The 57,671-nt window shown below is 55.3% G+C and carries 44 protein-coding genes and 12 pseudogenes (2 of these 56 only partly in view); 25 read left to right on the forward strand and 31 right to left on the reverse strand.

The genetic code is table 11. The features are described 5' to 3' along the window. Positions 1–438 (reverse strand): annotated as a pseudogene (locus KGB23_RS22480) (porin); the annotation flags it as partial. Positions 439–606: 168 nt separating this feature from the next. Here KGB23_RS22480 and KGB23_RS22485 point away from each other — a divergent pair. Genes KGB23_RS22485 through KGB23_RS22505 form a run of 5 tightly spaced genes read left to right on the forward strand, consistent with a single transcriptional unit; the run spans position 607 to position 6,370 of the window. After that, positions 607–1,881: an ABC transporter substrate-binding protein gene (locus tag KGB23_RS22485; RefSeq protein WP_223432636.1), complete on the forward strand. Its 1,275-nt coding sequence runs from the start codon at positions 607–609 to the stop codon at positions 1,879–1,881. A gap of 20 nt (positions 1,882–1,901) precedes the next feature. Beyond that, positions 1,902–2,864: a carbohydrate ABC transporter permease gene (locus KGB23_RS22490; RefSeq protein WP_223432637.1), complete on the forward strand. Its 963-nt coding sequence runs from the start codon at positions 1,902–1,904 to the stop codon at positions 2,862–2,864. Next, positions 2,861–3,703 carry a carbohydrate ABC transporter permease gene (locus KGB23_RS22495; RefSeq protein WP_223432638.1) on the forward strand — a complete coding sequence of 281 codons (843 nt, stop codon included), beginning with the start codon at positions 2,861–2,863 and terminating at the stop codon, positions 3,701–3,703. Before KGB23_RS22490 ends, KGB23_RS22495 begins: the two co-directional genes overlap by 4 nt. A 27-nt stretch (positions 3,704–3,730) precedes the next feature. Next, the gene (locus KGB23_RS22500; RefSeq protein WP_223432639.1) at positions 3,731–4,870 is read left to right on the forward strand and encodes an ABC transporter ATP-binding protein; all 1,140 of its coding nucleotides are present in this window, start codon (positions 3,731–3,733) and stop codon (positions 4,868–4,870) included. A 30-nt stretch (positions 4,871–4,900) separates the two neighbouring features. Further along, positions 4,901–6,370, forward strand: a complete 1,470-nt coding sequence (locus KGB23_RS22505) for a glycoside hydrolase family 32 protein (RefSeq protein WP_223432640.1) — start codon at positions 4,901–4,903, stop codon at positions 6,368–6,370. A gap of 370 nt (positions 6,371–6,740) precedes the next feature. On the opposite strand, the gene KGB23_RS22510 is transcribed toward KGB23_RS22505, so the two are convergent. Further along, the gene (locus tag KGB23_RS22510) at positions 6,741–7,739 is read right to left on the reverse strand and encodes a LacI family DNA-binding transcriptional regulator (protein WP_223432641.1); all 999 of its coding nucleotides are present in this window, start codon (positions 7,737–7,739) and stop codon (positions 6,741–6,743) included. A 474-nt stretch (positions 7,740–8,213) separates the two neighbouring features. Between KGB23_RS22510 and KGB23_RS22515 the strand changes: the two genes are divergently transcribed. The 4 genes and pseudogenes from KGB23_RS22515 (at position 8,214) to KGB23_RS22530 (ending at position 11,363) form a co-directional block, all read left to right on the forward strand. Further along, positions 8,214–9,212: a LacI family DNA-binding transcriptional regulator gene (locus KGB23_RS22515; RefSeq protein ID WP_223432642.1), complete on the forward strand. Its 999-nt coding sequence runs from the start codon at positions 8,214–8,216 to the stop codon at positions 9,210–9,212. Positions 9,213–9,515: 303 nt separating this feature from the next. Further along, a pseudogene (locus KGB23_RS22520) lies at positions 9,516–9,665 on the forward strand (IS4 family transposase); the annotation flags it as partial. 574 nt (positions 9,666–10,239) lie between these two features. Beyond that, complete coding sequence (locus KGB23_RS22525; protein WP_223432643.1) at positions 10,240–10,605, forward strand: histone-like nucleoid-structuring protein, MvaT/MvaU family; 366 nt, start codon at positions 10,240–10,242, stop codon at positions 10,603–10,605. 254 nt (positions 10,606–10,859) lie between these two features. After that, positions 10,860–11,363, forward strand: coding sequence for a hypothetical protein (locus tag KGB23_RS22530; RefSeq protein ID WP_223432644.1), 504 nt, complete (start codon positions 10,860–10,862; stop codon positions 11,361–11,363). Between the two features lie 408 nt (positions 11,364–11,771). On the opposite strand, the gene KGB23_RS22535 is transcribed toward KGB23_RS22530, so the two are convergent. The 8 genes and pseudogenes from KGB23_RS22535 to KGB23_RS30490 form a co-directional block, all read right to left on the reverse strand. Next, positions 11,772–13,079, reverse strand: coding sequence for a dicarboxylate/amino acid:cation symporter (locus tag KGB23_RS22535; protein WP_223432645.1), 1,308 nt, complete (start codon positions 13,077–13,079; stop codon positions 11,772–11,774). Between the two features lie 166 nt (positions 13,080–13,245). Continuing rightward, complete coding sequence (locus KGB23_RS22540; RefSeq protein ID WP_223432646.1) at positions 13,246–13,992, reverse strand: peptidase; 747 nt, start codon at positions 13,990–13,992, stop codon at positions 13,246–13,248. Between the two features lie 79 nt (positions 13,993–14,071). Beyond that, a complete protein-coding gene (locus tag KGB23_RS22545; protein WP_223432647.1) occupies positions 14,072–14,851 on the reverse strand; it encodes a transglutaminase domain-containing protein in 780 nt (259 codons plus the stop codon). After that, positions 14,848–15,798: an alpha-E domain-containing protein gene (locus KGB23_RS22550; protein WP_223432648.1), complete on the reverse strand. Its 951-nt coding sequence runs from the start codon at positions 15,796–15,798 to the stop codon at positions 14,848–14,850. The genes KGB23_RS22545 and KGB23_RS22550 overlap by 4 nt, the downstream gene beginning before the upstream one ends. Before the next feature lie 3 nt (positions 15,799–15,801). Continuing rightward, positions 15,802–17,211, reverse strand: coding sequence for a circularly permuted type 2 ATP-grasp protein (locus KGB23_RS22555; protein WP_223432649.1), 1,410 nt, complete (start codon positions 17,209–17,211; stop codon positions 15,802–15,804). Positions 17,212–17,848: 637 nt separating this feature from the next. Next, positions 17,849–19,336: an L-asparagine permease gene (gene ansP, locus KGB23_RS22560; RefSeq protein WP_223432650.1), complete on the reverse strand. Its 1,488-nt coding sequence runs from the start codon at positions 19,334–19,336 to the stop codon at positions 17,849–17,851. Between the two features lie 103 nt (positions 19,337–19,439). After that, positions 19,440–20,717, reverse strand: coding sequence for an MFS transporter (locus KGB23_RS22565; RefSeq protein WP_223432651.1), 1,278 nt, complete (start codon positions 20,715–20,717; stop codon positions 19,440–19,442). 1,034 nt (positions 20,718–21,751) lie between these two features. Continuing rightward, positions 21,752–21,911 (reverse strand): annotated as a pseudogene (locus KGB23_RS30490) (IS66 family transposase); the annotation flags it as partial. Positions 21,912–21,999: 88 nt separating this feature from the next. Here KGB23_RS30490 and KGB23_RS22575 point away from each other — a divergent pair. Then, positions 22,000–22,167: pseudogene (locus tag KGB23_RS22575) on the forward strand (transposase domain-containing protein); the annotation flags it as partial. 13 nt (positions 22,168–22,180) lie between these two features. On the opposite strand, the gene KGB23_RS22580 reads toward KGB23_RS22575, so the two are convergent. Continuing rightward, a complete protein-coding gene (locus KGB23_RS22580) occupies positions 22,181–22,483 on the reverse strand; it encodes a putative quinol monooxygenase (RefSeq protein ID WP_223432652.1) in 303 nt (100 codons plus the stop codon). 535 nt (positions 22,484–23,018) lie between these two features. Here KGB23_RS22580 and KGB23_RS22585 point away from each other — a divergent pair. Next, on the forward strand, positions 23,019–24,578 hold the full coding sequence (locus tag KGB23_RS22585; RefSeq protein WP_223432653.1) for a BCCT family transporter: 1,560 nt from the start codon (positions 23,019–23,021) through the stop codon (positions 24,576–24,578). A gap of 983 nt (positions 24,579–25,561) precedes the next feature. Here KGB23_RS22585 and KGB23_RS22590 read toward each other — a convergent pair. Further along, positions 25,562–25,777: a hypothetical protein gene (locus KGB23_RS22590; protein ID WP_103393408.1), complete on the reverse strand. Its 216-nt coding sequence runs from the start codon at positions 25,775–25,777 to the stop codon at positions 25,562–25,564. Positions 25,778–26,133: 356 nt separating this feature from the next. On the opposite strand from KGB23_RS22590, the pseudogene ppk2 reads away from it, so the two are divergent. The 4 genes and pseudogenes from ppk2 to mqo all read left to right on the forward strand — a co-directional run bounded on the left by ppk2 (position 26,134) and on the right by mqo (position 31,205). Continuing rightward, positions 26,134–27,035 (forward strand): annotated as a pseudogene (ppk2, locus tag KGB23_RS22595) (polyphosphate kinase 2). 69 nt (positions 27,036–27,104) lie between these two features. Continuing rightward, the gene (locus tag KGB23_RS22600) at positions 27,105–28,724 is read left to right on the forward strand and encodes an inorganic phosphate transporter (protein WP_223432654.1); all 1,620 of its coding nucleotides are present in this window, start codon (positions 27,105–27,107) and stop codon (positions 28,722–28,724) included. A 54-nt stretch (positions 28,725–28,778) separates the two neighbouring features. After that, positions 28,779–29,270: pseudogene (locus KGB23_RS22605) on the forward strand (GNAT family N-acetyltransferase). A gap of 300 nt (positions 29,271–29,570) precedes the next feature. After that, a complete protein-coding gene (mqo, locus tag KGB23_RS22610; RefSeq protein WP_223432655.1) occupies positions 29,571–31,205 on the forward strand; it encodes a malate dehydrogenase (quinone) in 1,635 nt (544 codons plus the stop codon). Between the two features lie 483 nt (positions 31,206–31,688). Here mqo and tnpC read toward each other — a convergent pair. The 3 genes and pseudogenes from tnpC to KGB23_RS22625 all read right to left on the reverse strand — a co-directional run. After that, positions 31,689–32,757 (reverse strand): annotated as a pseudogene (gene tnpC, locus KGB23_RS22615) (IS66 family transposase); the annotation flags it as partial. Next, positions 32,735–33,142: an IS66 family insertion sequence element accessory protein TnpB gene (gene tnpB / locus KGB23_RS22620; RefSeq protein WP_223432656.1), complete on the reverse strand. Its 408-nt coding sequence runs from the start codon at positions 33,140–33,142 to the stop codon at positions 32,735–32,737. The gene tnpB and the pseudogene tnpC, both read right to left, overlap by 23 nt. A 104-nt stretch (positions 33,143–33,246) precedes the next feature. Beyond that, positions 33,247–33,408 (reverse strand): annotated as a pseudogene (locus tag KGB23_RS22625) (transposase); the annotation flags it as partial. A gap of 163 nt (positions 33,409–33,571) precedes the next feature. On the opposite strand from KGB23_RS22625, the gene KGB23_RS22630 reads away from it, so the two are divergent. Next, entirely contained in the window at positions 33,572–33,937 is a 366-nt protein-coding gene (locus tag KGB23_RS22630; protein ID WP_223432657.1) for a hypothetical protein, read from the forward strand. A gap of 16 nt (positions 33,938–33,953) precedes the next feature. On the opposite strand, the pseudogene KGB23_RS22635 reads toward KGB23_RS22630, so the two are convergent. From KGB23_RS22635 to KGB23_RS22650, 4 genes and pseudogenes are all read right to left on the reverse strand, one after another. Beyond that, a pseudogene (locus KGB23_RS22635) lies at positions 33,954–34,165 on the reverse strand (transposase domain-containing protein); the annotation flags it as partial. Beyond that, the gene (locus tag KGB23_RS22640; RefSeq protein WP_223432658.1) at positions 34,166–35,008 is read right to left on the reverse strand and encodes a glutamate racemase; all 843 of its coding nucleotides are present in this window, start codon (positions 35,006–35,008) and stop codon (positions 34,166–34,168) included. A 925-nt stretch (positions 35,009–35,933) separates the two neighbouring features. Further along, positions 35,934–36,190 (reverse strand): annotated as a pseudogene (locus tag KGB23_RS22645) (Na+/H+ antiporter NhaA); the annotation flags it as partial. A gap of 15 nt (positions 36,191–36,205) precedes the next feature. Next, complete coding sequence (locus KGB23_RS22650; protein WP_411741506.1) at positions 36,206–37,336, reverse strand: substrate-binding domain-containing protein; 1,131 nt, start codon at positions 37,334–37,336, stop codon at positions 36,206–36,208. 326 nt (positions 37,337–37,662) lie between these two features. On the opposite strand from KGB23_RS22650, the gene KGB23_RS22655 reads away from it, so the two are divergent. The 4 genes and pseudogenes from KGB23_RS22655 (at position 37,663) to KGB23_RS22665 (ending at position 41,138) form a co-directional block, all read left to right on the forward strand. After that, positions 37,663–38,172, forward strand: a complete 510-nt coding sequence (locus KGB23_RS22655) for a carbohydrate porin (protein ID WP_223432660.1) — start codon at positions 37,663–37,665, stop codon at positions 38,170–38,172. Positions 38,173–38,561: 389 nt separating this feature from the next. Then, positions 38,562–40,208 carry a glycoside hydrolase family 13 protein gene (locus tag KGB23_RS22660; protein ID WP_223432661.1) on the forward strand — a complete coding sequence of 549 codons (1,647 nt, stop codon included), beginning with the start codon at positions 38,562–38,564 and terminating at the stop codon, positions 40,206–40,208. A gap of 665 nt (positions 40,209–40,873) precedes the next feature. Continuing rightward, positions 40,874–40,957, forward strand: a pseudogene (locus tag KGB23_RS30495) (hypothetical protein); the annotation flags it as partial. A 37-nt stretch (positions 40,958–40,994) separates the two neighbouring features. Continuing rightward, complete coding sequence (locus tag KGB23_RS22665) at positions 40,995–41,138, forward strand: hypothetical protein (protein ID WP_223432662.1); 144 nt, start codon at positions 40,995–40,997, stop codon at positions 41,136–41,138. Between the two features lie 61 nt (positions 41,139–41,199). Here the strand turns inward: KGB23_RS22665 and KGB23_RS22670 are convergent, their stop codons facing one another. Beyond that, entirely contained in the window at positions 41,200–42,366 is a 1,167-nt protein-coding gene (locus tag KGB23_RS22670; RefSeq protein WP_223432663.1) for a PLP-dependent aminotransferase family protein, read from the reverse strand. An 82-nt stretch (positions 42,367–42,448) separates the two neighbouring features. Between KGB23_RS22670 and KGB23_RS22675 the strand changes: the two genes are divergently transcribed. Beyond that, entirely contained in the window at positions 42,449–42,895 is a 447-nt protein-coding gene (locus KGB23_RS22675) for a MarR family winged helix-turn-helix transcriptional regulator (protein WP_223432664.1), read from the forward strand. Positions 42,896–43,068: 173 nt separating this feature from the next. On the opposite strand, the gene KGB23_RS22680 is transcribed toward KGB23_RS22675, so the two are convergent. Then, on the reverse strand, positions 43,069–43,989 hold the full coding sequence (locus KGB23_RS22680; RefSeq protein ID WP_223432665.1) for a LysR family transcriptional regulator: 921 nt from the start codon (positions 43,987–43,989) through the stop codon (positions 43,069–43,071). A 137-nt stretch (positions 43,990–44,126) separates the two neighbouring features. On the opposite strand from KGB23_RS22680, the gene KGB23_RS22685 reads away from it, so the two are divergent. Beyond that, the gene (locus KGB23_RS22685) at positions 44,127–45,044 is read left to right on the forward strand and encodes a DMT family transporter (protein WP_223432666.1); all 918 of its coding nucleotides are present in this window, start codon (positions 44,127–44,129) and stop codon (positions 45,042–45,044) included. A 531-nt stretch (positions 45,045–45,575) separates the two neighbouring features. Here the strand turns inward: KGB23_RS22685 and KGB23_RS22690 are convergent. Further along, the gene (locus KGB23_RS22690; RefSeq protein WP_223432667.1) at positions 45,576–46,481 is read right to left on the reverse strand and encodes a LysR family transcriptional regulator; all 906 of its coding nucleotides are present in this window, start codon (positions 46,479–46,481) and stop codon (positions 45,576–45,578) included. A gap of 115 nt (positions 46,482–46,596) precedes the next feature. Between KGB23_RS22690 and KGB23_RS22695 the strand changes: the two genes are divergently transcribed. Further along, the gene (locus KGB23_RS22695; RefSeq protein WP_223432668.1) at positions 46,597–47,439 is read left to right on the forward strand and encodes a type 1 glutamine amidotransferase domain-containing protein; all 843 of its coding nucleotides are present in this window, start codon (positions 46,597–46,599) and stop codon (positions 47,437–47,439) included. 222 nt (positions 47,440–47,661) lie between these two features. Then, positions 47,662–48,366 carry a type 1 glutamine amidotransferase domain-containing protein gene (locus tag KGB23_RS22700; RefSeq protein ID WP_223432669.1) on the forward strand — a complete coding sequence of 235 codons (705 nt, stop codon included), beginning with the start codon at positions 47,662–47,664 and terminating at the stop codon, positions 48,364–48,366. Positions 48,367–48,793: 427 nt separating this feature from the next. On the opposite strand, the gene KGB23_RS22705 is transcribed toward KGB23_RS22700, so the two are convergent. Together KGB23_RS22705 and KGB23_RS22710 are read right to left on the reverse strand one after the other, a co-directional pair. Beyond that, positions 48,794–49,690, reverse strand: a complete 897-nt coding sequence (locus KGB23_RS22705; RefSeq protein WP_223432670.1) for an EamA family transporter — start codon at positions 49,688–49,690, stop codon at positions 48,794–48,796. Between the two features lie 53 nt (positions 49,691–49,743). Continuing rightward, positions 49,744–49,987, reverse strand: a pseudogene (locus KGB23_RS22710) (MFS transporter); the annotation flags it as partial. A 282-nt stretch (positions 49,988–50,269) separates the two neighbouring features. On the opposite strand from KGB23_RS22710, the gene KGB23_RS22715 reads away from it, so the two are divergent. Then, positions 50,270–51,694, forward strand: a complete 1,425-nt coding sequence (locus KGB23_RS22715) for an IS1182 family transposase (protein WP_223432671.1) — start codon at positions 50,270–50,272, stop codon at positions 51,692–51,694. Between the two features lie 180 nt (positions 51,695–51,874). Here KGB23_RS22715 and KGB23_RS22720 read toward each other — a convergent pair whose 3' ends face one another. Beyond that, entirely contained in the window at positions 51,875–52,816 is a 942-nt protein-coding gene (locus tag KGB23_RS22720) for a DHH family phosphoesterase (protein WP_223432672.1), read from the reverse strand. After that, entirely contained in the window at positions 52,813–54,009 is a 1,197-nt protein-coding gene (locus tag KGB23_RS22725) for a cysteine desulfurase family protein (protein ID WP_223432673.1), read from the reverse strand. Before KGB23_RS22725 ends, KGB23_RS22720 begins: the two co-directional genes overlap by 4 nt. Positions 54,010–54,082: 73 nt before the next feature. Beyond that, positions 54,083–54,853, reverse strand: a complete 771-nt coding sequence (locus KGB23_RS22730) for a sulfite exporter TauE/SafE family protein (RefSeq protein ID WP_223432674.1) — start codon at positions 54,851–54,853, stop codon at positions 54,083–54,085. 1 nt (position 54,854) lies between these two features. Continuing rightward, positions 54,855–55,766 (reverse strand): selenide, water dikinase SelD, encoded by a 912-nt coding sequence (gene selD / locus KGB23_RS22735; protein WP_223432675.1) that lies wholly within the window; start codon positions 55,764–55,766, stop codon positions 54,855–54,857. Between the two features lie 952 nt (positions 55,767–56,718). Next, positions 56,719–57,045 carry a hypothetical protein gene (locus KGB23_RS22740; protein WP_223432676.1) on the reverse strand — a complete coding sequence of 109 codons (327 nt, stop codon included), beginning with the start codon at positions 57,043–57,045 and terminating at the stop codon, positions 56,719–56,721. A gap of 352 nt (positions 57,046–57,397) precedes the next feature. Next, positions 57,398–57,671, reverse strand: partial view of a hypothetical protein gene (locus tag KGB23_RS22745; RefSeq protein WP_223432677.1) — the 3' portion only. 5 nt of this gene lie beyond the right edge of the window; 274 of the gene's 279 nt are visible here — the last part of the coding sequence; its start codon lies off the right edge, out of view; it ends in the stop codon at positions 57,398–57,400. Continuing rightward, a protein-coding gene (locus tag KGB23_RS22750) for a haloacid dehalogenase-like hydrolase (RefSeq protein WP_223432678.1) crosses the window boundary here: on the reverse strand, positions 57,666–57,671 show its 3' end. It continues 861 nt past the right edge of the window; the window shows 6 of its 867 coding nt (coding positions 862–867); the start codon falls outside the window, past its right edge; it ends in the stop codon at positions 57,666–57,668. The genes KGB23_RS22745 and KGB23_RS22750 overlap by 11 nt, the downstream gene beginning before the upstream one ends.

A 57,671-nucleotide genomic window follows, 5' to 3' on the forward strand; every position in this document is an offset into this window, starting at 1 on the left:
ACCACCGACTGAACCGGCAGGAGTTTCATAAGGGCCGCCACGACCACCACCCAGCCGATCGTTGATCAGCAATCCGGAGCGGGCGTAGCCGTTGAAGCTGAACCCATCAGTGAGGTGTCCGCTGCTGTCCTGCTTTTCCATGCTTTGCTGACGGGCTTCGAGTTTTGCCAGTCGAGTGTCCAACGTGGGTGCCGAGGTAGGTGCCGAAGTGGCTGTCGCAGTGGACGCCGCCGGCTGCAAGGCGGGAGTAGCCAGTTTGATTTGCTGCAATTCTCTCGCAAGTGTCTGGGTTTGCTGTTCAGCTGCCGCTGCACGTTTTTCGGCGGCGCTGGCACGGGCTTCAAACGCGGCCATGCGCTCTTCCAGAGTCGCCGCCTGAGAGGTCGCCGCCGAGGTGCCGAGCATGCCTGCGAGTAGCCAGCTTGATGCTTTCTGCATGGGGATTTCCTGTTTTGTTTTTATTGTCTTGTTGTCGTGATCGGCCTTTTTTTTTGTGAGCTATGGATTACCAAAGTCCACAAAAAAAAAGATGCCTCATCGCAAATACGCTGCTACATTGGCGTTGTTAACGTTAACGCTAAAAAATACAAAAATAAAGAGGGCTTTATGAAACAACTGAAATCGCTTCTTCCAGCCGCGTTACTCACCCTGTGTGCCGGGCTTCCATCCCTCTCAACCGCAGCCGATTTGACGATCTCCTGCGGCGCGGTGGGTGCAGAGTTGCAACTCTGCAAAGAGGCGGTTGAGGCGTGGTCAAAACAGACCGGCAACCACGTCGAAGTGGTTTCCACGCCTAACTCGGCGACCGAGCGGTTGTCGTTCTACCAACAGATTCTCAGTGCACAGTCCAGCGACATCGACGTCATTCAAATCGACATGGTATGGCCAGGGATGCTGGCCAAACACCTGATGGATTTGCGCGAGATGCTTCCCGCCAACGCGACCCAGGGTTACTTCCAGGCCCAGGTGGATAACGCCACGGTGAATGGACAGTTGGTGATGATGCCGTGGTACACGGACTCGGGCCTGTTGTATTACCGCAAGGACTTGCTCGAGAAGTACAACAAGCAGATTCCCCAGACCTGGGAGGAAATGACCGCTACCGCCCGGGATGTTCAACAGGGCGAACGCAACGCCGGGAATCCCAATGCCTGGGGTTACATCTTTCAGGGGCGCGCCTACGAGGGCCTGACGTGTAATGCGCTGGAGTGGATCAGCAGTCAACCGCAAGGCGGACTGGTCAATCCACAAGGCGACATCGTGGTCAACAGCCAGGCCTCAAGAACGGCGTTGACCCTGGCGAAAAGCTGGGTAGGAGACATCTCCCCGCGTGGCGTACTCAACTACACCGAGGAAGAAGGACGTGGCGTATTCCAGTCGGGCAATGCGTTGTTCATGCGCAACTGGCCGTATGTCTGGGCCTTGGTGCAAGGCAAGGACAGTATCGTAAAAGACAAGGTCGGCGTCGCCCCCCTGCCCCAAGGCGGCACCACCGGCACCCATGCAGCCACTCTCGGCGGGTGGGGTCTGGCGGTATCGCGTTACAGCGCCCATCCAAAACTTGCCGCAGAGTTGGTGAGCTACCTGAGCAGTGCCCAACAACAGAAACACCGGGCTCTTGTCGGCGCCTATAACCCGGTGATCGAGTCGCTGTATCAAGACCCCGAATTGCTCGCGGCCATGCCTTATTACAGTCAACTGCACAGCATTTTCAACGATGGGGTCATGCGCCCCGCTGCCATAACCGCCGATCGCTATCCACGCGTTTCCAATGCGTTCTTCGATCGAGTGCATGGCGTGCTGGCGGGCGAGTTGCCTGTCGATCAGGCGCTGGCCGAACTGGAAAGCGAACTCACGCGCATCAAACGCCGGAACTGGTAAGCCAAAGGAAGGAAATCACCATGTCTGTCTCTGCTACCCATACCCCCTGTGATGAGCTCCTGCTCACCAGGGAAACGCCCGTACAACGTCGCCGAGTACGCGCCGCCTGGCTGTTTCTGGCACCGATGTTGCTCTGTCTGGCCCTGGTGGCAGCCTGGCCGCTACTGCGCACATTCTGGTTCAGCCTGACCGACGCCAACCTGGCGGACACCGGTGGCGGAACCTTCATTGGCTTGAGCAATTACCTGTTCCACAACGGTTCCACCTGGTCGGGCATCCTGGTTGATCCTCAATGGTGGAACGCGGTGCGCAACACCTTGCATTTCACCGTGGTGTCGGTGGGACTGGAAGTCGTACTGGGACTGATGGTGGCGTTGCTGCTGAACATCAAGTTCATCGGACGTTCTCTGGTGCGTGCGTTGATTCTGATTCCCTGGGCGATTCCGACCATTGTCTCGGCGAAGATCTGGTCATGGATGCTTAACGACCAGTTCGGCATCATCAACCACCTGATGCTGAGCCTCGGCCTGATTGACGCCCCCCTGGCCTGGACAGCAGATGCAGACCTGTCGATGTGGGCGGTGATCATTGTCGACGTCTGGAAGACCGTACCCTTTGTCGCGCTGTTGACGCTGGCGGCCTTGCAGATGTTGCCGAGCGATTGCTACGAAGCCGCCAGGGTCGATGGCATTCACCCGCTGAGGGTGTTCTGGCGTGTCACCCTTCCCCTGCTGATGCCCGCCTTGCTGGTGGCGGCGATCTTCCGAATCCTCGACTCGCTGCGGGTATTCGACGTGATTTATGTGCTGACCTCGAACTCATCGAGCACCATGAGCATGTCGGTGTATGCCCGCCAGTACCTGGTGGAGTTCCAGGACGTCGGTTACGGCAGCGCGGCTTCGACGCTGCTGTTTCTGGTGGTTGCGGTGATCGCCATGCTTTATCTCTACCTCGGACGCCGTCAACTGGAGGTCCGCTCATGAGCCCGCGCCTGCTGAAAAAAGCACTGTTGCGCCTCGGGTTCTGGTGCCTGATCGGGGTGTTGCTGCTGTATGCGGTCTTCCCTTTCTACTATGCCATCGTGACGTCGCTGAAACCGTCCAGCGCCTTGTTCGAGGTGAGCTACTGGATCGAAAACCCCGACTTCTCCAATTACGCGGCGGTACTCAGCCAAGCCTCATTCCTGCGGGCGATCGGCAACTCGCTGGTGGTTGCGCTTAGCGTGGTGACGCTGGCGCTGTTCCTCAGCCTGACCGCCGCCTATGCCTTGGGCCGGGTGAAGTTCCGTGGGCGTGGCACGGTGTTGATGATGGTCCTTGGCGTGTCGATGTTTCCTCAAGTCGCGGTGCTGTCGGGGTTGTTCGAAGTGATCCGCGCGCTGGGCCTGTACAACACGTCCTGGGCGTTGATCCTGAGCTACACGATTTTCACCCTGCCCTTCACCGTCTGGGTGCTGACCACGTTCATGGGACAACTGCCCCATGAACTGGAAGAAGCGGCAATCATGGATGGCGCCTCGCCCTGGGTCACGCTGACCCGCGTGCTGTTGCCGCTGCTCTGGCCCGCACTGGTCACCACTGGCTTGTTGGCCTTCATCGCCGCGTGGAACGAGTTCCTGTTTGCCCTGACCTTCACCCTCACCGACACGCAACGCACGGTGCCGGTCGCCATCGCCTTGATTTCCGGCGGGAGTCCTCATGAGCTGCCTTGGGGGCTGTTGATGGCCGCATCGGTGGTGGTCACCGTCCCACTGGTGATTCTGGTGCTGATCTTCCAGCGCCGAATCGTTTCCGGTCTCACTGCCGGCGCGTTAAAGGGTTGATGCCCAACAACTATAAGGAACAGCATCGTGATCAAATTGAAGCTGGACAACGTGAACAAACAATTGGGCGGCATGCGGATTCTTCGCGACGTCAGCCTGGAAATCGCGGCGGGTGAATTCGTGGTGTTCGTCGGCCCTTCGGGCTGCGGAAAATCGACCCTGCTGCGACTGATCGCGGGACTGGATTCGATCTGCGCCGGCCACCTGCTGATCGACGGAAAACGGGTCAACGACCTGGAACCACGCGAGCGTGGTGTCGGCATGGTGTTTCAGTCCTATGCGCTATACCCGCACATGAGCGTCTACGACAACATCAGTTTTGGTCTCAAACTGGCCAAGACTGAAAAGACCAGCCTGCGCGAGCGCGTGCTGAAAACGGCGAAAATCCTGCAGTTGGACAAGCTGTTGCAACGCAAGCCAAAGGAACTGTCCGGCGGGCAGCGTCAGCGTGTGGCCATGGGCAGGGCCATGGCGCGGGAACCGGACATTTTGTTGTTCGATGAGCCGCTTTCCAACCTGGATGCCTCCTTGCGCGTGCAGATGCGCAACGAAATCGCCCGGCTGCATGCCCGACTGGGCTCGACCATGATTTACGTCACCCACGATCAGGTTGAAGCGATGACCCTGGCCGACAAAATTGTCGTGCTCAATGGTGGCCACGTAGAGCAGGTCGGCTCACCGCGTGAACTCTATGAGCGCCCGGCCAGCCGCTTTGTCGCTGGCTTTCTCGGTTCGCCCCGCATGAATTTTCTGCCGGCGCGCCTGCAGACACCAGGCGAAACCAGCCTGGTCGATACCCTGGTATGGGGTATCACGCCCCTGCCCTTCGACAGCTCGAACCTGGCGGCAGGCACGCTGCTAAGCCTGGGGATTCGCCCGGAGCACCTGTCGCTCAAAACGGCGGATGGAACCGCCGGCGTCGTCGTGACCGCGGTCGAATACCTGGGCAGCGAAACCTATGTGCACCTCGATACCGGTCAGGACGAGCCACTGCTCTGTCGTTGCGAAGTCAGCGCCGGCTGGCAGGCAGGCGATCGGGTTGAGCTGCAACTGGACATCGACAACCTGCACCTGTTCGACGCCGATGGCACGGCCTTGAAGCACCAATCCATTGAAACCCTGCCCGATGGCGTTCCTCTGCGCTCGGCACGAGCAGGCGCCCTATAACCTTGTACTTGAATACCATGAGCGATCCAAATGTCTTGCACCCTTGAGCTTGCGCAACATGCACTGAGTGATGGCCTGTCGCGTGTCATCCACGATTACCGACCCGGTTATCATCTGGCCCCCCCGGCAGGCTGGATGAACGATCCCAATGGAGTGGTGTACTTTCGTGGCGAGTACCACGTGTTCTATCAACACCACCCCTTCGACGCGAAATGGGGTCCGATGTATTGGGGGCATGCCAAGAGTGCCGATCTGGTTTATTGGCAGCATCTGCCCATGGCACTGGCGCCCGGCGACGATTTCGACCGCGACGGTTGTTTTTCCGGTAGCGCCGTGGTGTGTGGCGATACCCTGGCACTGATCTACACCGGGCACACCTGGCTCGGGGAGGTAGGTGACGACAGCTCGATCCGTCAAGTCCAGTGCCTGGCCACCAGTACCGACGGCATACGGTTCGTCAAGCATGGCGCCGTCATCGACACCGCGCCGCAAGACACGATCATGCACTTTCGTGACCCCAAGGTATGGCAAGAGGATGACTATTGGTACCTGATTGCCGGCGCACGTCTGGGCGATGTGCCGTTGCTCCCGCTGTACCGTTCCACGGATCTGCACGCCTGGGAGTTCCTCGACTATGTGTCCAGCGGCAGCGAGGGCGATGGCTATATGTGGGAGTGTCCGGATCTGTTCCGACTGAACGGGCGCGATGTATTGCTGTACTCGCCCCAGGGCATGCAACCCGAGGGTTACGACCGGCTCAACAAGTACCATACCGGTTATCGAGTGGGTCACCTTGACAGCGAATGGCACTTCACCGGCGGGCCCTTCATCGAACTGGATAATGGCCACGATTTCTATGCCGCGCAAACGCTGCTGGCCGCCGATGGCCGGCGCCTGGTATGGGCTTGGCTCGACATCTGGGATAGCCTGATGCCCAGCCAGGCCCATCACTGGTGCGGCATGCTCAGTTTGCCGCGCGAACTGGAACTGCACGCCGATCGCCTTTGCGTATACCCGGCACGAGAGCTCACCGCGCTACGCAAGGCGCCATTGCCGAGCACACCCTGGTGGGATGAATCCGGAACCCGGTGGGTATCGGCAGTGAATGGCGACATGCTGGAAATCCATGTGCATCTGGATTTGCTCGGCTGCACCGACGGCCACCTGGGCATTGCCTTGCGCTGCAGCGACGATGGCCATGAAGAAACCCTGCTTTACTACGACGCATCGCTGCAGCGTCTGGTGCTGGACCGCAGCCGCTCGGGTGCGCAAGTCATCGGTCAGCGCAGCGTGGCGATAGACCCGACCCAAAAGCGACTGGAGTTGCGCGTATTTCTCGATCGCTCGTCCATCGAGGTGTTCGACGAAAACGGCCGCTTCACTATCAGCAGTCGCCTCTATCCAAAGCTCGACAGTCTGGGCGTGAAGCTGTTTGCCAGCGGGAATGGCGGACGTGTCTCGATTCCCAAGGCATGGCCTCTAGCCTCGGGATGGCTATGAGCAGCATCATTCGAGTCGCAAGAAATCAGGGCCCTGTGTCATGATCCTGCGTTAACCTGACCGGCCTCGCCTCGCATTAACTTCAGTGAAAGGGTTACTCCCAGTGGTGCTGAAAACATGACTGAACGTTATATTTACAGCACCACCGTCGAGGTCGAGCGAGATGACCAAAAGAGGGCAAATATTGACAAAAAGGTCCATTTTATCGAAAGCAAGCAGGCTAGTAAGGTCTCGTAAGGCGAATGCAGCACGAACGCGACCACCGCGTAACGCTACTGAAGTTCACCCGAAATAAGAACGCAAGATTGGTAAGGTCATGCTGTGCCTTGCCTATCTGGCTACCGAATGAATTGTCCGCTGCCCATAGTCGTCACCATGACTCACGCTCAACGAGCGGGCATGTAACCCTGTGAATAGTGGGTTCATCCCGGCTTTCAATCACATGCTGGGCCGCGCGACGGCCCATCTCGTAGTACGGCAGCTGCACAGTACTCAGCGGTGGATAGAACAACTCGGCAACGCCAATCATGTTGTCGTAACCAAGGACAGCAACATCGACTGGAATGCGCAGGCCTCGACCGAGCAGGTATTGATAAGCAACCAGGGCGATACGGTCGTTGCCACAAATAAGCAAGTCAAAAACCGGCTTGCCCTTTGAGCCGCGCAATTGCTGCTCCAGAGCTACAACCGTTTCCCCATAGGCGTCATCGGTGGACAGACTGTACTGGGGAACATCGACCGCGGACAAGCCGGCCTCTGTAAGGGCGCGAACCAATCCCTCTTGGCGCTGCTCCCAGGCCAAGTTGCTTTGAGGCAGGTTGATGCACAGCGGTAGCCGGTAGCCTCGATTCAACACCTGTCGTACGGCCTGATACTGACCTTCTGCGTCGTCGGGTATGTAACAGGCCACGCCGGGTTCTGAACTGATGCAATTGCTCAGCACCAGAGGCAGGCTGCGCAGTACCTGGGGAATCTCGACTATGCGTAACTGCATGGTACTGAAAATGATTCCGTCGGGCTGATACGACAGCATCAGGTCGATGATTCGCGGGCTAGGGGGGGTTTCGAATACGTTGATGATAAAGATATTCCAACCATTTTCCCGTGCAGTGCGCTCTAACGAGAGCTGCATATCCACGGCAAATGGAGTGGTTGCGGTATCTAGCGCGAAGACGCCAATGGTCTTTCCACAGGAATGACCGCCACGAATCTTGCGCGCAGAAAGATTGGGGACGTAGCCCAACGTCTCGATCGCTTGACGAATTTTCGTCAGGGTTTTCCGATGAACCTTTTCCGGGGTATTGAGAGCTCTGGACACGGTCATGAAGGAAACCCCCGCCATCCTTGCGACATCTTTAACCGAAGCCATTAGTGGGTTCCATTGATTGTCTGGCGGGCATCATGTCATGCCAGACAAAAGCATGCCAACACGATGCCGGCAGCTGACGGCGCGAATAGCATGTCCGAGGGGCGATCGTCTATGGCGACTATTTGTCGCTGTTCGACGCTCACCCAAAAGTCTTTGCTTACTAGCGCGAACTAGACGCCAAACGCATCGTCGTAATCAACAATTTTTCCACGGAGCCGGTCGAGCTTTATCTACCGGCTGATTATAGTGACTTTGAGGGCGAGGGTCTCCGTGAGCGACTACGAACTACGTAATTTTCTAGAAAAGCAACTCTCACTGCAGCCATACGAGTCCTTCGCCATCGCACGGCCTGAAAGGATGTATTGTTGAGACTCTACTTACAATACTCGGTTATTTGCGCCACCATTGGCATGATGTCATGCTCCTGACGGACATGACTTTCATGCATGGAGAATAAATCAATGGCATCCGTAAATGGCCTCGGTTAAAGATGTTGCACGGTTGGCAGGGGTCTCCCTGATGACCGTGTCTCGAGCTATCAACACACCCGAAAAAGTCAATGCCGAAACGCTGAGAACTGTCCTGCGAGCCATCGAGACACTGGGCTATGTGCCTAGTCTCTCCGCACGCAAGATACGCGGTGGTCATTCCAGCAGCAAGCTGATCGGTGTTTTCGCTCTCGATACTGCGACCACTCCCTTCGCCGTGAATATGCTGCTCGCGCTAGAGCGCACCGCACGGGAAAATGGTTGGAACATTTTTATCATCAACGTATTCGAAACCCCACCGAGCCCGCAAACCATCGACCTGATGCTATCGCATCAACCTGACGGGATCATTTTCAGTACCATGCAGTTACGCATAGTCGAGATTCCCCCAGTACTGCGCAGCCTGCCCCTGGTGCTGAGCAATTGCATCAGTTCAGAACCCGACATGGCGTGCTATGTCCCCGATGACGAAGACGGCCAGTACCAAGCCGTACGTCAGGCACTTCAACGTGGCTACCGGCGGCCGCTGTGCATTAATCTGCCTCGCCAAAGTATGGCTTGGAAGCTGCGCCAACAGGGCTTGTCGCGCGCGCTGATAGAGGCCGACATCTCCCTGGACAGTGTCCAGCAATATGATCTGTCTGCTGATGATGAATATGGAGAAACAATTGAAGAGCTCAAACGCCAATTGGGCGAGCCACGGATAAAGCCGACCTTTGACCTGCTGATTTGTGGTAACGACCGCATCGCCCTGGTCGCCTATCAATATTTGCTCGGTCGAGGTCTGCGCATTCCAGGCGATGTGGCAGTCCTTGGTTACGACAACACGGTCGGAGTTGCCGAGTTGTTTTATCCGCCGTTGAGCACCGTGCAATTACCCTATTATGAGATGGGACGCCGCGCCGCGCAGCACTTGATCGAAAACAAGGACGAATCCTTCATTCACAAGATCCCCTGCCCCCTTGTCAAGCGCATGTCTTGGTGACCCGAATCTTCAAAGAAAGACCAAAACACGTTAGTCATTAATATATGTGATCTGATCGTGGCCACTTCGGGTCGACCTGATCTGCCATCGACCCGCAGCAGCCTTTTGCTCGCGTACCATCGACCCGGCTTGCTAACTCAACGACTAAATAGTAGGTGGCATTGCAAGTGATTGCTTAGGGTTGCGAAACAGTCTTTTAATCACCCAGACAGCCCGCTATATAAGGTAATCTCACTTAAGCATTTGAGTCCAAGCCGGGCTTACCTGAAAATCCGATGCCAGATCTCTGGCGTCGGATTTTTTATGTCTGTTCAACAGGACCTGCTCGACCTCGGCGACCTTTTCAACTTCTGCGACTTGAGCACCTTCGCCCAAAACATCCCTATTGAGTAGGTGGCGTCTGCGCTCGATCTTTCCAGTCAGGCCACCATTCGCAGACGTCGCCTGCCCGCCTATAAACTCGCTTCGTCCTGCTCCGGTACACGCCTGATAAAACCAATGGCACGTACGCCGGGGAACTCGCAACTGAGATCGTGCATGGTTTTATTGGTCAAAAAATTCGCGGCTGATGCCATGCCTCACCCGCTGTCAGCACGGATCCACGAACGCCTCGCAATCCGTATTTGTAAAGATTGAGGCGAGCTAAAACTAATTCTGCGGCTTCCTCGGTAGCCGCTGCGACTTTTTCTTGAGCCTGCTGCTCGTTGATGCGTTCAAGGATCCAGGCACCTAGGCGCCTAGAATGCTTGCCCCTGCCCCCACCAGAGTGATCGCTGCTCCCCAATCATCGCTCGTAGCTAGACGAATATGGCACTGCGTACGCTTGCTCCATTCTATTTGATCCTAATGTCGTAGAGGATTGCCCAGGTGTCTTCGCCAAATGCTTACAAAGCGTTAATTGATAGACGTTTGCGCAAGTACGAATCCTGTAATGGATGCGACTTAATGAGCAAAGCTAACACGCTTACTTCATGCAAATCGGAGTTTTGGGTGTAAGGTTAGGATAACAATCACGGAGAGATTTCCCATGTCCAAACTCGCAGAATTTCGCCAGCTTGAAAAACACTTGGCCGAGCAGCTCCAAGCGCTTGAAGCTCTGAAGGGTGATGCTGGCCTTAAGCAAGAAATCGAATTCGAAACAAAGCTCCGTACCTTGCTGGCCAAGTATGGCTATAGCTTTAAGGACATCGTCAATTTGCTTGACCCGCAATCTGGACGTCGCGCACCTGCTGTTGCGCAAAAAGTCAGCAACCGCAAGCCGCGCCAAGTGAAGGTCTACAAAAATCCGGAATCTGGCGAAGTTGTGGTAACCAAAGGTGGTAACCACAAAATACTCAAAGAGTGGAAAGCAAAATATGGCTCTGACAAAGTCGAGTCTTGGTTGGCCAAGTAATTCGTTTGAGTACAAAAGGGCCTTTCGAGGCCCTTTTGATTAACGAGGATGACCAGCCTGTAGCCCCGCTTCAAGGATATTGACCCCACCTTGTTGTATTGTTTTCCTGATGATCTTCGTAATAGGACAATAACCCCATCTTTTTAACTCCGCTATCCCTCTAAAGTTGCATCAACTGGCTATGGTTGTCACAATGTCACTCGGCATAGCTGGATGCTACATGCGTCGCTGTACTCAAACTCAGGGAGAGTTCCATGTTGAAGAGAGTTGCACTCGCTACAACCCTTTCTATCTTGCTGCTACCACTGGCATACGGAGAGAATATGAAAGAGGCCGATACCAAGGGATTCCAGGGTGATATCAAGAAATTTCAAAGCGCCTATTTTGGTTCTCGGGAGGCCGCAGTAAAACAGGCAATCGTTACTGACTTCAATGTAAAAGAATCCGACATCAAAGTCAGCGAAGACGCCCGCTCAGGGACGCGCACACTTGAGGTAAGTCTCCCGAGTTTTGAACCACTGGAGGTGCCTGCGACAGTGCGTTATTTATTCGGCTATAAGTGCCAATGTCTGAATCAAGTCAATGTCGACTGGAAGCTACCAGAGTTGATGACGACCGAAAAACGGGATGTTTTGATGATGGCCGTATCGAAGCTAGTTAAAAGACTTTCAGAGAAGGATTGGCTGGCCGACCAAGTGACCACGGATCGAGCCATTGACGATGTAAAAGCAGGCCCCCCTGTGCCGTTTGTTTTTTAGGGGCGTCAATCTCCGCAATATTGCCGGCGCTGTCTGGAAATCGAATTCAGATTCAATCGGATAAACCCAGGAAAATTTAGTGCGGATTCCGAGACGATGCGTAATGTCCAGCTGATATATCAGTTGGACAATGAGAATCCCAACGTCAGAAAGATTAATGTCGAGGGATTCTAACGAGACTGGCTAACGCCAAAAATATAGGTCTGGACGTGCAGGTTTTCCATTTCCTGCACGTCTCGTCGGATTACGTTAAGCGGCCAGCCATTAGAGGAGACCGCAATATCTCTCAACGGCGCGCCAATGGCTCGTACTGTTTAAGCCTTCAATACTCGCGAGCATGATCTGCCCGAGGTCACTCTCATTTGCATGAATGTAACCTCGGGCGTATGAGACGCTGATTCTGGTTTCTCAGGCCTTCACTGGCGCGCCCATTGATGCGGCACTTTCGCGATCTAGCATTTGCACGTGCACCTGAGCCTCCTCTTCACTCATCAATTCGCCCTCCCACTTTGCCACCACAGCGGTGGCGATGGAGTTGCCGACGGCATTGGTTGCCGAACGGCCCATGTCGAGGAAAGTATCGACGCCCAGAATCAGCAATAGCCCGGCTTCTGGAATATTGTACTGGTTCAGGGTGGCAGCAATCACCACCAGTGAGGCCCGCGGTACACCGGCCATGCCCTTGGAGGTCAGCATCAGAATCAGCAGCATGGTTATCTGGGTGCCGAGGGACAACTCGATACCGTATGCCTGGGCAATGAACAGCACGGCGAACGTGCAGTACATCATCGAACCATCGAGGTTGAACGAGTACCCCATCGGCATGACGAAACTGGAAATTTTGCGCTTCACGCCAAAGCGGTCGAGTGCCTCGAGAATTTTCGGATAGGCCGACTCGGAACTGGCAGTGGCAAAAGACAGTAGAAAGGCTTCCTTGATCAGCACTACCAGTTTGAGCACCCGCGGTCCGAGAAACAGCAGGCCAGCCAACACCAGCAGCCCCCACAGCATGAACAGCCCCAGATAGAAATCGCCCATGAAGACAGCGAACTTCAACAAAATGGCCAAACCGTTCACCGACACGGTCGCGGCCATAGCCGCCATCACTGCGATGGGCGCCAGTTTCATTACATAACCGGTGATTTTCAGCATCGCGTGGGACAGTTCTTCGATCAGACTGACCAGGCGTTCGGCCTTTTTGCCCATGGCCGCTAGCGCGACGCCGAAGAACATGGAGAACACCACGATCTGCAGGATTTCGTTATTGGCCATCGCCTCGGCGAAAGACTTGGGTACCAAGTGAAGGACAAAATCCTTCAAGGTGAAAGCGGATGTCGCCAGGTTGGTATGGGCACCGATATCGGGTAGCGGAAGACCGAGATTGTGGCCGGGCTGCAGCAGATTGGCCATGATCAGCCCCAACACCAACGAGACCAGTGAAGCTGTCACGAACCAGCCCAGGGACTTGGCGAATACCCGTCCGACCGAGGCGGCATCCCCCATGTGCGCAATGCCGACCACAAGGGTCGAGAACACTAACGGCCCGATCAGCATTTTGATCAGGCGTAAAAAGACATCCGAGACAATGGAGATATACCCCGCGACCTTAGTCGCCGACTCCTTGTCCGGAAAATTGATGAATACCATGTAGCCAATCACGATCCCCAGCACCATGGCGACCAGAATCCACGCTGCTGCCGGTAGTTTACGTTTCATAAAACACCTCTAATTCAATCAAGTGCTAATTGCCTCAATGGCAACCGCTCATCGCAATGCGTTTCATGCGTGCAAACCTGAACATTCAAAAGTCATTCAAGAAAGCCGACTCGGCAGCAGACAAATCGCCCTGAAATCAGGGCGGCGCCTTTAAAAAGGTGACAAGCTAGTTATTGATGGCCGCCGGCATGTAGGCATTAGGCGGCTCCGGCAGTGCGGCAAGCATCTCATGCAGTCCTGTAGACCACTGCGTTTGGATACGCATGAAGTAAGGGTCGTCAGCTGTGATGCGATAACTTTTCACACGGGAAAAACTGTCTTTTCTGTACACCAGCAGATCCAGCGGCATACCCACCGACAAGTTACTGCGCATGGTCGAGTCGAACGAGATCAGCCCACAACGCAGGCCCTCTTCGAGCGATGCGCGGTGCGTCAGATTGCGATCGAGGATCGGCCTGCCATATTTGCTTTCACCCAGCTGCAGGAAAGGAGTGTCCTCTGTTGCTTGAATGAAGTTGCCTTGCGGGTAAATGCTGTACACGTCCATGGACCCGTCCGCGATCTGCCCGCCGACCAGAAAGGAGCAACTCAAGTCGGTCTTGCCTGCCAATTTGGTGCGATCCCGGCTGACGACTTCGCGAATGGTTTCAGCCACCAGCACCGTGGCGTCATACAGCGTGCGGACATTCAACAGATGCGGGCCTGACCCGCTGGAACGCTGCTCTAGCAAGTTGACCACCGATTGCGAAGTGGCCAGATTACCAGCGGTTTGCAACACAATCAGGCGTTCGCCCGGTGTACTGAAAATAAACAACTTACGGAATGTGGATATCTGATCGATACCGGCATTGGTCCGGGAGTCGGAGATGAACACCAGCCCGTCGGCGAGGTGCATGGCGACGCAATAAGTCATTTGCGCTAACTCGTGAATTTTTGATGAAGGTCCATATCGCCCCCATGACGGTATGGCCAATTACGGTGAAAGTTTCAGACTATTGGAGCTGAACCTTTACCCGAGCCAGCATCGACTCGACCCCGCCGCCACGCCGCATGCCGCGTACCGGGCAGGCGTCCAGGTAATCCAGGCCCACCGCCAGTTTCAGATGACGCTCGGGCCGGGCCAGCCGATTGGTGACGTCGAAGCTGTACCAGCCATCATCGAGCCAGGCTTCGGCCCAGGCGTGACTGGCCAGATGGCTTTCATCCTCGGTGCACAAGTAACCGGAGACATAGCGTGCAGGAATTCCCAGGTTGCGGACGCATGCCAGGAAGACGTGCGTATGGTCCTGACAGACACCGACTTCTGCGGCAAAGGCTTCGGCGGCGGTGGTGTCCACCGTTGTAGCACCCGGGCTATAAACCATGTGATCGGCCAGGCCATTCATCAAGTCAATCAGCGCCCCGCGATCGCGCCGCGTACCGCAGTACAGCAAGGCAAAAGCGTTTAAGGCGTCATCGGCCTTGGTCAGATGGCTGGTGCGCAAGAACGGCAACGGCGATTGGGTGTCGTGCTCCACGTCCAGCGTCTGGTCGATTTCAACCTCGCCATAAGCGGTCAGTATCAGGGCGCCGTGAGGTTCGTACATCGTCAATACATGCAATATGTTGCCGTAAGGATCGAGTTGACTGCGCACCAGGCCTGGGAGCTCCAGGTGCCACTCCAGAATGTGCTGGCGTTCGGTGTTCTTGGGCGTCAAACGCAAGAACTGAATGCTGGTGCAGACTTCGTCGGCATAGCTGTAGGTAGTGTCGTGGCGTATGGATAGTTTCATATGACCTCCAGATAAGACTCGTGAACGGTCTGGCCCAAATGGCGAACCTGGGAGATGAGATCAGTCAGCCAGAGGTGCAGACCTGAGGCTAATATCTCGTCCATGCCGGTGTAGCGCAGCCGTGCATTCAATTCGGCGGCCAAACGCTGGGCACCCCGCCCGTTACTGCCCGGCAGGCTGGCGAGGATTTGCTCCAGTTCCTCGATGCAGGCGTGCAACGAACGCGGCACGTTGGCGCGCAATAGCAACATCTCGAAGACCTGCTCAGCGCAGGGTGCATTGCGGTAGATCTCGTTGAAGGCTTCGAAAGACGACAAGGCCCGCAGCAAGGCGCTCCATTGGTAGTAGCCGCGCGCCGAGTTATCACTGACCTCCTCCGACTCCTCGCCGAACATTTCGTAACGGGCATCCAGCAGACGCAGGGTGTTGTCGGCCCGTTCGAGGAACGTGCCCAAGCGAATAAAACAGTAGGCATCGTTGCGCATGATGGTGCCCGAGGTTGTACCGCGGAATAGATGCGAGCGTTCTTTGACCCATTCACAGAAATGGCTGATGCCGTAACGCGCCAGGCCTTTGCTGGCGATGTTGCGCATCTCCAGCCAGGTGGCGTTGATGTTCTCCCACATATCGGCGGTGATGCGTCCACGCACCGCATGAGCATTGGCCCGAGCGGCCTGCAAACAGCAATAGATACTGCAAGGGTTGGTCTCATCCAGGGCGAAGAAATGCAACATGTGCTCGGTATTGAGCTCGCCATAACGCTCGTTGTAATCGTCCAGCGTGCCGGCAGCCAGTAACGACATCGCCAGTTCGGCACGACCATCGGTGCGTCCGGTCTGGGGCATCAGCGACACCGAGTAACTGACTTCGAGCATGCGCGCCAGGTTTTCAGCGCGCTCCAGATAACGGGACATCCAGTAGAGGTCCGAAGCGGTTCTTGAAAGCATGTCTTAGTCCTCCACTACCCAAGTGTCTTTGGTGCCGCCGCCCTGAGACGAATTCACCACCAGCGAGCCTTCGCGTAATGCGACGCGGGTCAGGCCGCCGGGCACCAGACGGGTTTCGCTACCCGACAAGACAAACGGACGCAGGTCGATGTGACGTGGCGCGATGCCGCTTTCGACAAAGGTTGGGCACGTCGACAGGGACAGCGTCGGTTGCGCGATATAGGCTTCGGGACGTGCCTTGAGTCGGGCGCGGAAGTCTTCGATCTCTGCCGCCGTGGCCGCCGGGCCGACCAGCATTCCATAGCCGCCGGAGCCTTGGGTTTCTTTAACTACCAACTCGGGTAGATTGGCCAGCACGTGGGACAACTCTTCCGGTTTGCGACATTGCCAGGTCGGTACGTTCTTGAGGATCGGCTCTTCGTCGAGATAGAAGCGGATCATGTCACCTACGTACGGATAGATCGATTTGTCGTCAGCCACGCCGGTGCCGACAGCGTTTGCCAGCACCACATTGCCCGAACGATAGGCGGCAATCAGACCAGGTACGCCGAGCATGGAGTCGGGATTGAACGACAGTGGATCAAGGAACGCATCGTCGAGGCGTCGATAGATCACATCTACTTGTTTCGGGCCGGCGGTGGTGCGCATGTAGACGTGATCGTCGCGGACAAACAGATCAGCGCCTTCCACCAGTTCCACACCCATTTCACGGGCCAGAAACGCATGTTCGAAATACGCGCTGTTGAAGCGTCCCGGGGTCAATACCACGGCCGTAGGGTTGTCCAGGGGACTGGAACACTTGAGGGTATCCAGCAGCAGGTTGGGGTAGTGATCGATGGGCGCCACACGCTGGGCGGCGAAGAGTTCGGGGAACAAACGCATCATCATTTTGCGGTCTTCAAGCATGTAGCTGACGCCGCTAGGGGTGCGCAAGTTGTCTTCCAGCACGTAGTAACTGCCATCACCGTCGCGAACCAGATCGATCCCGGCGATGTGCGCATAGACGCCGCGGTGCAGATCCAGGCCCTGCATGGCGACCTGATAACCTTCGTTGGCCAATACTTGTTCGGCCGGGATGATGCCCTCTTTGAGAATGCGTTGACCATGGTAAATGTCGGCCAGGAACATGTTCAAGGCCTGGACCCGCTGAATGCAGCCACGCTCGACCGTGTGCCATTCGCTGGCCTTGATGCTGCGCGGAATGATGTCGAACGGAATCAACCGCTCGGTCCCCTGCTCATCGCCGTTTAAAGTGAAGGTGATGCCAGCTCGATGGAACAACAGGTCAGCTTCGCGACGACGTTGATCCAGCAACTCTACAGGTGTGTCCGCCAACCAACGAGCGAACTCTTGGTAATGTGGGCGGCAGCCACCACTCGCATCATACATTTCGTTAAAAAAAGCTCGGAACATAGCCCACTCCTTGTCGCAATACATACGGCATTTTCTTATAACTTATCTACTTTGAACCTAGCATTTGTTTTAATGAGTACTGTTCTGTCAAGCACCTCATATGCGTCATTAAACTCCTGCCTCATGCGGAGATATTTCTTCATAATTCCTGCAATCTCTGACGCCAGACGGCCATTGCTGGAGATAAGGCTCTTTACTATATTTCGTTGCTATCGTGCTGACACTAGCAAAAGTTGCGCCCAATTACTGTTACATCTGTAAAAAGAAAAAATCCTCTATAAATGAGGACGTTTTGCTCCACTTTCAGACACAACAAATGAATCCAAGCTTTGAAACGACTCTTGTCTTGATTGCGCTCAGCTTTTCAGCGGTCGAAATTGGTGCAATTTGTAATTCAGACAATTTTTATGCACTAAAAAATGGATTCTTCTGCCCTTCCAGTTTTTTACCCCTTGCAATGTAAGCGTTCAGGCCTGTGCATCGATTATATATATGCACCATTAACGACCAAAAAAAAAAGCGCTACAATCAGGCAGCATGAATTAAGCGCCAAATATTGAAGCAAAAGTAATGCAACGAGAGGACGGCCTGACCTTGCGGCCCTGCCGTCTACATAACGGAATAGATTAACTTGGGATTATTCGAGTACCTTCTGGGTCAGAGTCACAGATGGCATAGTCGGGGTCAACATTACAGATTTTGGACTACGCAAAAGGTACCAGCCGCCAATCAAAAAGAGTGCGACAAAAGGTATCGTGGCAACTGTTAATGTTCCATTTGGATAATCAAAGGCCATCATTACCAATACGCCCACCAAAAATAGTAAAGTAAGCCACGAGGTTACCGGAGCCCCCGGCATCTTGAATGACACTGCCTGCGCCTCCCCTCGCTTTACCGCACGACGGAACTTCATCTGACAGACAACAATGAATCCCCACGTACTGATTACGCCCAGCGAGGAAATGTTCAGCACAATTTCGAATACCCGCGACGGCATCAGGTAATTCAGTACAACCCCTACCACGTAGAAGGCAACAGTCACCAAAATCCCCGCGTAAGGCACCGATTGCGCGCTCATACGCGACATAAAGGTTGGCGCCGAGCCCCCCATTGCCAATGCCCGCAGGACGCGTCCGGTTGAGTACAACCCAGAATTGAGACTGGACAGAGCAGCAGTCAACACGACCACGTTCATGACCGAACCGATCCCTGGAATACCGAGGGCTGCAAAGAAGGTAACAAATGGACTCTCCCCTGCTTTATAGGCGGTCCAAGGCAGCAGGCACACCAGCAAAATCACTGCGCCCACATAGAAAATCGCAATCCGCCAGATAACGCTATTGATGGCTTTAGGCAGTACAGCTTTAGCGTCCTGACATTCTCCCGCGGCAACGCCGATCAGTTCGATACCGGCATACGCGAACACCACCCCTTGCACCAGCACCAGGGCTGCCAACAGCCCATGGGGAAAGAACCCACCGTTTTCAGTGATCAGGTGCAGTCCCGTAGCATGACCTCCCACCGCGATTCCGCCGCCGAGCATGATCGACCCGATCACCAGGAACAACGTCAGTGCTGCGACCTTGATCAAGGCAAACCAAAACTCCATTTCACCGAACCACTTGACCCCAATCAGGTTCATTACAGTGACAAGAGCCAGCGCCACCAAGGCTGACATCCATTGCGGCACAGCCGCGAAGGCATCCCAGTACTGCATGTACAGGGCCACGGCTGTGATATCGACAATCCCGGCCATGGCCCAATTCAGGAAGTACATCCAGCCTGCGACATAGGAGGCCTTTTCCCCCATGAACTCTCGCGAATAGGACACGAAGCTGCCGCTTGTAGGCCGATGCATCACCAACTCACCGAGCGCGCGCAAGATGAGAAATGCAAAAAAGCCGCACACCAGATAAACGAGGGCCAATGAAGGTCCGGCAATCTGCAATCGCGCACCGGCCCCAAGAAAAAGTCCCGTACCGATAGCGCCTCCCAACGCAATCATTTGTACATGGCGCTTGCTCAGGTTCTGGTGATATCCCGCTTCGTGGGAGGCTAACCACGCGCTCTTATCGCCGTGTTCCGAGGGTTCCACTGACTGCCGTCCTTTTGCATTTGTTGACATGGGCGAATCTCCACTAGATAAAAAGCCATTACGGTGTTTTCAGGAATGCCCGATCAGCATCAAAGCGCATGAACGCGGCAGCATGCATGCGCTTTGATACTTACTAGGGTTTGCCTGATTGAGCCATGACAGGAAGCTCGATCAAATCAAGAGTTCTTGCCTGGGATGATTGACGGCCCCGGTCCGCCCGTAACAATGACCATGACAGCAGCAGACAGACGCCTACTACGCCAGCCATCATGACGTAAACGCTTGAGAAACCGACATGGTCGTATCCGTATCCCACAACAGATGACAGCAGCATCGCGGTTAATTGCTGGGAGAACTGGAATCCCAACACGTAGACGGAGGCCGACAGCAGGGAATCAAAATTGATCGAAATGTACTTGAATACTGAGACCAGCAAGATGGGGACTTCAATGGCGTGCAACATCTTACAGGCGGCGATGGTCCAGGCATCCACTGCCAATCCGGAGCCAAGAATACGGACGAACATGATGCTGCCACCCAGTATCAATCCATACTTGGCGCCTGTACGTCCGACCACCCAGGGTGCGAACAACATCAAGACAGCTTCGAGCAAAACCTGGGATGAATTCAGGTACCCATAAGCTCGGGTGCCTTCCTCCGGGGTTGAAAAAAACGAGGAAAAATACACCGGAAACTGCTGTTCGTAGATCATGTAGACCCCACACACTCCGGTCAGGTATAAGCCGAATGCCCAGAAGCGCGGCAGTGTCAGCAACTTCCAGAGGTCGTTCATTCGAACTGGCAGGGCAGTTTCACCACCCAATTGCGGTTTTTTGAACTGAGTCAGATCCAGCCGGAACAGGATCAACAAGAACGCAACCCCGGCGGCGCTGCTCATGTAGAACGCAATATTCGGATCAATGTTGAAGACCGCGCCGGCGACGCCTGTCGCACTCGCCCAGCCCAGCGACCCCCACATTCTAGTAGCGCCGAACTCGAAGCCCGCATGACGCGACAGTCGCTCCGTATAGGACTCGATGACACCCACGCCCGCGAGCATGGAAAACGCCAGGAAGGCCGCGCCGACCACGGCTCCCAATACCACGTTGTGGGCCAATAGATTGGCATAGACGTAGATTGCAAAGGGGGCAGCAGCGCAGAGGAGCACACCAATCCATACCAGCAGTTTTTTGGACAGGCCAAGCCGATCCTGAAGAGCACCATAGAACGGCTGGATTAGCAGCGCCGCAATCGCGTTGGCGCCAAAGATTAAGCCGGTTTCCGTTCCATTCAGGCCGATGATTCGATGGAGCCATATCGCGAACAGCGAATAGCTGGATGACCACGCGAAAAAGAAGAAAAACAGCAGACCGCTGATGAGCCAGTACTCACGCTTTACTGATATTTGCATGTGACGTCCATCTTTGTTTTTATCGACGTTAACGTTAACAGCGCGACGCATTACGCAACTTTCAACTGCCTGCTGTCAAGTGGCATTGAGCAATAAAAGTTCTAGAGCGGGTTGAACAAGGCCAGCAAAAACGACTTCTCTTGCTTGCCCCGCTAAACGGTTTAGGTCTCGAGGAGCTCAGTTTCGCCTGAAGTACGCGGCTTTATTCGAAGGTTTCTGGCAGTACCCAAATACAAAAACAAGAAGTTTTCGTACGAGCTTTTACGACCCGAGTCGTGCGTTTCGGCTCGCGGGGGCGATTGAATCGAAATGATAATATTCTCGATACCCAGAGCAATTTCTAACACCGTCAGGATGAACACGTTCCAGATTTCCGATTGACAATCCATAACGTCAAAACAATTGCTCAGATCAATTTGACGATGATTGAACGCTCAAATTAGCAGACCACTCACATGGTCCAGTTACAATCCTCAATCGAACTGAAGCTGCTGGCTGATTGATTTTGAATCAATATATTGACGTCAATTATCAATATACTGGCTTAACTGGAATCTTCAGCCTAAATTGCTTTAAGATGAATGCAACGAGTACAGTTGCTACATATAGATAACCCTGCCCACAGGGCTGACGCCAACCAATCAGGCAATTTATCATTGCAATGTTAAAGAGACCAAAACGAACAACACTAACCCTGTGACCAATTCCAATGACGGCCAAGTCGACGAAATACACATTTAACGAAGCCCCGCTTTCCCTGAGTCAAGGCGACATTGGCAATCGAGATGTCAGACTGCGTGCACGTTAACGAGAAACTGGATTACACCCGATGTATTCAGGGTCGAAGTCCACGTTCGCGGCGAAACTCTGATCCAGGCGCCGGTTCCGGGCGCATCATCGACCAAGGTATCCGACCGCTGGTTTGCTGGTGCACGTTATGGATCGGCAAGTTCGCTGACCATCTGCCTCTTTACTGCCAGGAGTCGATTTTGGTGGAGCCGGCAAGCAATTCCACCTTTCACATTGGCTCAATGGCAGTGGCTATTATCGGGTTCGTGATGGATTAGAGTGCGCGGAAACTGCGACGGCAAAGCGGTGCGTTTAGGTTTTTGCCGAACCTCAGTCGAAGCGGGAGCAAGTTCAGCGCTTTAAGTTCGGCTTGGCCGCAATATCGGTGTCGATCAGGTCATCTACGCCACCGAATACGACAAGAAAAAGCCTTCCGGTGATGGATGCTCTACATGCCTGGATGGTTGCCCAGCGCCTACTTGCCAGCCTGAAACGCCTGCGTAGCGGCAAACGGGCAGCGGCGATCATGAGTTTGATCCAGTCGGCGCGACTCAACAGGCATGATCCGTATGCTTATTTGAAGGACGTCCTCACGCGCCTGCCGACGCATCGAGAGAACAAAATTGCCGAGCTGCTGCCACATAGGTGGCAGCCTGCGTGATGGCAAATGGGATCTAAGCTGGGATCGTTGATCCAAGGTGCAAAACGGTCGCTGGGCCTGCCCTGAAGGTAGGACTGTATGCGTCAGCTGCAATCATATGAGGCGTAATGTCATGCGCTTCCAGGGCTGATTTCGACGCCCATCGCTCAATCAAAACAAATTGGTCTGCATCGTCAGTGACCCTATGAAGGTCGTATTGCAGGCACCCATCTTCATTTCTGACAAATGGGGCAAGTTTTTCAAATGCATCAATTTGCTCTGGTCCTCGCCCCGCCTGCGTAGAAATCAAAATTACCAGTTTCACTTCACTAGACATAAACAGGCTCCATGCTGGTATCAGAAATTTGATTGCAGATTGCTGTGACCACCGGTGTGATGGTCATGGCAGAAAAGCATGATTTTGCCTCATGCCGCAAGCTAGAGCGGTTACTCGCCCTTAGTCTTGTGGGAAGGTGTGTTCGCTAGTCGCTTACAAACGGAGCCGTCGGCGATCTGTTGAGACGACAATTTAGCTGACTCAGACCCTAGCATTTCGACCAAGGATGGCAGTATCGGATGCCTATCTACTGCCGCTTGCTGAACGAGCGTGCGGTAAAGCGCGCTACCGAACCTCTTACGTCAAGCCTTTCACAGCCCGTCGACCAGGAATGCCTTCACCCAGGTGCGTCCATGGCCAGCATTGATACCCCGCATTCTTCCGTCCACATGCTTTGTACAGCCGACACAGCTGTCGTTTTTGGACAAGTGTTAATCGTCTTCGCGTAAGCCGCAGTTCATCTGGCGAGCCACCATAGGGGGGCAATACCTATGACCCGTCGCTGCGGGTTGTACACCTTACTGGAGGAGGGAGTATGCAAAAAACATCTGAGTCACCCATCGACAAGGTCGTTTTCTGGGTGGCGGCCGTGATTTCAGCTTCATTCGTCGCCTGGGGCGCGCTCTTGCCCAAGGCCATGGCGACGACGTTGCAGGTCGTGTTAGACACTATCATCGACGAGTTCGGTTGGAGCTTTGTCGTCTCCACCGTGTTCTTCTTGGGCTTCGCACTGTTTCTGGCCTTCAGTCGTTTCGGCCGAATCACGCTGGGCAAGGACGGAGAGCAACCCGAGTTCAGCACGTCGTCGTGGATCGCGATGATGTTCAGCGTCGGCATGGGAATCGGGCTGATGTTCTGGGGTGTGGCCGAGCCGATCACGCACTTTGCGACGCCACCACACGGACTGGCACAGCCGCACTCCAAGGAAGCAGCCAAGCTGGCAATGGAGTATGCCTATTTCCACTGGGCGTTCCACCCTTGGGCGATCTATGCCATCGTTGGTCTGGTTATTGCCTATTTCTCTTTCCGCAAGGGGCTTCCGAACCTGATATCCAGCGCCTTTACGCCGCTGATCGGCGAGGCCGGTGTGCGTGGACCGTTGGGCAGGTCGATCGATGTGCTGGCGGTTCTGGCCACTCTTTTCGGCACTGCCACCTCGCTCGGCCTGGGCGCGCAGCAAATCAACAGCGGCCTGAACTACCTGTGGCACACCGGCGAATCGAATGGCATCGCGTTGACGATTATCGGGGTGATGACGGTGCTCTTTATCCTCTCCGCGGTATCCGGCGTGGGCAAGGGGGTGCAGTTCCTGAGCAACGTCAACATGGTGGTTGCAGCGCTGCTATTGCTGTTCCTGGCGACGGTGGGCCCCAGCGTGTTCATCATGAACACGCTGGTCGAGTCGCTGGGCGAATACATCCGTGAGTTGGTGCCGATGTCATTTCGCACTGCGGCATTCAGTGACGGCAAGTGGCTCGCCGGTTGGACTATCTTCTACTGGGCTTGGTGGATCTCCTGGGCACCATTCGTGGGCACCTTCATCGCACGAATTTCGCGCGGCCGCACCATTCGTGAGTTCGTCATCTGCGTTATCTTCATTCCTAGCGGGGTGACGATGGTGTGGTTCTCAATCATGGGGGGCGCGGCCCTGTACTCGGAGTTGGCAGGCGCCGGCGGTATCGCCGCCGTAGTGAGTGACCAGGGGCCGGCAGTGGCGCTCTTCGCGCTGCTGGCTCAGTATCCCGCCGCGACGCTGACCTCGTTTGCAGCCATGGTGCTGGTCGGCGTGTTCTTCATCTCGGGGGCCGACGCAGGCTCCATCGTCATGGGCATGCTGTGCGCCCGCGGCAATCTGGAGCCGCCGCGCTGGCTGGTGGTGCTGTGGGGTGCTTTGGCCGGAGCGGCAGCCTCGGTGCTGCTGGTGATGGGCGGACTGGGTGGGTTGCAGACCGCAGCCATCATCGTCGCCGCGCCGTTCCTGCTGGTGATGATGGGGATGTGCGTGTCATTGTGGAAGGCCCTGCTGGATGATCTGCAGTCTAGCGAGCTGCGCGAACAGGGTGACGTCCCCACCGATCCAGAGCCTGCCGCTTAGGATTGAAAATCTAATCAGGTACTACGTTGCGCGAGCCGAGGCGGTGCTGCTTGCTAGAGCAGTAGTGCCTTCTCGACCCTCGCCATGTCGACTTCACACCGAGGCCAGGCCGCTACGGCGGCGAGAGAATGCAAATCTCGGCCCTTAGCGGCTATTTTGCTTCTTCAAAGCCCCAATACTGGCTTGACCGCGACATGAAATCTGACCAACAGACTCGAGCATACAGTGAGCGATGAGAGAAATTGAGATGGATGAGCAAAAATTCGAGAAGTACAACGCCGGAGCCCCGGCACAAGTGACTCACTCCAGAATCCAGCAACTAACGCCTGGTGCATACCTACGTTGAGGAATTCTCTGTGGCCAACCTCATCGATACACCCTCTGTGCGAATGACACGCTTCATTCCTCGGAAGTCTTTAGCCTCCTCTTTTTCATAGAAATTGGTAATCAGATTTAATTGCTCAGCCTGTCTGGCAACCCTGCTACCCGTGAGCCTTGATGATTTCAGTTCCAGGGGAAATGGATCCGGGCCTGCTAGCGCGCAGAGGTCGCTATGTCGAATGATATTGGTCAAATCTGACATGACAACGGGAACACCCATCTCTATCCCTTTCTGAAGCATTGCGTATTCGTGCCCGAAACCCTCCTTACCATAGAGAGCACCTGCAGTCGGCTTGACCGCGTACTGATCGTCAATAGGTGCCTTACGGCGTGCTGGCTCTGATACACGGAGGCGATCCCATCACCGAAGCATCGCCATAAATAGGCTAGATGACGGACTTCCTTAATCCTCCCCATGAGGCCCCTTTCGAAGTTTCTTGAGCACGCTGGCGCGAGCCTTGACCCCTTTACCGCCCGTACGAAACTCTGGCTTTATGCAGCCTATCGACGCTGGGTCGCCCCACCGGGATAGCTCGGGATAGGTCAACACGCCCTTGGCCCGACCAGTGCGGCATACAGACGAAGAATCGTCACCGAGCCAATCACGCGAGCTTTATGGCTCCGCCCTGGATATCGTCACGCGCCATTCGTAAGTCATTAGCGTCTTGGTTGAGCCGGTGAATCATGTTGAGCAACCGTTGGCGTAGCACTTCGTCTTGGAGCTGCTCAGCAGCACGCATCACATCAAGCGCCGCTGCCTCATTGTTGGTGGCAACGGCGTCGAGCAGTTTGCGCATGCTTCTTGATGGTCGATTCATCTCCAACTCCCTGGATTTCAGTGACGCGAATCATATGGCCAGAATGTTTCGTCAGTATTTCAGCTGCCCGAACAGGCTTGAATCACGCTCCGGTTCATTTGACGCTAGCTGGAGGCACAACATTAGGGGTCCCTTCAGAGCATTTGGCGTCCATGCAGGGTTGGCGTCGGCTCCAAACAACCTAGCTCGAATCCGACGAGACCCTGCCGCCTAACCAGTGATGAACTCAACCCTGACCAAATCATCAATACTCCCGCCATGACCGTAGATAAATCGATTCAGCAATGCGGGTGTAACCACTTGGTAACAATTTGCGACTAGCATTGCGCCGCCATCCACGACGCGAGTTTCTCACCATGCCTTCAACCCAAGACACCTTGATACAGCGCATCCACCGCGAGCTGCTCGATCATAGTGACGAAGAGCTGGAACTGGAACTATCCGAAGACGGGCATGACCTGAATGCGCTGTTCGATGAGCACGCTCAGGAAGGAAGAAGGAAGCCCGACGACTTTATTTCAGCGAACTGTTCCGCCTGCAAGGCGAACGGGTGAAGCTACAAAGCTGGGTGGTCAAGACCGGCCACAAAGTAGTGATCCTGTTTGAAGGACGCGATGCAGCCGGCAAAGGTGGTGTCATCAAGCTCATCACCCAACGACTCAATCCTCGGGTATGCCGTGTCGCTGCCCTGCCTGCGCCCAACGACCGCGAACGTACTTCCAGCGCTACGTCTCGCACCCTGCCGGCAGCAGGTGAAATCGTGCTGTTCGACCGCAGCTGGTACAACCGCGCCGGGGTCGAAAAGGTCATGGGGTTTTGCAATGACGATCAGTACGAAGAGTTCTTCCGCACGGTGCCAGAGTTTGAGCGGATGCTCGCCCGCTCCGGCATTCAATTGATCAAATACTGGTTCTCCATTTCCGACCAAGAACAAAACCTGCGCTTTCTCAGCCGCATTCATGACCCGCTCAAGCAGTGGAAACTCAGCCCCATGGATCTGGAGTCCGGTCGGCGCTGGGAGGCCTACACCAAGGACAAGGAAATCATTCGAACGCACCCACATCGCCGAAGCGCCATGGCGGGTGGTTCAAGCCGACGACAAGAAAAAAGCCCGACTCAACTGCATCCATCATCTGCTCGGACAAATGCCCTACGAGGAGCTAGAGCTACCGGTGATCGAACTGCTACAGCGCGTGCGGCAGGACGATTACTCCGCAGCCCTACGCCATCGGAACTCATCGTGCCTCAGGTCTATTAAGACAGGCCGAACTGGGGTGCCCTGCACCGAGCGCCCCACCTTCACATCCTCAATGAACCGGATTTCATCATGACGACCCAGACCCTGGCCACGGACTCATCGAGTTCAACCGCCCACGATTCAAGACCGCAACTCAACCGCAAGCCGAGCATGATTACCCTCGTGGTATTTTTCGCCGTGCTGGGCATCGGACTGCTATTTACCGCCTACAGCCTGATGCACGACATGCACGAACTCGGCACCGTGGTGACCACATGGACGCCGTTTCTGCTGCTGGGCGTTGCGCTGCTGATCGCCCTGGGCTTTGAATTCGTCAACGGCTTCCACGACACCGCCAACGCGGTGGCCACGGTGATTTACACCAACTCGATGGCGCCGAATTTCGCGGTGGCCTGGTCGGGGTTCTTCAACTTCCTAGGGGTGCTGCTGTCGAGCGGCGCGGTGGCCTTCGGTATCATCGCATTGCTGCCGGTGGAACTGATTCTGCAAGTCGGTTCCTCCGCCGGTTTTGCGATGATCTTCGCCCTGCTGATCGCTGCGATCCTGTGGAACCTCGGCACTTGGTGGTTGGGCTTGCCGGCCTCCTCCTCCCACACACTGATCGGTTCGATCATCGGCGTCGGCGTGGCCAATGCCTTAATGCACGGGCGCGATGGCACCAGCGGCGTGGACTGGGCGCAAGCGACCAAGATCGGTTACGCACTGCTACTGTCGCCGCTGGTGGGTTTCGGTTTTGCCGCGCTGTTACTACTGACGCTGCGGGCCTTCGTCAAGAATCGTGCGCTGTACAAGGCCCCGCTGGGCAACACTCCGCCGCCTTGGTGGATTCGCGGCATGTTGATTATGACCTGCACCGGCGTATCGTTCGCTCACGGCTCCAATGACGGCCAGAAAGGCATGGGCCTGATCATGCTGATCCTGGTGGGCACCCTGCCGATGGCGTATGCATTGAACCGCACCATGCCCGCCGATCAGGCCTTTCAGTTCGCCGCAGTGGCCGAAGTCACCCAGCAAGCGCTGGTAAAAGCTGCACCGCAACCATCCACGGGCGATCCCCGCCAGGTGCTGTCCGAATATGTGCGGAGCAAGGAAGCTACGCCGCAGCTGGTTTCTGCCCTTGCTGCTCTCACCGGCAGCATCGGCGCTCAGGTCAAGGGTTACGGCTCACTGGCCAAGGTACCAGCCGAGGCCGTGGGTAACGTGCGTAACGACATGTACCTGACCAGCGAAACCATTCGCCTGATGGACAAGAACAAAGTCGGTAACTTTGACGCCGACACTAGCGGCAAGCTGCAACTGTTCAAGCAGCAGATCGACAACTCCACGCGCTTCATTCCGTTGTGGGTGAAAATCGCCGTGGCCATCGCCCTCGGCTTGGGCACCATGGTCGGATGGAAGCGCATCGTGGTGACGGTGGGTGAAAAAATCGGCAAGACCCACCTGACCTACGCCCAGGGCGCCTCGGCGGAAACTGTGGCCATGCTGACCATCGGCGCCGCCGACGTGTTCGGCCTGCCGGTGTCCACCACCCACGTTCTGTCGTCAGGCGTGGCTGGCACCATGGTCGCCAACGGTAGTGGCTTGCAGATGCGCACCATCCGAAACCTGCTGATGGCCTGGGTACTGACGCTTCCAGCAGCGATTCTGTTGTCCGGCAGCCTCTACTGGCTGTTCACCAAGCTGTTTTGACCCCTCTATCGCCAAGGTCTCACCCAGTGAGGCCTTGAGTCCCTTCGTCGTTGGTTGCCCATCAATAGCCAGATCCTGCAGATGGTTGTCGACAATCTGACCGACATCAGCATGGTGGGCACCGCACCGAGCAACCCGTTGTACAACGTCTATCAATACACGGTGGGCTACGAGGTTCATCTCTACCTCGAAGCGCTCAGCGGCGCCAAAGGCATCGCTGTCGAACTGATCGTTGCAACGGATGACGAAGACCCCGAGACGGTCATCGGTTTCTTGCTGTACCTGCCCGTCAAGGACGATCCCGAAGCGTGCGGCCTGGCGTATATGGCGGTGCAGGCCAGCCATCGGCGACGGGGTGTCGCCCGGGCGATGCTGTAAGACATGCTCGGTCGCTATCTGCTGCAAAAACACGGCAAGCGGGCAATGATCGATGCAGAGAAGCAACGCGACCGGCATCTCGACCAGATGACGCGCAACGCCAAGGCGTTTGTGCTGGAAGGTTTTAGCAAAGACCCCGTGAGGGCCTCGTCCCGTCCAGACTGTTGAGTCATTTCGGGCAGGCAGGCTGGTCGAGGCGTGATATTCTGTCGCATTGACTTGGTTTGACTTATTCAGTTTTTACGTCCACAGACATACCGACAGAATCAATGTCGCTCAAGTAGCTGAGCCAATAATGATAAGAAGCCAGTGCACGAGGGACATATAACTGAGGTCGAGGGAGACACGTCGGCCTTGTGTGCCCACCTCGTAAATGCAGGACCCACGGCACGCTGCCTGCGTACCCGTACACTTGGGTTGCTCATGATTGAGGATTGGGGCGGATGGTGTTTATCATAGGTGCTACAGATGTTTAAGAAACTGAACACAGCCCTGCTGGGGCTGGCTTTGTCGATGGGGATCACGTCCGTTCACGCGGAAGAGGCAAAGAAGGTCGATGTGCTGCTCATTGGCGGCGGCATCATGAGTGCAACGCTGGGTGTCTGGCTTAATGAGCTGGAACCCGACCTGTCGATGGAAATGGTCGAGCGCCTCGACGGCGTCGCCCAGGAAAGCTCTAACGGCTGGAACAACGCCGGTACCGGTCACTCCGCCCTGGCCGAGTTGAACTACACCCCGGAAGACGATAAGGGCAACGTCCAGATCGCCAAAGCCGTTGAAATCAACGAAGCCTTCCAGATCTCCCGTCAGTTCTGGGCCTGGCAAGTTCAGCAAGGCGTGCTGAAGAACCCGCGTTCGTTCATCAACTCCACGCCACACATGAGCTTTGTGTGGGGCGATGACAACATCAAGTTCCTGAAAAAGCGCTACGAAGCCCTGCAAGCGAGCCCGCTGTTCGCCGGCATGCAGTACTCCGAAGACCCGGCGGTGATCAAGAAGTGGGTTCCGCTGATGATGGAAGGGCGTGACCCGAACCAGAAAGTCGCGGCTACTTGGAGCCCGATCGGCAACGACATGAACTTTGGCGAGATCACCCGCCAGTTCGTCGCGCACCTGCAAACCACGCCGAAGTTCGACTTGAAACTGTCTAGCGAAGTGCAAGACATCACCAAGAACGCAGACGGCAGCTGGCGCGTCAGCTACAAAAACCTGAAAGACGGCAGCAAAACCGAAACCGACGCCAAGTTCGTGTTCATCGGCGCGGGCGGCGGCGCCCTGCACCTGCTGCAAAAGTCCGGCATTCCTGAAGCCCAGGAATACGCAGGCTTCCCGGTGGGCGGCTCGTTCCTCGTGACCGATAACCCGACCATTGCCGAGCAGCATCTGGCCAAGGCCTACGGCAAAGCCTCCGTTGGCGCACCGCCGATGTCGGTCCCGCACCTGGACACCCGCGTGCTGGACGGCAAGCGCGTCATCCTGTTTGGCCCATTCGCGACCTTCAGCACCAAGTTCCTGAAAGAAGGCTCGTACCTGGACCTGCTGACCACCACGACCACGCACAACGTGTGGCCAATGACCAAGGTCGGCATCAAGGAATACCCGCTGGTCGAGTACCTTGCAGGCCAACTGATGCTGTCTGACGAAGACCGCATGAACGCCCTGAAAGAATACTTCCCGAACGCCAAAGCCGAAGACTGGCGCCTGTGGCAAGCCGGCCAACGCGTGCAAATCATCAAGCGTGATGAAGCGGCCGGTGGTGTGCTGAAGTTGGGTACCGAGATCGTTGCTTCCGCAGACAGCACCATCGCTGGTCTGCTGGGCGCATCGCCGGGTGCTTCGACCGCTGCGCCGATCATGCTGACCGTGCTGCAGAAAGTGTTCAAGGACAAGGTGGCGACCCCAGCCTGGCAGGAAAAGCTGCATCAGATCGTGCCGAGCTATGGCACTCAGTTGAACAGCAGCCCTGAGAAAGTGGCGCAAGAGTGGGCTTACACCGCCAAGGTGCTGGAGCTGACTCCGCCGCCGGTGATTGGTCAGGTGGCGGCTCCGGCTGCTCCCGCTAAGGCGCCGAAGGCTAATGCTGCGACGGATATGGCTCTGTAACTAGAGGCCTTGTCAAAAGCCCACTGAACCGATGACGGTCAGTGGGCTTTTTTGTGGGCGGAATGCTCCCGCTGGGCTGCGAAGCAGCCCCAGAAAGGTAACGAATCATTCAACGTTGTACATCAATTCCAAGCTATTTATCCATTCATTCGTCGCGTTGAATTTTGCGTAATAAACGTCCCTTTCTGCTCCACTTAAATTAGTAAAAAACGGGGCGAAGTAGTTGTCGTTGTAATAGCCATGAGCGCCTTGCATATCGCCTGACTGTTGGCGCTGATTGAAAACTGACCCACCCTGCCGATTAAAATTGACCCAGGGCGGATTGCTGAGTTTTACATCAGCAATTGTGGATAAGCTTCGCAGCAGTGTCCCGCTGACATAGGCACTAAGCTTCACCGCATGCAGGCATGCGGCAGGGTATTCCCGGTGTAGATTAAAACGGTTCATCGCCCTCTGTACCGTCATCGTCCTTGCGCTTTCGCTCACGTGATTTGATCTTTGCTCGGCGAGCATGCTCTTGTTGGTGGCGTGCAGTTCAAAGAACTTGCGCCGTGCACGGGCCAAGCAGCCGATCTCGGTCACGCCAAGTTCGAAGCTGGCCTTGTAACCACCAAAATCATCACCCACCAACTTGCCCCTCCAGTCTTGCAGGAAGTTGCGAGCATGCTCACCGGCGCCGCCGGGGCTGAAGTCATAAACGACAGCCGCTGTTTCGCAGAATTGGCTAGTGGCATAGGCCCAGACATACAAGCGGTGGGTTTTCTTCGAACCCGGAGCGAGCATCTGCACCGGCGTTTCATCGGCATGAATGACCTGCTGCCCGAGCACTACGTCGCGCAGCGCATCGACCAGAGGCTGAAATTGCACGCCAGTCACGCCAACCCATTGAGCCAAAGTTGAACGTGGAATCGCCGGCCCGCTCTACCGAAAATCGACTCCTGACGGTAAAGAGGAGATGGTCGGTAAACTTCGCGCTCATGACGTGGGCCAACTGCCCGGCGGTCGGGACACCCTTGTCGATGACCTGTGCCGGAACGGGTGCCTGGATCAGCGTCTCGCAGTCATCGCATACCCATTTTCCACGAACATGGCGCTCGACGGTAAATACGCCGGGCGTGGAGTCCCGCTTCTCGGTGACGTCCTCACCGATGCGCTTGAGTGCACAGCCGCATAGACAATGCGGCGTTGTCCGGTTCGTGATGGATCAACGTGCGTGGAAATTCTGCCGGCAACGCGGTGCGCTTGGGCTTTTGCTTTTTCTCGGTCGGCGTAGGGGCTGTTTGCAAAGGCTTGAAGCTCATCTTCAATCGCCGCGATATCGGTATCGATCAGGTCGTCGAGCAAGCTGGCCTGCTGCGGATTCAACTGCTCGCTGCGCTTGGCAAACTTCAAGCGCTTGAGTTGCGCGATCTCGTGGGTCAGTCGATAACCGTTTCTAGGCGGTAGATTTTCCGGCCCATGGAGTCGACTTGGGACAGCAACTGAAGGCCTGTTCGGCCAAGGCGCGCAGCTGTTCCGGTGTCATTCGGTCAAGATTGGACGAGGAAGTCATGCCGCTGATTGTGCCAGAGCAGGCCTTCAGCGGCGATAAACCGATAGGCTAATAGCACTGTGATCGAACCACCCGCGCCGACTCGCTGCCACGGCAAACCCAGTACCAAGGCTTGAAGTTGCTCGTTATCGAGTTCGACTTCCGATCCGTGACGGATGCCGGGCCAATGAAACTTGCCTTGGTTTAATCGTCGCGCTGCAAGCCAGATGCCCACGCCGTCATGCACCAGGACTTTCATCCGGTTAGCGCGGCGATTGGCAAAGAGATAAGCATTGTGCGGCTTCGCCGCACCGAATACCGCGATCACTTTGGCCAATGCAGTCTCGGTACCGGCGCGCATATCCATCGGTTCGGTGGCGAGCCAGATAGAGTCAATGCGGATCACTGGGCAAGCTCACGGATAAAACGGGCGCACCCTTCAGGGTCTGAAGATGGCCAGTGCACGGTTAATTTTTTCTGCCCGAAAGGGATCTCGATACTGACAGGCATTTACTGATCAGGCCGAGTCGCGGGCTCTAGTTTCATCGGGACGAAAGCGGGTAACGCCGGCGCCTGACGATCACGACAAGCGGGTATCCATTTTCGAACCAAGTTAGCGTTGATGCCATGGCGCAGGGCTACGCTGGCCATGGACACGCCAGGTTGCAGGCATTCCTGGACGACAGTATGCGGGCGATGAACACATCTTGCGTTTTATCGTCGTGAGTTGCGGCTCCAGGGATAGGCAAGCAGACTTCTCTTCAGGCACGACAAAATGGCGTAAGATCATCGAAGACTGTAATGGAAGATCTCGCCTAAAAGGACGCGACATTTTATGGAAATCCCCCTTGCTCAAATCAGGGAGCGTTTGAACAATCGCCGATTTACGGTAACGGGTAACGCCCACGGGCTATCCGGTGCCGGCACAGTATTTCACTACCATGTCGAAGAAGATTCCATTTGGGGTACTTACCAAGGTGGCCGGATCCGCATGGGTCATCAAGTCGGACGCGTGACTGGCCCCGAAACCATTGAGCTTCTTTATCATTGCTTAACTACGGACGGTGAGATTCTTGCTGGCTGGTCTCGTGGCACGGTAGGCGTTGATCACGCAGGACGTACCACTCTGATGTTCGTATGGGGTTGGTTGTCGGGCGCGACTGGAGGTGGGGAGTCTAGCTACGTTGAGTTTGTCGCGTAGCGGTTAAGCTTTTTGATTACGCTCGCGTCCATCTGTGCGCTAGCAACTCGGAAAACTTACTGGCCTGCTGCGTTGGCAGGCGCGTGAGGACGTCCTTCAAATAGGCATACGGATCATGCCCATTGAGCCGTGCCGACTGGATCAAACTCATGATCGCAGCCGCACGTTTTCCGCTGCATAGCGAGCCCGCGAAAATCCAGTTCAAGCGTCGAGTGCCCATGGCTGGATTCAAGGCAACGCATTAAACTGCATGTTGGTGTCACCCAAAAACCGCCACGCGAGCTTTGTTATATATTCCGGATTGGTCGATGTACAAAATGTGGCGCCTGGCTCGTGACCACATGCGAATTCTGGATGACGTGCTAGGTAACCAGCAAGACTGCTTGCCGTTACTTTTGGTTGAGAGAAAATCTCGACATCGTTTGGGATGGCCTCTGCAAACAGATCTTCGATCAACGGATAATGGGTGCAGCCGAGCAACACCCCGTCTAAGCGTTCCTCGCCCAATCGCCGCATTAACAGTGTCACGTAACGTCGGACGGCGCGCCTGAGATCCTGCACCGGGGCATTTGCCTCAATGAGCCGAACGAGACTAGGGCAGGCTTGCTGCACGAGATTAACATTCGGCGCTCGCTTCGCGGTTTCCTCGACAAATACTCGACTTTCCACGGTATAGCGTGTTGCAAAGACTGCCACGGTCTTCTTTCCGTGGTTTTGCAAGCCACTATCGGATTCGGCTGACCAAGGAACACCAGTCATCGCCTCCACCATTGGGACTATAACGCCAATCACTCGTTTGTCCGGGTAGCGAGTTGGAAGCCATGTTTGCTGAAGACGCCGTAGGCCGGTTGCAGCTGCCGTGTTACAGGCGACGACGATCAGCGAACACCCCAACTCAAAGAGTCGCTCCAACGAAGATACTGTGAACTCATAGATCGTGTCGGCGTCTCGATTGCCATAAGGCGCGTTGCCATGGTCGCCGTAATAGACGAAACGCTGATCAGGAAAGGTATCCCGAAGCGCTCTGAAGACCGTCAGTCCACCACTACCAGAATCAAATATCCCGATCATTTTTCCTCGCTCCCTCGATTCGATATTTTATCTTCCACATGGGTGGCAACAGCTTGCCAAAGCCGGGGAACAGTATAGGCCGTTTGCTCGCCCCTTTGTCGTAACCGGCCAGCGAAGTCGCCTTCCCTAACCCGTCCAATGCGGATGAACTACTGTCCGCCCAGGGTCTTTTTCTGGTTCTCCGTCGTGCGCGACAGCGGCGGCGACTCGATGGACGGTTTCTGCGATGCGCAGCCGATATAAAGCTCTCTAGCCACGAACAAAGAGCAGCGCAGATATGGACGCTCTATCTCGATCACTCATTACCTTTCAAAAGCGTCAATCCCGGTAAGTTGAGCGGATAGCGCCCAAAGACGTTCGCTTTGAACTGGTTACGGCGTCGGCTATTGCCCGAATCGCCGCCGCGTCAGTAGACTGCGTGCGGTGACAAATCAGCATCGGGGTTGCGAAATGGTGACTTTTAAGACCGATAGACTTTTGATTATGCGCGTGACGTGCTAGGTCTTTCAGAGTGTGTGGCTCTCGCTTGGCCCCATAACAATGCATCTACGCATGTATTGTCTAAGTTGCGGTTTCAGTATGAAGGCTCTTCCGCGTACTACGGTAATGACGTGAATGTCTTTGTCCGTACGTTGGATGTGTAGGCTTCTGATGAAGCTGCCTTGGGTAGGCTAGGCAGACTCCACTGATGCGGCAACAGTTGATGAACTTCAGTCACCTCAGCAGACAAGTCAGTACGTCTTTCAAATGGCGACATTAAGGGTAATTGCGTCCGCTCAAAATTACGCGGACACAATCACCCCTATTGGCCGAGGTCGGAAGGTGTGTTCGCCGGCCCCTTACGGCCCGATGGCTCTCCGAAGATGCGAAGAAGCAGCGAGAGAACGAATTGGACTGGGGGGATTATCGCAACCCCCCTCTTCGGTCAGGATGAAGTTGATACCTTCAAGCGGCCGGGTATCAGCAGAACGACAAGACCTAAAATGGCGGAAAAATGGAGCCCAAAAAAACGCCCACCTTTACCTCCTCTATCAGATCTGGAGCGCCTGAGAATGCCAGCGCACCAATAAAGAGGCTCATGGTGAAGCCAATATCGCATAAGAGCGTGACACTAGCCGCTACCCTCGGAAGTGCCATCCCCAAGCGAATGACCAATGCTGCGAGGCCAAATACGCCTCTCTGGCATAGAGGCTGACCTTAGCCGGGGCAGGGGCCATCGGAATTGCCTATTTTCAAGGTGGGTTGCCACAACACCTGTAGGTTCTCGGGTGATTGGCCGTCGAGCAATGCGAGCATAAGCTCTATGATTTTTTTGCCGACGGCGAGTGGCTCGGCGGATTGCAAGTAGGTTATGTCATACCCCATGAGCGCATCTGGCGGGAGACCGTCATGGACAATAATCGATATTTCGCTGCCTAGTTTGACACCCGCCTCGATAATCGCGCGCATGGCACCCGCCCCACAGGGAGGGTTGTCCACAATGACTGCGGTTGGGCGAGGATTGCATGAGAGGAGTCGCTTCATGGCCTCATAGCCTCCAGTGCGATCCAAGGTGCCTTCCACCATGTACTGCGCTTCAATCGGCAGTTGCGCATAGGCCATCGCCTTGAGGTATCCCTCGCGGGCCTGAGACACAAAACTCAGATCCAGCGGGCCGCTCAGCAGGGCGATACGTTGGTGTTTGAGGCTGACCAGTCGCTCTACTGCCATGCGCAGGCCTGCCGCTGTGTCGAAGTCGAGCCAGGCGTATGGAGTGGGAAGAATGCTGCGTCCATAGGCCACGAAAGGAACACCTTTTTTGGCAAGGTAGGACAGTCGGGCGTCGTGCAAATGTGTCCGCGCCACGACCATACCGTCGACGCGTCGACCTTCAATCATTCGCTGGTAGGTGCGGATCTCATCGGAGCCGGATGCTGAAGCGAGCATCAGATCCATATCCGATCTACTCAACGTTTCGGTCATGCCAGCGACCACTTGTACGAAATAGGGATCGCCAAGGTCATGGACCATGAGCGGATAGACAATACCGATGGCATCCGCGCGCCCAGTGGCCAAGCGACGAGCTACGGGATTAGGGCGGTAGCCGGCTGCAACAGCGGCGGTGGTGATTCGTTCGCGGGTCTTTTCGCTGACATCCGTGTAGCCATTGAGTGCACGACTGACCGTGGTCTGGGACAAGCCGAGCTTGTGGGCGAGTTCTTTCAGATTCATTGACGATGATCGCCTGAATGGGCAAAAGCGCTGTGCGGTTGCATTGGGCGCCATGAAGTGAGGGCTTTTTCTAATACTACATTTACCCGTACGAATCCTCAAAGCGCGCTGCCTCATTGCGGCAGTGATACATGGACAACGGGCAGAACCGCCACTCAATGCAATCTCTTGTGCAGTGGCTTAGGTCCTTAATGCTGACTTGCTCCATTGCTACGGACGACTGCCCAGGTAGCCGAAAAACCTGCTTGCGTCTTTTTTTGGGCTACGATAATCTTCTACCAAAGCGCTTTGGTAAAGCGCTTCTAATTTGGTCCAAACCGCTTTGGATGTGGCATGCGGTTGTCGCGGTTGGGATGGTGAGTTTGGTAACCGAACTCGACAGGACGCCAACCGTTAATGAGAGCGATGGTAATAACGGAGGTATCCGTGCGCCGCAATAATATGTGCAGTTGATCAATGTTCCCGGACGGGACGCCGCTCGCATTTGGCATGGTCGGATTTATTACCACCGCTATGACGTGTATATCAACGATTTCTTCTATTGGAATCCAAGTGGTCTGGATACCGGCATCGATAATATTTCAGTCGGTCATGATCTCAAATTCAACTATGGCTTTTTCCGCGAAGACACTGTCGACTCCAAGGACCTGGCGAGCCGTCACGATATTCAACTATCCGGCTTCCCCCCTACCCCCCATAGAGAGAGTTGTAGTTGGGTCTGTCTTACATTCCTGAGCACGCTCCGCTCAGGGGGAATGATGGCGTTCAGGAGAATGCACATGGCGGTTGGTCGGTCAACGCGCAGCATACCCACAGCAATCTGTTCGGCGGCAAAAACAAACTGGGCTTTCCAGTATGGCGTCGGGCCGGATACTGGGCTTGACAGTACCAGCACCTTGACCAATGACACTCGCTACAAGAGCTACCAGATCGTTGAAACATTCGGTTGGTAGGCTGCCCAGAATTTTGGCGGTCAGTTGGTGGGTGTTTATCAGCGTGATATTGCCCCGACCATACTTGCGCGCGCTGGAACCAGGCCGCACAAATAACAGCTGCTCCCGGTGATACGTTGTCGTCCACCGGCACCTTCGGTAAGTCCCGAGATGGCTCGACGGCGGGACTGCAATTGGAGCGGTGGCAGTAGCTCGGACGCGTTTCCTGAAAAGATAAATGGTTATAAAAACAAGATGTCAATTGGCCAGTTGTAACCAAGAAGAAAGTTAATGGTCATGGCGATTTTCGCCATGGTGACGCACTAATCATATTACTTGTCCGAAGCGCCCGTTAAAGCAATTGATTTCGCCAAGTTATTTTGTCTCATGGTTAACATAGGGGGTTTTATATGCCGGTTCAGATTAAAGAAACATTCTTGGGAAAATGCGGCGCTGGGGCAGAGTGGTGGCGCAATGCCGTTATCTATCAAATTTATCCACGTTCTTTTGCCGACTCAAATGGGGACGGCATTGGTGACTTAGTCGGAATCTCATCGAAACTTTCTTATCTTTCCTCATTGGGGATAGATGCGATTTGGCTTTCTCCCTTTTATCGTTCTCCCCAGTTAGATGGCGGTTATGATATAGCGGATTACTGCGATGTTGATCCACTGTTTGGTACGATGGATGATTTTGATCGGATGTTGCGGCAGGCACACGACAAAGGAATCAAAGTCATCATCGATCTGGTTCCTAATCACACTTCTAGTGCCCATAACTGGTTTCAATCAGCTCTCAAGACACCTATGGGAAGTGCCGAGCGTAATCGCTACCACTTCCGTGATGGTAAAGGCGAGAACGGCGAATTGCCGCCGAATCAGTGGAAAAGCATTTTCGGGGGGGATGCATGGTCGCGCATTCCCGGAGAAACCCAATGGTATTTGCATCTATTTGATAGCAGCCAACCGGATCTTAACTGGGATAACCCCGAGGTCCGGGCAGAATTTGAAGATATCTTGCGTTTTTGGTTGAAGCGAGGCGTCGATGGCTTTCGTGTCGATGTGGCACATGCGCTTGTGAAAGAATCCGGTCTGCCCGATTGGGACGGCCCAATTAAGGAAGGAAGTGGCATCAACTTTGGGCCGATGTGGGATCAAGAGGGAGTGCACGATATCTATCGAAGCTGGAACAGGGTGCTCAAGCAGTTTTCCGGCGATCGTATGCTGGTCGCCGAAGCTTGGGTGCAGCCACAATCCCGCCTGGCACGTTATGTACGCAACGATGAAATGCACCAGGCCTTCAATTTTGATTATTTGCTGGCTCGTTGGGATGCGATAGCGTTGAAAGAGGTGATCAATACCTCCCTGGCTGCTGGAGCCCATGTGGGCGCGCCGACGACCTGGGTCATGTCCAATCACGACACAGTGAGGCATACATCACGCTACGGCCTGAGCGAGCCTGGTTCTCGCCCCCTAGGTATTGATGCGTCGAGAGAGCAGCCGGATGAAGCTTTGGGGTTACGCCGCGCTCGTGCTGCAGCACTTCTAACACATGCATTGCCAGGCTCGGTTTATATCTATCAAGGTGAAGAGTTGGGTTTGCCTGAACATACAACCTTGGATGCCGCTCATCGACAGGACCCGAGCTTTTTCCGTACGAATGGATTGGAAATTGGCCGCGACGGTTGCCGCGTGCCAATCCCCTGGATTTCTGGGGAGGTCTCTTATGGATTCAGCACAGCGGGGAAATCCTGGTTGCCTCAGCCAGAATCATTTTCCCGGTACGGTGCAGACTTGCAGCATGGAGACTCGCAATCAACGCTGGAGCTCTATCGCCAATTGCTAAAACTGCGTCGTGACTACGAATTAGGTAACGGTACGTTGACCTGGTTGCCTTCGGCACAAGGGGTGCTTTATTTTGAAAATGGCCCCATCCGCATCGTAATTAATTTGAACGACATGGCCACCGTACTTCCTGGTGGTCAGGTGCTGATCTCCAGTGCTCCGATCGATCAAGCCGGCGTTTTACCAGCCAATGCGGCAGCTTGGCTGAAGTGAGGAGCTGATCCCCTGCCCGCTAAGCCAGGGATATCGGCTGGGGGCAGTTTAAGGCGTGCATTTGTTATAGTTAAATCAAGACGCTTTGGACTATGAAGTCGTCTGCATAACGCACCATCTGCATTTTTCGGGCTGTCCATTTGGCGTTGGGAAATGTTTCAGCCAGCCTCGCTTCCAAAAGAGCAGTGGCAGTAAAAGCGCGCAAGCAAGCTACGGATAAGCGAACTCACCCGTCGCTCAGGTGGTCGCAGTCTGCGATAAATCGTCGAAAATCTACGCCTTATCTCTTGGGCTGGAAAACTGGGTAGTCACAAACACCAGAAAATCTGGCGAGAGCTGGACGAATGGGATGAACGCCCGGATCGTTGAGCGTTATCCCGATCGCCGAAGAAACAGGGCTTATCAACGCACTGGCTAATTGGTTCGTGCACACGGCTTGCAACCAAACCTACACGTTAGCCCGAGGATCTGTTCGTTTCGGTCAACGTTTACTCGAAAGAGTTCCAGGGAGTTGAGTTAGTCGAGCGCGTAAAAACTGCCTTGACCACATCTGGATTAGCGCGGGCACGACTCGAACTGGAGATGACTGAAAGCGTCATGCTGGATGATGCCAACAATGCATAGTTTTTGATTAGAACTATTTGGGGTCAGAATCGATAGATGATTTGGGTACGGGTTGCCCATCCTTGAGCTATTTGCGGTCATTCCCGTTCGATGGGCTTAAGATCAATCGTAGCTTTGTTAATAGGCTGAGCGAGAACCCGCTAATCTGGCGATCATCAAACCGTGATCGGGCTTGGCCGCGCACTCTCGGTCACCATCACCATCACCATCACCATCACCATCACCATCACCATCACCGCCGAAGGTATTGAATCACTTGAACATCTTCAATTGCTCGCAGTGATGAAGGCCAAGCTTATTGTCTGAGTCGGTCAATGTGTGCGAGCAAATTCGATGACTTGGTGCTATCACTAAGCGATTAGCAACCTCAGGCTGCTTGTGCCGCCTGGGCATGACTCACGACCGCCGCCAATCGCTTGAGACCTTCGTCCAGCCGCGCCGGGTCGATATGGCTGAAGTTCAGCCGCAGGTGGCCGGGGTTCTTGTCCGGCTCAGGGAAAAACGGTTCGCCCGGCATAAAGGCCACATCCGCCGCCAGCGCAGCCTTGAGCAGCGTGCGGGTATCCAGCGGCTGCTTGAGCGTCAGCCAGAAAAACAGCCCACCCTGCGGCACGTTCCACTGCGCCAGGTCGCCAAAATGCTTTTCAAGTGCTGACTGGAATGCATCCCGACGAACCCGATAGAAGTCCCGCAACTCACCCAAGTGCTGCTGATATTTCTCGGTGCCGATCCATTGCAGCGCTTGCCACTGCCCGATGCGGTTGGTGTGCAGATCGGCCGATTGCTTGAGCCGCAGCAAGTGCGGGAACAGGTCCGGGCTGGCGATCAGGTAACCGACCCGCAGACCCGGCAACAGGGTTTTCGACACGGTGCCGGTGTAGATCCAGCTCGCCTTGTTCAAGCGACTGACGATCGGCGTGGCACTGCCGCCGTCGAAGGTCAGTTCGCGGTAGGGTTCGTCTTCGATCAGGGTCACGCCGAACTCGTCGAGCAATGCCGCCACCGCATCTCGCTTGGCCTCGCTGTAGCGCACTGCCGATGGGTTCTGAAACGTCGGAATCAGGTAGATGAACGCTGGTTTGTGTGTTTCCAGACGACTGCGCAATTGCGCCAGGTTCGGGCCGTCGGCTTCCTGCGGGACGGTGATGCAGTCGGCGCCGAACAACTGAAAGATCTGCAACGCTGCCAGGTAGGTCGGCGCTTCAAGCAGGATCTCGGTGCCTTTGTCGATGTAGAGCTTGGCCGCCAGATCGAGGGTTTGCTGGGAACCGCTGACCACCAGCACCTGACTCGCCTCGCACGGTACGCCCAACGCTCGGGCTTCGGCCGCCAGCGCCTCACGCAGCGCCGGTTCGCCTTCACTCATGCCGTATTGCCCCATGGACAGCGGCATGTCCGCCCACTCGACTTTCGGCAGCATGGCTTCGGCCGGTAAACCGCCGGCGAACGACATCACTTCCGGACGCTGGGCGGCGGCGAGGATTTCACGGATCAAAGAACTTTTAAGGCGCGAGACACGTTCGGAAAAAGCCATGGGGGTCACCGGTAGCGAGGCCTGAGGAAAATGAGTCAAACTGGTTGACCGAAATTACGACAGACCGAGCGGATACGTCAACATGCTTGACCTTAAAAACCCCAGTACTCAGCAACAAGCCATGGAAGCGTTTTTCTTCGGTTACCAGGCCTTCACTGCCAAGGCCGACGAAATGCTCGAGCGTCGCGGCTTGAGCCGGGTGCATCAACGCATCGTGTTTTTCATCGCCCGCTACCCTGCCCTTAGCGTCAAGGAGTTGCTGGCGTTACTGGGTGTGAGCAAGCAGGCGCTGAACATTCCGCTACGTCAGTTGGTGGAAATGCATTTGGTGAACAGCGTCGCGTCCGAGACCGACAAGCGTAAGCGGTTGCTGGAACTGACCGACGATGGTGCGCGGTTCGAGCAGTCATTGCGGCGCGAGCAGGTGAAATTATTGGAGCGGGTGTTTGCCGAGGCTGGGGAGGCAGCGGTAGATGGGTGGTTGGCGGTGAATCTAGCGTTGGGGAAAACCCAAGTGCCAGCAGAGTAACGCTCATTCCCACGCTGGGCGCATTAGTGACAGCGTAATATCCATGATTCGACTGGCTCAATGGCTGTTTTTGCGTTTGCAACTTTTCGCGACAGGCGGAAATCGGCCATAAACCGCCCATCGCGACTGACCCGGGCCGTAACAGGAGATTGGGGCTCGTCAGAAGTCTTTATCTACTCAGGGACATTGGCAGGCTGGAAGACGCTGGCGGTGGTTTGCCTGACCTGCTCTCGCAGCCATCGGTGAATAGGTTCGGCATCGTGTCGGGGATGCCAACTCATGGCGATGTTGACCTGCGGCGTAACCACTGGCAATGCGAAGATGCGTAATTGGCTGGAGTGAGCGCTCCAGCGCGCGAATGGCTCGGGTATGGCAGCGATGAAGTCTGAACTCATGGCCATGGCCAGAGCCGCCTGGAACGATGGAACCACCAAGGCTACGCGACGCTTAACGTTTACCGCTGCCAGCGCATGATCAATCGGGCCATCGGCCACTCCACGCCGCGATGCGTTGACATGGGGCCAGGCAATGAACTGCTCTACACCGATGTTCTCAAGCCCGGCTAAAGGGTGATCTACCCTTACAACCCCCATGAACTGCGTCCTTAGAAGTGTCTGAGTCTTGATTTCCGGCGCGTCGCCATCGAGCACACCCAAGTCCAGGTCCACCTCGCCGCTGCGCAACGCTTCCATGCTTTTTTTTGGTCGCAACACGAACCGCAGGGTAATCCCCGGTGCCTGATCCAGCAGCCGAGCACACAGCGCCACAGCCCATGTCCCGATCACGCCATCGCTGGTACGCAAGGTAAAGGTGCGCTCCACTTGGGCAAGTTCGATGGCCGGCGGAGCAAGGATGCCCCTCACCTCTTCGATCAGAGTACGTACCCGCTCACGGAGATCCAGCGCCCGCTGGGTAGGCACCAACCCTCGCCCTGCCTGTACGAACAACGGATCAGCCAATGCGTGCCGCAAATGCGCGAGGCGACGACTCATCGCGGGGGCACTCAGGTTCAGGCTCCTGGCAGCGCCAGCAACGCTGCCCTCGCTGAGCAATGCGTCTAGGTCAATCAAATGGTTGAGGTCGAGATTCTTCATGATGAATGCACCTGAAAGAAGGAGCGCTGCCTGGCAACCGCTGCAAATTATGCATGCATAGATTGCTATCGTTGCAGTTTATTTAATTAAGAGGTTTAGCAAAAATCCACCGGCTCATTCTTATCAAGGTTCCGATCATGCCTGACTCGTCCAGCCTTCTCGTCACCCACCGGGCGTCCATCGCGGACACTTTTACTTCCTCGCTTGCACCGCTGTGCGCCGTCTTCATATGGGCTGGCAATACCATCGTCACCAAAGCCGCCGCCGTCGCCATCCAACCAGCCTCCATTGTGTTCTACCGGTGGCTGCTGGCCTTTGCCCTGTTAAGCCTGTTTACCGGCAAGGGCGTGTGGCGCAAACGCCACGTCGTGGTGCAGCACTGGCCCAAACTGATGGTGTTGGGCGTGCTGGGCATGGCGGTATATCAAGGGCTGGCTTATCAGGCGGCACTGACCACATCAGCTATCAATATGGGCGTGCTGATCTCGCTGGCACCGCTTATGTCGGCGCTACTGGCCTGCGCCATCGCGCGTGAGGCTGTGCCGGTACGCACGCTTACTGGCGCGCTGATTTCCATGACGGGGCTGATCTGGCTGACGAGCCAGGGGCAGCCCCTGAGCCTGCTTCAGCAAAGCCTTAGACCGGGCGACGGGCTTATGCTGATCGCCATCTTCGCCAATTCGTTGTACGGCTTGTTGCTCAAACGCTGGGCTTTGCCCCTTTCAACCTGGCAGCAACTGCATGTGCAGGTAGGGTTTGGTGTGCTGGTGACGTTGCCGATCTGGCTGGCGAGCCCTATCTCTCAGGTAACCGTCAACAACGCACCGCTGATTCTTTACGCGGGCATCGCCGCATCAATCGGCGCACCATTTTTCTGGATGAAGGGAGTGCACCACCTGGGCGCGCCAAAGGCCTCGTTGTACTTGAATCTGGTGCCGGTATTGGTAGCAGCGGTGGCCTGCATACTACTGGGAGAGCGCCTGCATGCCTATCACGCTATAGGCGGTGCGCTGGCATTGATGGGAGTGGCGGTGGGGTTGCGCAAGAAGAAATAGAGAAAGGTCGACATTTTTTATCTCAGTTGACGAACTCACTCCGCAGGCATTCGCGGCGGGCATTATGGGGAGTAATTGGTCTAGCGTCTCAGGTTACCTATTGGCCGCTTTGAGTCCAGGCCGTGTGAAAACGCACTGAATACGTCGAAAGCTGAGAGCTACGGGCGTTGCTTGCGAAACCAGCAGGCGGAAGCGCGAATTGCCCTGTTCAGTTGCATAGGCGTTCGTAAATGCTGTTGGAGCCGCTGACGCGGCTCAAATGGTATTACGAACATCTATGCAACTGAACAGGGCAATTCACGCTTCCGCCCGCGGATTCCACAGGCAACCCTCGCAACCCTCGCAACTCTCAGTTTTCGACGTATTCAGTGCGTTTCACACAGCCTGGGCACAAAGCAGACATTCGAATGAGTCTAGAAAATTAGGGGCAATTCAGACTTCGGCGGCTCACTAAACCGTCATAATTGATCTCGATCAGAAACATGGGACTTCATGCGCCACCCCGCTATTGCAGTGTATAAAAGCCCCGGCTCAGGCTTGGGTGTTGTCCAGGATGAACTTGATCAGCGCCCGGGATACGGCTGACAATTGCCGGTGAGGCGGGTAAATAATCGAGAATGGCCGACTGCGCCCACTCAATTGCGCAAGTATTTCCACCAATTGCCCGCGCTGAATTTTGTCCCGGACGATGAAATCATAGGTCTGGCAGATGCCCAAACCGCTTTCCGCCAGCGAAACGATCCCCAGGACATCATCCGAAACCTCCACATTGGCTTGCGGTAGCCATTCGATATTTTTCCCGTCAAGACAGAACAACCACGATCCGACCTTGCCGCTGCTGGGCATGATGAATGGCAGACAAACGTGCTCGCCTAACATCTCAAGCGTCGTAGGGATGCCGGCGCGAGCCAGGTATTGAGGAGACGCGACGAGGCAAAGCCGCGCATCTTCCAGTTTGCGGCCCACCAGACCACTGTCCGGCAACTGCCCCAGACGAATCGCCAGATCGTAACCTTCGGCAACTAGGTCAACATTGCGGTTGGTGATGCTCAGCTCCACCCGCACAGCCGGGTATTGCTGTGAAAACGCACTGAGCAGCGGCGGCAGACGATGATGTCCATAAGTTGTCGGCACGCTCATTCGAACACGCCCGCTCAACTCGCCGTCCTGACCGCGAATGTTGCGCTCCACCTCTTCAATCTGGGAAAACGCAGAACGAGTCTGTTCCAGATACAGCTTGCCGGCGTCGGTTAGGCTGAGTCTGCGAGTAGTGCGTCGCAACAATTGCACTCCAAGACGCGATTCAAGCCTCGCCAACGCACGACTGAGCACCGAAGGCGTGGTCGCCAAGGCGACGGCAGCAGCACTAACGGTGCCTTGCTCAACTACACGAATAAAAGCTTCCACATCGCCAAGATGGTCAAATCTACGAGGCATTATTGCTTTCCAAGTCCAAATGAATTCCATTGGCGGTAGTTTATCGCCATATCACACATCAATAGAGTATCCAGGTAGGGGCGGCAAGTGTTCGCCCAATTACTTTGGACACGACATGAACACACTGACCCGTATTGCATTGACCGCAGCCTTCGCCAGCATCAGCTTGGCGGCCAGCGCCGACAACGTGCTTGTGGTGCTTTCCGATTCGGCGAAACTCGATTTGAAGGACGGCAAGGTCTTTGCTACCGGCTTCTACCTGAACGAGCTTTTGCAACCGGTAAAGATGCTGCTCGACGCTGGCCATAACGTCACCTTTGCCACCCCGAACGGCAATGCGCCGACAGTGGACAAAACCTCCATCGACAAAATGTACTTCAACAACGATGAAGCAGCGCTTAAGACCTACAAGGACTTGCTCGATCAACTGAAACTGACCCAACCAGAACAGTCGCCAGTCATCAGCCTTTCCCAGGTGGAACAGATCGGTTACGCGCACTTTGATGCGGTCTTCATTCCTGGCGGCCATGCACCCATGCAGGATTTGCTCCACAGCCGTCCGCTGGGTCGCTTGCTGGCGGATTTCCATGCACAAGGCAAGACCACCGCACTCGTCTGCCATGGTCCGATCGCCCTGCTCTCGACCTTGCCTGATGCCGAAAACTTTACCCAACAACTCCAGACTGCGAAGCCGGTAAAGGGTCGTGCCGACTGGATCTATGCGGGCTACAAGATGACCGTTATCAGTAACAAGGAAGAGGAAGAAGCCAAAGGTCTGCTCAACGGTGGCGCAATGAAGTTCTACCCGCAAACGGCGCTGGAAAAAGCCGGTGGGGTATACCGCAGCAACGCTTCGAATTGGACGCCTAATGTGGTCATCGATCGCGAGTTGATCACGGGCCAGAATCCGGCCTCGGCCATTGAGGTCGGCAAGGCCCTGCTCGATCGATTGAAATAACACGACTGCAGCACTGCGCCCTCCCCCGACCCCGGTTTTTGACGGGTATTTGGAGCACTGTAAATGAAACCTCTCACTTTCCTTATTACCGGTGCGTCAGTCGGCAAAGCGACTTTCTAACGACAACATTTGCGGCTCAGCCGCTCCAGCGAATTCCCCGACTGTGCCAGTGGGCACTACCGCCGGCATTGCTCCTTCAGCTTGAACTCTAGAGGAAAAATCATGACGCCCTCATCCGCAAACCAACACAAACCACTATTGATGGTCCTCACCAATCACGCCAGCAAAGGCGACGGTGGCGAGCCGACTGGCTTTTACCTCGGCGAAGTCACCCACCCGCTTGCCGTACTCGAAGCGGCCGGCTTTACAATCGAGTTCGCCTCGATCCAGGGCGGCGAACCTCCGGTCGATGGTCTCGACCTGAATGATGTCACTAACGCACGCTACTGGAACGACAGCCGCTTTCGCGCCGCCATTGCCAACACACAACGCCTGGACGCCCTGGATGCGTCGAAGTACGCCGCTATCTTCTTTACCGGCGGCCACGGTGCGATGTGGGATTTCCCGACTAGCCCTGCCGTGCAAAGCATGACCCGCGACCTCTTCGAAGCCGGCGGTGCAGTGGCCGCAGTCTGTCACGGTCCCGCGGCACTGGTGAACGTGACGCTCAGCGATGGTAGCTACCTGGTTGCCGGCAAAAACCTCAGTGCGTTTACCGACGACGAAGAACGTGCGGTCAAGCTCGACAACATCGTGCCTTTCTTGCTGGCCAGCACCCTGAGTGCGCGTGGTGCACATCATCACGGCGCAGCAAACTGGACTGCCAAGGTGGTGGTCGATGGTCGGCTCGTCACGGGACAAAACCCTCAATCCGCCACCGGAGTGGGTGAAGCGCTACGTGATCTGCTGCTCGTTCAGCCACGCTGAAGCCGCGCGCATTTTTAAGGAGACGCTATGAAATGCATTGCATTGGCAAGTGCTCTGATGCTGGCTGCAGTGACACAAAGTTACGCATTCGCGGCGACACAAACGTCTCACGAGCCAGAACTCTGGCGCAGCTACATGGGGGTGTCATGGGACCTCGGCACTGAGCACAAAATTGATATCGTGTCCCACCAGGCGCCCATTTCGAACTCCAGCATTGAGGGCGATAGTGGGCCAGTGACCACCCTGAGCGCTGAACTGCAACATACTGGGCAATTGAAGGTTGGCTAGAGATTTTTCCTGGCTTCTCGATTCGGAGCCGCGGCGCGTCGAAGTCAGTTCAGGCCTGGGCAGACAGCTCACGCAGTGCTCGCCCTGATACCCCTAGGCTTCAGCAGTGTCCAGAAGGTCTACAGCTCGTGCTGTTACATCACGATGGGCATCGGTCAGAACGCTTGAGCACCGCACTGAGGACGTGCTGTCCATATAAGCCGACGCCAAGACCCGACACGATGAGAACGACTGCAACCATTTTGTTGACTGACAGATTCTCATTGAAAATCATGACTGAACCGAGCAGTCCGAATACCGGCACCAATAACGACAATGGCGCGACTGTAGACACTGGATATCGTTTCAGCAGTGAATTCCATACCCAGTAGCCGAACAGTGTATTGGGGTATACCTGGAACAGGATCGACAGGACGGTGCGGTAGTCGAGTTGATTCACCAATGTGCTGTAACCCGTCGAGCCGTTAACAGTGTAATCAAGCACGAAAAGAGGGATGGGCGAAAACGCACTGGACCACACCAGGAAAGCGAAGACCTGGGTGGTCTTGGCTTTTTTGTTGATCACGTTGGCCGCACTCCAGGCGACCGCTCCCAGCAGCACCAGGATCAGCCCGGCCGTCGTTACTGTCCCATCAACGATGGAGATAATGCTCAGCAAACCACACAGAGCGAGACCCATGCCCGCGTACTGAAAGCGGGAAATCGTTTCCTTGAATATCCATGAGCCCAGCAGGATGGTGAAAAACGCGCTGAATTGAAGCACCAGCGAAGCGATGCCTGCTGAAAGACCCGACTTGATGCCAAGGTTAACGACGCCCCAAAGTCCGATACCGAAGACTAGGCCGTAACCAATGATGTAGCGCCACTGCACATCAGGTTTCGGAATGAAAAAAATCGCTGGAAGTGCGCAAAGCGTGAAGCGAATGCCAGCAAGAATCAGGGGGTCAACGGTGGTGAGGCCCAGTTTGACAACCGAGAAATTCACGCCCCATATGGCAGTAATCGAGATGGCGAGTAGTAGGTGCCCGGCTTTCATACTGATCTTCCTTTAATGGTCGTTGAGAAATGACTTGTAAGAACCCACAGCGCCAAAGCTGTAGCGCTGATCAAGGCGCCCAGACCGCCTACCGATAACAGGCACGCCGTACTCAGCGGCAGGCGTTCAACCGGCAGCGGCGCACGCCTCGATCGTACTCGTCAGCGAACCGGCAACACCCAAGCCGATCAGACCGCGACCAATGATCAGACCCAGTTCAGTATGGGAGAAGCTGAAAATCAGCGAACCCAATACAGCGAACAGAAGCATGGGTGCCTGCACGCTGCGCGGACCGTATGCACATGGATGGAGCGGACGATAGTAGGGCGGTCAAAGGGAGAACGTTAGATACAGATTGACTAACAAAACGTCATACAGCGGTCGCAGCACTTGGTATCCACTCCCTGGGAATACGTTGCGACTTCAACGTGAGCAATGGCTTGCTCCAATAGCGCCTCTAAACGCTCCGACGCAGTCAACCACGGGCATTATGGATGACCGCTTCTGGCCCAGAGTGTGTAAAAACGCCTTCGCGAACACTTGCTATGATTTCTGAGAATTTCATCGCAGGGATCGCCCATGAAGCGCTTTATCCAAGGTGAACATCGAGGCCAAGGCACCTTACTTCCCGAGAGCCTCGACGACTACGTCAGCGATACCAATCCGGTGCGCGTAGTCGACGTCTTTGTCGACGAACTCGACCTGGTCAATCTGGGTTTTGAAGGTGCCGTTCCAGCCGATACTGGCCGGCCTGCTTACCACCCCGCGATCCTGCTGAAGATCTACATCTACGGCTATCTCAACCGCATTCAGTCGAGCCGGCGGCTGGAACGAGAAGCTCAGCGCAACGTCGAACTGATGTGGTTGACCGGGCGTTTGATGCCGGACTTCAAGACCATCGCCAACTTCCGAAAAGACAATAGCAAGGCCATCCGAGGCGTCTGTCGCCAGTTCGTTGTGCTGTGTCAGCAGTTGGGATTATTCGGAGAAAATCTGGTTGCCATCGATGGCAGTAAATTCAAAGCAGTCAACAATCGCGACCGCAATTTCACCAGCGCCAAACTGAAACGGCGAATGGAAGAAATTGAATCGAGTATCAATCGTTACCTGACTGCACTCGATGCTGCCGATCGGCAAGAACCAACAGCTTCCGAGCCCAGCGCCGTGCGGCTGGAAGAGAAAATCGCCAAGCTCAAAACTCAAATGAAGGAGCTTCAAGCGATCGAAATCCAGCTCAATGAATCGCCGGATAAACAGGTCTCACTGACCGATCCAGACGCCCGTTCCATGATGACGCGCGGCACAGGAATCGTCGGCTACAACGTGCAGACGGCGGTCGATACTCAGCACCATTTGATCGTTGCGCACGAGGTGATCAACGTCGGTTCCGACCGTGATCAACTCAGCTCGATGGCCAAGCAGGCCCGCGAGGCGATGGCGTCAGATACGTTGTCGGTGGTGGCTGATCGAGGTTACTTCAAAAGCGAACAAATCCTGGCTTGTCACGATGCAGGCATCACCGCCTATGTGCCCAAGCCGATGACCTCTGGAGCCAAGGCTGACGGGCGTTTCAATAACGATGCCTTCGTCTATGACGCGGCAAAAAACCAATACATTTGCCCGGCTGGAGAGGCGCTGATCTGGCACTATTCCTACGTTGAAAAAGGCCTGAAGCTGCATCGTTACTGGAGTTCGAAATGCCAGGGCTGCGCGTTGAAATTGCAGTGCACACCGAGCACGGAACGACGAGTTCGGCGCTGGGAGCATGAATTGGAGGAAATGCAGCTTCAGCTGAGCAAAGCACCAGAGATGATGCGAGTCCGAAAACGGACTGTTGAGCATCCCTTCGGGACGCTCAAACAATGGATGGGTGCAACGCACTTCCTGACGCGAAAGCTGGCCGGGGTGAGCGCGGAGATGAGCTTGAATGTGCTCGCCTACAACTTGAAACGGGTCATGAAAATCATCAGTACCCATCACTTGATGAAGGCGCTAGCGGCCTAAAAACCGGCCTGTTTTTACGTCTCCCGATGATCTAGCGCGTTGCAGGGGCGGTTTAACTTATCAGGAAGGGACATCGTGCCTTGATCAGGTTACGAAGCCGGACAGCCATTCAGCCTTGAAGATCGAAACGGGATCTAGCGTTTTTACACACTCTGGGCCAAAAGCAGCCCTTCGATGTGGCTACAAAACCAGAGGCGGTTTACTCACAACGGAGATGCGGGCCACCCCCAACTTCAACAGTTCCTTACGTAGCAACGAGCGCTCAAGCACAGCCATTCCGGCCTGCCATTCGATCGACAGCAAATGGCTCAACTTTTGTTGGCTGACCAACGGCTCAGCCAGAAAGTAGCTTTTGCACTCGCGGATGCTGATGACGTTCAACAGCCAGTCTCCACCCTGCGCCGCCAGCCAGTGACCGATCGTTGAACGATGCGTTTGGATCAGCGCACTGGCATCCCACACCGCCATCTGCGCGAAAACCTGGGGCAGGTTGCTATCGGCTTTCAGCCGTTTCATATCAACCGCCAACGCGCCAATCAGGTCTGACTCGATAGTGGCTTGACACTCGGAGAAGTACCGCTCGGGCCAGTCCGCTTCCAGTTTCGCCCGCCGTGCGAGGACTTCATAAGCCCGGATATCCAATTGGGTGGTCAACTGCCCTGTAAAATTCAGGGTATTGTCCAGAATTGCCGTGGCCAGCAACGCAGCACTTTTTTCGCTGATTAGCGGCAACAGCTCTGCCGCTTCCCAACGCTGAAAAATCAGAGTCGCCGCTGCGCCGATCGGCAGGATGTCTGCCGCAGATCCGAGATTCTGCGCCCAATAGTTTTCAAAGCCTGGGTGATGGTCAATGACTTCCACCACCTGTTCAAGAACCACCACCGGGTCGAAATAGTGGTAGTCGGAGACATCCACCAACACGAACTCGTCACCCGCTCTCGGCAGATAATTGTCCAGAGATGATTGCCATCCGAGCACGGTCCTGGAGATGCTGACATTGAGCGGGGCGCTACTGATGGCCCGAGCATCAACGCCTTGGTGATTCAACAGCTCGGCGTACGCAATGCAGCAGGCATACGCGTCGATGTCCAGGTACGCCGAGCCTGAGGTCACCACCCTCATAACACGTGGGCCACAGCGTGAGCTGCCGAGACAGTCGAAGACAGCTTCAACGCTTGAGCGATAGCCTCCAGAATCCGCTCATACGCGAATTGGCACTGTTCTTCGTCGATGGAAATGCGCACCGTGGCCCCGGCGATCCGGTCGGAATATCCCAGTTGTGTAACCGTGTTGGACAGGCTCAGTGTCTTGTCCGAGCATGCCGACCCACCGGTTATGTAGATCGACTGCGTGTTCAAGGCCCACTGCAGTTTTTTTGTATTGACCCCCGGCAATGCAATAAAACTCACACAAGGTACACGCGGTGCTTGCTGACCGATCACGACCACTTCGCCCAGCATCGCTTGCAGCGTACGTTCAAACGTTTCCCGGCTCTGTTGTACCGCGACTTTACCATTCCCGTACTTGTGTTGTTTCTCCTGCAACGCGGTTTCAATCGAAAGAATGCCCGGATAGTTCTGAGTACCACCGCGCAACCCGCCTTCCTGGCCGCCGCCAACAATTAATGGCGACAACCCGTAGCGGTTTCTGGCGTACAGAAAACCGGCACCGGGCAACGCCCCGAACTTGTGCCCTGATGCAATGGCGAAATCAACGCCGGATGCGTGCAGATCCACAGGGATTTTGCCGATGGCCTGGGTCATGTCCGAAAACAGCAAACCACCCCCAGCCTTCACTTGTCGGGCGATAGCTTCGATCGGTTGAATCACGCCGGTTTCGTTATGCACTGCCATAACGCAAACCAATGTCGGGCGACCCGCATGGGCACGGAGCAACTGCTCCAATTGTTCAGTGTCGAGCAGTCCGTTCATTTGATGCCCGATCGCTATGGCTTGCAGGCCTTCCAGACCGTAGCGGTTTTTGTTCTGCAGGGTGCAGGAGTGTTCGATCGCTGAGTACAGCACCAAGGGTTGCTCATGTTTGTAGCGTTCGAAAAAATTATGAAACACCTGGGCACAGCCCTCACTGGAGCCGCTGTTGAAAATCAGGCAGTCGGCGTCCACTTTCAAAAGGCTGGCGATGCTGCCACGCGCCCGTTCGACTCGTTCGAGCAACTGAACGCCGAGGGCGTGATTGGCATTGGGGTTGGCGCATTGGCGGGTCGAAAACAACGCCTGAAGCATGTTGCTGACACCCATTGAACCCGGTGCCGAACCACAGACGTCGGCATAAACTGCATCCACAGCAATATCCATATCAAACACTTCCAGTTTTCTGTTTTGTGTCATTCAGGATGCTGCTCGCAAAATGCGAACAGAGACTCACAAGTCAAATAAGCAAGCGCAGCATGAGCTGGATCGAGCACAGCAAAACGAAAGCATTCAGCGCCTGTTTCAGATGCCTCGAGTCCAGCCGATGAGAAAGCATGGCTCCGAGGAAACCACCCACCAATATCCCCAGTACCAATTCACCGGTGTAGCCGAGAAAATCCATGGTTGAACCCACTCTGCCGGATAACGCCCCACTTGCTCCGATGATACCGATCAGCGCCGAGGTCGAAATGGCCTGCTTTATCTGCAGACCAAACAGGCTGATCAGTACAGGCAGGTAGATGAACCCGCCGCCCTGCCCGACCAGCCCGCACAATACGCCAAGCACCAGCCCTATCAGTGGCAACGACAGCGATTGATGGTTGCACAACAGGGCCACCGGTTTATGGAACAGGTACGTCACCAACAACGACATCAACCCCAGTAGTCCGAAGACGAACAGGATGAAGTTTTCGCTGAATGCATCAGCATGGAGCGAGGCAAAAAAGTTGGCGACAGCCATCGGCACGGCAAAGCTTCTGATCACTCGCCAATCCGGCTGAAACTTGACGCGGTGCAGCGCGAACGACACGAGGGACGAAAAGAAGCCCTGTGCGGAAGACAGCCCCGTCACGACTTCAATCGGCAGCTTCTGACCGGACAATATCGGGTAAATCAGCACCAACAGGGGCGTCACGATGATGCCCCCACCGATACCGAACAGACCTGACATGAAACCAGCCATCACGCCCACACCGACCATAACCGGGTAGATTGTCACGGCTACCATCTCAGCAGACCTTGATCTTGCCGGTCCCTTCCGTCATCCGACCGATAACAATCAGATCAGGGCAAAGCGCCTGCCACTTCTGACGGTTCTTTTCAAACCCTTTGGCACTCACAGTGAACAGCAAACCGCCATTCGTTTGCGGGTCATGCAACAGAAACTTTCTAGCTAATGGAAGATCAGCCAGGTACTCCACGTTCTGCGCATACTTTTTAATGTTAGAGAAAATACCGCTGTCAGCCGAAGTCACCGCCACCGCCAATGACTCTGTGCCGTCATAAAAAACCAGACCGCTTGTATCCAGGTCAACACCCAGTTGCCCCAGCCCGACCATCTCACAGATATGGCCGATCAAACCGAACCCCGTGATGTCAGTCAAACTGCTAACCTCAGGACTTTCGCTCAGCGTGCGGCCAAACGCGTTGTCGCCGGTAATCTGGGCAAGCGTCGACGCAGGAATATCCTCTTGCTCAATCACTCCGGTCTTCAGGGCATTGGCGAGGATGCCGACACCGATTGGACGCGTCATGACCAGCAAATCACCGGCCCTGGCCGTGTTATTTTTCTTCAAACGGTGTTTTTCCACCTCACCAATGATCGAAAAGCCGTACAAGGGCTGGCTGTTCTTGATCGTATGGCCACCGACGATGCTGACATTGAACTTGTTCATCACCGACTGGGCGCCAAGGATCATCTGCGTTACTTGCTCGACCGAAATCAACTCCGGGTCGAACGCCATGATCGAGTTGGCAATAAGCGGACTCCCGCCTGAAGCAAAGATATCGCTTACAGCATTGCTGGCTGCCAATTGGCCGAAGACATAAGGATCGTTGACTATCGGGGAGAAAAAATCGGTGGTGAATAAAAGATATTTTTCACCCTGCGTCATAGACGGCGCAATCATCAGAAGACTCAAAGCCCAATACCACCTTGTCATCCGAAACCGTATTGGCTGCTGCAGTTTGCGACAGGATCTTCGTTAACACACTGGATGGGATCTTGCACCCGCACCCACCGCTCTCAGATTTATCCATGATCTGACAAAACATCGACATCGGCTTTCCTTAAAATCCATTTTCCATAATTAAAACAGCGCAATAGCGTACTGAAACATACTGTTACGTCCTATTTTCTGCCGACAAGACTCGCATGCTTTCATTGCAAAAATATGACGGAATGGAGGCATTTTGAAGTCATGCGGATGTCAGCGCGCAATGGTGAACCATTGCCTCACTGCTCTACATTGCTGAATCGAGCGAAGGTAAATGAAACTGCTCTCTGCTGACGGTGCTAGGCCACCAGCCCGAGCGCGTTCTCAACCTGGGCTACCACTGGTATGGATGAGCAATGCTATGAAAGCCACGAAAGGAGCGAACAGCACCAAGCCGCCGACGGCGACTGCCCAGCCCCAGGCAAAACCGCTTTCTCCCTTGAAACGGCCGCCACTCAGCAAGCCAAGCACGTAAACGCCAATCCTATGACCCAACAGGTTGATTAAGGTATTAAAGATGAAATCCAGTTTTGATCTTCGTGGCTCCTTGTCGGTTTTCTTGAGCGTTCTAGCCGAAAGCAACCCTTGTGCAATGTCCGCTATTGGCCGATTCTGTTGAAAAAGTCGACCATGGTTTCCGCAGCAGAAAAGTATGCGTCCGAGATTGAAATCTTTACTTTCGGCAGAGGCTTCCGGACTCAGATTTCACGTAGCAGTGTGCAAAAAAGGCGTTTTAACCAGTCAATGACCAGGCTGTTTGGGCGAACTGACTTTTTCAACAGAATCGGCCGACTCCAGTCTGTCGCGATCGGTAGAAATCGGCCAAAAGGAGCTAGTCGCAAGTGTCCGAATCGGTGAGTAAACTTGATCGTCTCGTTCACGGTTTATCTGTCGAGCTTGCGCCGTCGTTGAAGAAATCGTCCACTGCGACCATGCCAAAACTGTCAGTTAATTTGTCCTTGTCGTCTTCACTGAACATCGTTTGGGTACGCCTTTCCTGCTTAAGGCTGGCAACTGCCTGGAAAAAGCAGCGTTCACACAGATGTATCTCATAGCGCTCGCCATCGTGGGCGGAGCCGTATCCCCAGTGGGCCTGCAAGATGGCGTATTGGAGGCTATGACCCTCAACGCGAGTGCTTTCGAGGCAGACATCGCACAGGATGTCGCTGACGATCTCAACTTCTTTCTTTTCTTTGATCTTCATCATCATCTCCCATAACCCCAAACAAACACACCTAGGAAAGCATAGTAGGTGCTGCACAACGACAAAACACTGCCCATGGGAAGCCGCATGCGCGCCTTCTTTCCGGCTTAGTCCCCTTGCAGTCTCGGATTCGTTGTTATGGCTTAGGCAGCCGCGATCGGCCAAAAGCTGCCTGTGGGGCGCGTTCCCGAAAACCTGGGGCAACTCACAATTTTGACTCGATACTACTTACAGACTCACTCGGGCCGGCAGCGGTACCGATTTTCCGACGCAAAATCATCATTCCCGCAGATACAAGGCGAGTTACACTGCGGCTCGCGGATGGCCGTTGGCCACCCGCGAGCCAGTGCCATCAAGCCAGCAGCTTAAGCTCGTCTTTACCGTACTTGAGCGATTTTTCGTCTGGAATCATCAGGCCGGTGTGCTCGTCGCGCCCCTGCAAGACGACGCGGGCGTCCGGCTTTCCCAGTTGGGTAGCGGCCTGCTGGCTGTCGGCGCCGATCTCGCCCTTCTTCATGCGGTTGACGATCACCCCCACCGCCGTATCGTTGAAGTCGCGCAGCATCCAGGCATCGCCATCGCTGTCGCCAGCCACCAACACCTGGCCATAGCCCTTCTGTTTAACC

The sequence above is a fragment of the Pseudomonas sp. GL-B-26 genome (assembly GCF_019947405.1).
Taxonomy (GTDB): Bacteria; Pseudomonadota; Gammaproteobacteria; order Pseudomonadales; family Pseudomonadaceae; genus Aquipseudomonas.

What these genes read in the sequence shown, in the direction of transcription:
- KGB23_RS22495 (WP_223432638.1), top strand. Translation starts at nt 2,861, where the DNA reads ATGAGCCCGCGCCTGCTGAAAAAAGCACTGTTGCGCCTCGGGTTCTGG.
- KGB23_RS22650 (WP_411741506.1), bottom strand. Translation starts at nt 37,336, where the DNA reads ATGAGGCAGCGCGCTTTGAGGATTCGTACGGGTAAATGTAGTATTAGA.
- KGB23_RS22740 (WP_223432676.1), bottom strand. Translation starts at nt 57,045, where the DNA reads ATGAAGATCAAAGAAAAGAAAGAAGTTGAGATCGTCAGCGACATCCTG.
- KGB23_RS22705 (WP_223432670.1), bottom strand. Translation starts at nt 49,690, where the DNA reads ATGAAAGCCGGGCACCTACTACTCGCCATCTCGATTACTGCCATATGG.
- KGB23_RS22670 (WP_223432663.1), bottom strand. Translation starts at nt 42,366, where the DNA reads ATGGCTTTTTCCGAACGTGTCTCGCGCCTTAAAAGTTCTTTGATCCGT.
- KGB23_RS22680 (WP_223432665.1), bottom strand. Translation starts at nt 43,989, where the DNA reads ATGAAGAATCTCGACCTCAACCATTTGATTGACCTAGACGCATTGCTC.
- KGB23_RS22590 (WP_103393408.1), bottom strand. Translation starts at nt 25,777, where the DNA reads ATGAATCGACCATCAAGAAGCATGCGCAAACTGCTCGACGCCGTTGCC.
- KGB23_RS22580 (WP_223432652.1), bottom strand. Translation starts at nt 22,483, where the DNA reads ATGTCTAGTGAAGTGAAACTGGTAATTTTGATTTCTACGCAGGCGGGG.
- KGB23_RS22725 (WP_223432673.1), bottom strand. Translation starts at nt 54,009, where the DNA reads ATGGATATTGCTGTGGATGCAGTTTATGCCGACGTCTGTGGTTCGGCA.
- KGB23_RS22535 (WP_223432645.1), bottom strand. Translation starts at nt 13,079, where the DNA reads ATGAAACGTAAACTACCGGCAGCAGCGTGGATTCTGGTCGCCATGGTG.
- KGB23_RS22555 (WP_223432649.1), bottom strand. Translation starts at nt 17,211, where the DNA reads ATGTTCCGAGCTTTTTTTAACGAAATGTATGATGCGAGTGGTGGCTGC.
- KGB23_RS22565 (WP_223432651.1), bottom strand. Translation starts at nt 20,717, where the DNA reads ATGCAAATATCAGTAAAGCGTGAGTACTGGCTCATCAGCGGTCTGCTG.
- KGB23_RS22730 (WP_223432674.1), bottom strand. Translation starts at nt 54,853, where the DNA reads ATGGTAGCCGTGACAATCTACCCGGTTATGGTCGGTGTGGGCGTGATG.
- KGB23_RS22640 (WP_223432658.1), bottom strand. Translation starts at nt 35,008, where the DNA reads ATGATCGGGATATTTGATTCTGGTAGTGGTGGACTGACGGTCTTCAGA.
- KGB23_RS22715 (WP_223432671.1), top strand. Translation starts at nt 50,270, where the DNA reads ATGAAGCGCTTTATCCAAGGTGAACATCGAGGCCAAGGCACCTTACTT.
- KGB23_RS22675 (WP_223432664.1), top strand. Translation starts at nt 42,449, where the DNA reads ATGCTTGACCTTAAAAACCCCAGTACTCAGCAACAAGCCATGGAAGCG.
- KGB23_RS22550 (WP_223432648.1), bottom strand. Translation starts at nt 15,798, where the DNA reads ATGCTTTCAAGAACCGCTTCGGACCTCTACTGGATGTCCCGTTATCTG.
- KGB23_RS22485 (WP_223432636.1), top strand. Translation starts at nt 607, where the DNA reads ATGAAACAACTGAAATCGCTTCTTCCAGCCGCGTTACTCACCCTGTGT.
- KGB23_RS22525 (WP_223432643.1), top strand. Translation starts at nt 10,240, where the DNA reads ATGTCCAAACTCGCAGAATTTCGCCAGCTTGAAAAACACTTGGCCGAG.
- KGB23_RS22660 (WP_223432661.1), top strand. Translation starts at nt 38,562, where the DNA reads ATGCCGGTTCAGATTAAAGAAACATTCTTGGGAAAATGCGGCGCTGGG.
- KGB23_RS22530 (WP_223432644.1), top strand. Translation starts at nt 10,860, where the DNA reads ATGTTGAAGAGAGTTGCACTCGCTACAACCCTTTCTATCTTGCTGCTA.
- KGB23_RS22720 (WP_223432672.1), bottom strand. Translation starts at nt 52,816, where the DNA reads ATGAGGGTGGTGACCTCAGGCTCGGCGTACCTGGACATCGACGCGTAT.
- KGB23_RS22540 (WP_223432646.1), bottom strand. Translation starts at nt 13,992, where the DNA reads ATGACTTATTGCGTCGCCATGCACCTCGCCGACGGGCTGGTGTTCATC.
- mqo (WP_223432655.1), top strand. Translation starts at nt 29,571, where the DNA reads ATGTTTAAGAAACTGAACACAGCCCTGCTGGGGCTGGCTTTGTCGATG.
- KGB23_RS22685 (WP_223432666.1), top strand. Translation starts at nt 44,127, where the DNA reads ATGCCTGACTCGTCCAGCCTTCTCGTCACCCACCGGGCGTCCATCGCG.
- KGB23_RS22695 (WP_223432668.1), top strand. Translation starts at nt 46,597, where the DNA reads ATGAACACACTGACCCGTATTGCATTGACCGCAGCCTTCGCCAGCATC.
- KGB23_RS22545 (WP_223432647.1), bottom strand. Translation starts at nt 14,851, where the DNA reads ATGAAACTATCCATACGCCACGACACTACCTACAGCTATGCCGACGAA.
- KGB23_RS22600 (WP_223432654.1), top strand. Translation starts at nt 27,105, where the DNA reads ATGACGACCCAGACCCTGGCCACGGACTCATCGAGTTCAACCGCCCAC.
- KGB23_RS22490 (WP_223432637.1), top strand. Translation starts at nt 1,902, where the DNA reads ATGTCTGTCTCTGCTACCCATACCCCCTGTGATGAGCTCCTGCTCACC.
- KGB23_RS22585 (WP_223432653.1), top strand. Translation starts at nt 23,019, where the DNA reads ATGCAAAAAACATCTGAGTCACCCATCGACAAGGTCGTTTTCTGGGTG.
- KGB23_RS22505 (WP_223432640.1), top strand. Translation starts at nt 4,901, where the DNA reads ATGTCTTGCACCCTTGAGCTTGCGCAACATGCACTGAGTGATGGCCTG.
- KGB23_RS22510 (WP_223432641.1), bottom strand. Translation starts at nt 7,739, where the DNA reads ATGGCTTCGGTTAAAGATGTCGCAAGGATGGCGGGGGTTTCCTTCATG.
- ansP (WP_223432650.1), bottom strand. Translation starts at nt 19,336, where the DNA reads ATGTCAACAAATGCAAAAGGACGGCAGTCAGTGGAACCCTCGGAACAC.
- KGB23_RS22630 (WP_223432657.1), top strand. Translation starts at nt 33,572, where the DNA reads ATGGAAATCCCCCTTGCTCAAATCAGGGAGCGTTTGAACAATCGCCGA.
- KGB23_RS22515 (WP_223432642.1), top strand. Translation starts at nt 8,214, where the DNA reads ATGGCCTCGGTTAAAGATGTTGCACGGTTGGCAGGGGTCTCCCTGATG.
- KGB23_RS22700 (WP_223432669.1), top strand. Translation starts at nt 47,662, where the DNA reads ATGACGCCCTCATCCGCAAACCAACACAAACCACTATTGATGGTCCTC.
- KGB23_RS22690 (WP_223432667.1), bottom strand. Translation starts at nt 46,481, where the DNA reads ATGCCTCGTAGATTTGACCATCTTGGCGATGTGGAAGCTTTTATTCGT.